This is a genomic window from Vibrio gelatinilyticus, from assembly GCF_022836845.1.
Lineage (GTDB): Bacteria > Pseudomonadota > Gammaproteobacteria > Enterobacterales > Vibrionaceae > Vibrio > Vibrio gelatinilyticus.
In genome coordinates this window covers 288357-329392 of the sequence record NZ_JAJNNZ010000005.1, presented here as the reverse complement: position 1 = coordinate 329392, position 41036 = coordinate 288357, and the positions used below count along the sequence as shown (strand labels likewise).

At 45.6% G+C, this 41036-nt stretch carries 26 protein-coding genes and 1 pseudogene (1 of these 27 only partly in view); 13 read left to right on the top strand and 14 right to left on the bottom strand.

Annotation, left to right across the window (positions count from 1 at the left end; all coding sequences use genetic code 11):
• The coding region (locus LNL84_RS19745; RefSeq protein ID WP_279610984.1) for a calcium-binding protein at positions 1-1390 on the top strand (1390 nt) is incomplete at its 5' end.
• A gap of 276 nt (positions 1391-1666) precedes the next feature.
• A complete protein-coding gene (locus tag LNL84_RS09205) occupies positions 1667-12286 on the top strand; it encodes a VCBS domain-containing protein (RefSeq protein ID WP_244356929.1) in 10620 nt (3539 codons plus the stop codon).
• A gap of 69 nt (positions 12287-12355) precedes the next feature.
• On the opposite strand, the gene sstT is transcribed toward LNL84_RS09205, so the two are convergent.
• The 6 genes from sstT to LNL84_RS09175 form a co-directional block, all read right to left on the bottom strand.
• Positions 12356-13576: a serine/threonine transporter SstT gene (sstT, locus tag LNL84_RS09200; RefSeq protein ID WP_244356928.1), complete on the bottom strand. Its 1221-nt coding sequence runs from the start codon at positions 13574-13576 to the stop codon at positions 12356-12358.
• Between the two features lie 192 nt (positions 13577-13768).
• Entirely contained in the window at positions 13769-14824 is a 1056-nt protein-coding gene (gene rsgA, locus LNL84_RS09195; protein WP_244356927.1) for a ribosome small subunit-dependent GTPase A, read from the bottom strand.
• A gap of 276 nt (positions 14825-15100) precedes the next feature.
• Positions 15101-15559, bottom strand: coding sequence for a copper chaperone PCu(A)C (locus LNL84_RS09190; RefSeq protein ID WP_244356926.1), 459 nt, complete (start codon positions 15557-15559; stop codon positions 15101-15103).
• 33 nt (positions 15560-15592) lie between these two features.
• Entirely contained in the window at positions 15593-16204 is a 612-nt protein-coding gene (locus LNL84_RS09185; RefSeq protein ID WP_244356925.1) for an SCO family protein, read from the bottom strand.
• Positions 16201-16617, bottom strand: coding sequence for a hypothetical protein (locus tag LNL84_RS09180; protein ID WP_244356924.1), 417 nt, complete (start codon positions 16615-16617; stop codon positions 16201-16203). Before LNL84_RS09180 ends, LNL84_RS09185 begins: the two co-directional genes overlap by 4 nt.
• A gap of 207 nt (positions 16618-16824) precedes the next feature.
• Positions 16825-17748: a polyprenyl-phosphate transporter gene (locus tag LNL84_RS09175; RefSeq protein WP_244356923.1), complete on the bottom strand. Its 924-nt coding sequence runs from the start codon at positions 17746-17748 to the stop codon at positions 16825-16827.
• Between the two features lie 244 nt (positions 17749-17992).
• Here LNL84_RS09175 and LNL84_RS09170 point away from each other — a divergent pair, with 244 nt between their 5' ends.
• On the top strand, positions 17993-18649 hold the full coding sequence (locus LNL84_RS09170) for a Qnr family pentapeptide repeat protein (RefSeq protein ID WP_244356922.1): 657 nt from the start codon (positions 17993-17995) through the stop codon (positions 18647-18649).
• Positions 18650-19036: 387 nt separating this feature from the next.
• A complete protein-coding gene (locus LNL84_RS09165) occupies positions 19037-21811 on the top strand; it encodes a glycoside hydrolase family 3 protein (protein ID WP_244356921.1) in 2775 nt (924 codons plus the stop codon).
• Positions 21812-22471: 660 nt separating this feature from the next.
• Here LNL84_RS09165 and cspE read toward each other — a convergent pair.
• The 4 genes from cspE to LNL84_RS09145 form a co-directional block, all read right to left on the bottom strand.
• On the bottom strand, positions 22472-22684 hold the full coding sequence (gene cspE, locus LNL84_RS09160; protein ID WP_244356920.1) for a transcription antiterminator/RNA stability regulator CspE: 213 nt from the start codon (positions 22682-22684) through the stop codon (positions 22472-22474).
• 272 nt (positions 22685-22956) lie between these two features.
• A complete protein-coding gene (locus LNL84_RS09155) occupies positions 22957-24129 on the bottom strand; it encodes a MerR family transcriptional regulator (protein WP_244356919.1) in 1173 nt (390 codons plus the stop codon).
• A 291-nt stretch (positions 24130-24420) separates the two neighbouring features.
• Entirely contained in the window at positions 24421-25143 is a 723-nt protein-coding gene (locus LNL84_RS09150; RefSeq protein WP_244356918.1) for a LytR/AlgR family response regulator transcription factor, read from the bottom strand.
• A gap of 10 nt (positions 25144-25153) precedes the next feature.
• Entirely contained in the window at positions 25154-26242 is a 1089-nt protein-coding gene (locus LNL84_RS09145) for a sensor histidine kinase (RefSeq protein ID WP_244356917.1), read from the bottom strand.
• Positions 26243-26378: 136 nt separating this feature from the next.
• On the opposite strand from LNL84_RS09145, the gene LNL84_RS09140 reads away from it, so the two are divergent.
• The 6 genes from LNL84_RS09140 (at position 26379) to LNL84_RS09115 (ending at position 34959) form a co-directional block, all read left to right on the top strand.
• Positions 26379-27452: an efflux RND transporter periplasmic adaptor subunit gene (locus tag LNL84_RS09140; RefSeq protein ID WP_244356916.1), complete on the top strand. Its 1074-nt coding sequence runs from the start codon at positions 26379-26381 to the stop codon at positions 27450-27452.
• Positions 27452-30532 carry an efflux RND transporter permease subunit gene (locus LNL84_RS09135; RefSeq protein ID WP_244356915.1) on the top strand — a complete coding sequence of 1027 codons (3081 nt, stop codon included), beginning with the start codon at positions 27452-27454 and terminating at the stop codon, positions 30530-30532. The genes LNL84_RS09140 and LNL84_RS09135 overlap by 1 nt, the downstream gene beginning before the upstream one ends.
• Before the next feature lie 87 nt (positions 30533-30619).
• A complete protein-coding gene (locus LNL84_RS09130) occupies positions 30620-30976 on the top strand; it encodes a DUF2147 domain-containing protein (RefSeq protein WP_244356914.1) in 357 nt (118 codons plus the stop codon).
• A 194-nt stretch (positions 30977-31170) separates the two neighbouring features.
• Positions 31171-31848, top strand: coding sequence for a DUF3313 family protein (locus LNL84_RS09125; protein ID WP_244356913.1), 678 nt, complete (start codon positions 31171-31173; stop codon positions 31846-31848).
• Between the two features lie 12 nt (positions 31849-31860).
• On the top strand, positions 31861-32322 hold the full coding sequence (locus LNL84_RS09120) for a hypothetical protein (protein ID WP_244356912.1): 462 nt from the start codon (positions 31861-31863) through the stop codon (positions 32320-32322).
• 126 nt (positions 32323-32448) lie between these two features.
• Complete coding sequence (locus tag LNL84_RS09115) at positions 32449-34959, top strand: BNR-4 repeat-containing protein (RefSeq protein ID WP_244356911.1); 2511 nt, start codon at positions 32449-32451, stop codon at positions 34957-34959.
• Positions 34960-35082: 123 nt separating this feature from the next.
• On the opposite strand, the pseudogene speB reads toward LNL84_RS09115, so the two are convergent.
• The 3 genes and pseudogenes from speB to LNL84_RS09100 form a co-directional block, all read right to left on the bottom strand.
• Positions 35083-35823: pseudogene (speB, locus tag LNL84_RS09110) on the bottom strand (agmatinase); the annotation flags it as partial.
• A 94-nt stretch (positions 35824-35917) separates the two neighbouring features.
• Positions 35918-36151, bottom strand: coding sequence for a CG2 omega domain protein (locus tag LNL84_RS09105; protein WP_244356910.1), 234 nt, complete (start codon positions 36149-36151; stop codon positions 35918-35920).
• A 193-nt stretch (positions 36152-36344) separates the two neighbouring features.
• Entirely contained in the window at positions 36345-37238 is an 894-nt protein-coding gene (locus tag LNL84_RS09100; protein WP_244356909.1) for a LysR family transcriptional regulator, read from the bottom strand.
• 99 nt (positions 37239-37337) lie between these two features.
• Here LNL84_RS09100 and LNL84_RS09095 point away from each other — a divergent pair, with 99 nt between their 5' ends.
• The 3 genes from LNL84_RS09095 (at position 37338) to LNL84_RS09085 (ending at position 39142) form a co-directional block, all read left to right on the top strand.
• Complete coding sequence (locus tag LNL84_RS09095; RefSeq protein ID WP_244356908.1) at positions 37338-37802, top strand: c-type cytochrome; 465 nt, start codon at positions 37338-37340, stop codon at positions 37800-37802.
• A 71-nt stretch (positions 37803-37873) separates the two neighbouring features.
• The gene (locus tag LNL84_RS09090) at positions 37874-38548 is read left to right on the top strand and encodes a cytochrome b/b6 domain-containing protein (protein ID WP_244356907.1); all 675 of its coding nucleotides are present in this window, start codon (positions 37874-37876) and stop codon (positions 38546-38548) included.
• Positions 38549-38590: 42 nt separating this feature from the next.
• The gene (locus LNL84_RS09085; protein WP_244356906.1) at positions 38591-39142 is read left to right on the top strand and encodes a luciferase domain-containing protein; all 552 of its coding nucleotides are present in this window, start codon (positions 38591-38593) and stop codon (positions 39140-39142) included.
• A gap of 289 nt (positions 39143-39431) precedes the next feature.
• Here the strand turns inward: LNL84_RS09085 and malT are convergent, their stop codons facing one another.
• Positions 39432-41036, bottom strand: partial view of an HTH-type transcriptional regulator MalT gene (malT, locus tag LNL84_RS09080; protein WP_244356905.1) — the 3' portion only. Its footprint extends 1104 nt past the window's final position; only the last 1605 of its 2709 coding nucleotides appear in the window; its start codon lies off the right edge, out of view — the gene reads right to left on this strand; the stop codon is at positions 39432-39434.

The following is a 41036-nucleotide window of genomic DNA, read 5'->3' as shown; positions in this document are numbered from 1 at the left end:
AGGTTACATCCTCGATAACGACAACGCTCCGCCAAATGTGGAAGACTTCCTGGTTAGTGATGATGAAAATCAAGTGACTATTGATTTTGGCCCTTACGCCACCGACAGAGAGGACGACGCTTCGACAACGGACGACAAAGAAACCAGCATAATCATTGTCGAAGACGTTACAAATGGGCAGCTCTATTATATCGATAGCGAAACTAACGAACGCGTTGATGTTGAGGTGGGTACCATATTACTCGACTCTGTTCCGCTACAGTATGAGGCTGAAGATATTTATTTCAATGCCACAGATGTTGGGTTTTCTGGTGATCTGTCTGATTTAGAGCAAGGAGGTATTATTCTAAGCGGCGGTACCTATGATGATAACGTTATTGATGAAGATAACCTAACGGGAGAACCCATTGGATTTAATGATACAAATGGTGACAAACGTGGTTTTGGGGTCAATAGTGAGGGTAAAGCTGATGCTAGTAACGCCCATGAAGTTGAGTCAGAAGAGAATGAATACATGTCATTGAAGTTCAGAGAAGGTGTCACCGTTACGCAAACATCGATCTCTTTGGCTAACCTGACGGCCCATTTTAAAGACGGGGGAAATGGAGAATCAGCACAACTCAACTTTTTCTTATTTAAAGATGGGGAGCTAGTCGAAACTATCATGCTGAGTAGCGGTACGGACATTAATATCACTGGTCATGAGTACACGGCAGAATTGGCTTATGAAGGCGGCTTTGATGAAGTGCGTATGACGGTCACATCTTCAGATAATGGAGCCAACTTTGTACTTCAAGGGGTTGAGGTCGATGAGTCATCAATTCAAGACACCCTGGTGTATCAAGCGATCGACTCTGATGGCTTATACAGTGAAGAGACAGCAACAGTCGATATTCTGCTAGACGAAAACCATGATGTCTATATCGCTAATGATAGTGGCGAAACATTACAGGGCACAGATAAGAATTTTGACGTGCTCCGTGGTGGTCTGGGCGATGATACGCTGTATGGCCTTGCAGGCGATGACTATCTTCTTGGTGGAGAGGGAGAAGATGTTCTGTCTGGTGGTGCTGGAAATGACATTTTATCAGGAGGTGACGGCGCAGATACCTTCGAATGGCTGGATGCTGATTTAGATGGTAGCACTGATACCATTAGAGATTTCTCTTTAGAAGAAGGAGATAAGATTGATTTATCTGATATCTTTGATGATGTCGATGGAACAATCGATGAGATTATCTCCGAACACATAACGGTGTCCGATAGCGATGGGGTTACGGAAATTACGCTTACAAAAGGTGATCAGAACGTAATGATTGAAATTGAAGGTTTAGCGGCGGATACGGTCCGCGATAACTTGAATGATCTACTTATCATCAAAGAGACTTAGCCTCTTTTTTGTATCATATTTAAGACAGCTCACTAAAAAAGAGTCTCGCTTATGCGAGACTTTTTTCGTTTTTGAGATTTTTTAAAAAAACAAAGCTTATCTTCTCTTTAACAGTACAAAATTCTGATAGTTAGGCGTATATAAATAGGAGTAAACCAAAATTTCCGTGTTTCTAGGCGCTTGCATTGAACAACTAAGCTGTCTTTCTGACACAGGTAACATCACAAAAATGCGATCTCCATGAAATGTTTGTATTGGAGGTAGAGGGAGTTAACGATGAGTATTTCTTCACTTTTGGGTTTAGCGTCTGTAACTGGGGCAATTGTTCTTGATGCGAATGGTAAGCTAGTTATCTTACCTGAGGGAGTGCAGCCTAGACCTGGTGATGTGGTGATTTCAAACATAGAAAATGTTGATATTGGCGAAGATTTGGATGTTGCAATTGTACAGCCAGATGGAAGTGCTCAAACCGTTGCTATTGATAACGGAACCCAGATAGTTTCCGGATCTGATGTTACCGCTGAAACGGACGCTGCAGATATTATTGCTCAGATCGAGGCTGGACAAGATCCTACCCAGAACGAAGAACAGGCACCAGCTGCAGGTGGCGGACAAAGTTCTAGTCTTATTAACTCAGCTACCCAGGAAAGAACGGGTGCAGAAACCATAGCGCAAACTTTCTATGAAACCGCTGGCCTTCAAAGGCAAGGGCTTACCCAACCTCAAGCCATTTCACTCCTTGATTTAGCATCAAACTCAGCGCCTTCAACATCATTTGTTTCTCGAACCTACGATGAAGAATCACAAGATGGTCTACTCAATCTCTCCTTCCCAACGGATCTCAATGATGATCCGTTGACGGTGACCATCACTTCGTTACCAATACTTGGTACCATCACATTGCAAGATGGTACACCTATTGAAGTCGGCCAGGTATTGAGCAAGGACCAATTTGAAAATTTGCAATACGACGCTCCTCAGGATTATGTGCCAGGCACTGATGCAGGAAACATGACCTACACGGTGGATGATGGCCGAGGCGCTGCAAACTCGGTTCAGATAGGCGGCGTAGAGATCATTCTTAATCCGATAAACGATATTCCAATCACAGACATATCGAGTACATTCTCGGGTGAAGTTGTTGAGCAAGGTAACCTTGATGACGGCTCTGTCGTGCCGGGAACCGCACAAGCGTCCGGAGTTATTATTGTTTCAGATGCTGATAATGATGCTGTTGTGAGCTTTAGTGTTGAAAACGAGTCTAATGACTATGGTGAGCTCACAGTTGATCCTGAGACTGGCCAGTGGAACTTCGTGCTCGACAATGAGTCTCCCCAAACTCAGGCACTAAAAGAGAATCAAAGTGAAGAACTAACCTTTACGGTTAATGTGACTGACGATAAGGGCGCCTTGGTTCAAGAGACTATCACCATAGTGATCTCGGGAACCAATGATTTACCGATGATCAGTGATGCCAGTGACGTGATAGGAACTGTTTTTGAAGCGGGTAATCTTGATGATGGCACCGTGGTAGATGGAACGGTACAAGTTAAAGGGAATATTATCGCCAGCGATGTTGATGCCGACGCGCAACTGACCTATACCGTGGTTGATGACAGTAATTTATATGGCAGTTTTTCGGTTGATAAAGACACCGGTGAATGGATCTACACGTTAGACAATGATTTAACTGAAACGCAGAGCTTAAAAGAAGGTGAGACACGTCAGTTGGAATTCGTCGTATTAGTGACCGATGAATTTGACGCTGTGAATTCTCAGAAAGTAACTATTACCGTCACAGGCACCAATGATCAACCGGTAATTGAAGACACCAGTGATACCACAGGGTCGGTTATTGAAGCGGGTCATGAAGACGACGGCACAGTTGTAACGGGCACGCCGCAGGCGACAGGCAACATCATTGCCACCGATGTCGATGAAACGACAGGTTTAGAGTACGTTGTGACTTCGGGGGATACGGATTACGGCACGTTTTCTATCGATGACGAGACAGGTGAATGGACCTACGATCTTAACAACAACTCAGTAAATACCCAGGCACTTAAAGAAGGTGAGACGAAAGAGCTGTCATTTACTGTCGAGGTGCGTGATGAGTTCGATGCTGTCACGCAACAAAACGTACTCATCACTATAACGGGCACCAACGATCAGCCAGTAATCGAAGAGACCAGTATTACTGCTGGTGAAGTTATTGAAGCCGGAAACTTAGATGATGGCACCGCTGTACCTGGCGAGCCGCAGGCCACGGGCAACATCATCGCTACTGATGTCGATGAAACTGCAGGCCTAGAGTATTTTGTGACTTCGGGTGACAGCGATTACGGTACGTTCTCTATCGATAAAGAGACGGGGGTGTGGACATACGATCTTAACAACAACTCAGCAAGCACCCAGGCGCTTAAAGAAGGCGAGAGCAAAGAACTGTCGTTTACCGTTGAGGTGCGTGATGAGTTTGATGCTGTCGCACAACAAATCGTGCTCATAACCATTACAGGCACCAACGATCAGCCAGTAATCCTAGGCTCCAGCGATACTACGGGTGATGTCATTGAAGCCGGTCATGAAGACGACGGCACCATTGTAACGGGCACGCCGCAGGCAACGGGCAACATCATTGCCACCGACGTCGATGAAACGACAGGTTTAGAGTACGTTGTGACTTCGGGGGATACGGATTACGGCACGTTTTCTATCGATGACGAAACAGGTGAGTGGACTTACGATCTCAACAACGATTCAATCAAAACTCAAGCACTTGAAGAAGGCGAGAGCAAAAAATTGTCGTTTACCGTCGAGGTGCGTGATGAGTTTGATGCTGTGGCACAAGAAACAGTCATCATCACGATCACGGGCACTAACGACAAGCCTATTATTGAAGAAGAAAGCGATATTTCAGGTACAGTGATCGAGTCGGGTCACCTCGATGATGGCACCATTGTCGATGGCGATGCGAAAGCAACCGGCACCATTGTCGCCAGCGATGTAGATAACAATGCAGTACTGAAGTTTTCTGTTGAAGACGACAGCAACGATTACGGCTATTTTAGTATTGATGAAGACAGCGGTGAATGGACGTTTGAGTTAGACAACACGTTACCTGCTACTGAAGCACTAAAAGAAAACCAAACCAAGATCCTCAGTTTCGTCATTGATGTCACCGATGACAATGACGCGGTCACTCAGCAAACCGTGACAATTACGTTAAGCGGCACCAACGATCAGCCAGTAATTAAAGACACCAGCGATACTACGGGTGACGTCATTGAAGCGGGTCATGAAGACGACGGCACCATTGTAACGGGCACGCCGCAGGCAACAGGCAACATCATTGCCACCGATGTCGATGAAACGACAGGTTTAGAGTACGTTGTGACTTCGGGGGATACGGATTACGGTACGTTTTCTATCGATGACGAGACAGGTGAGTGGACTTACGATCTCAACAACGATTCAATCAAAACCCAAGCACTTGAAGAAGGCGAAAGCAAAAAATTGTCGTTTACCATCGAGGTACGTGATGAGTTTGATGCTGTGGCACAAGAAACGGTCATCATCACGATCACGGGCACTAACGACAAGCCTATTATTGAAGAAGAAAGCGATATTTCAGGTACAGTGTTCGAGTCGGGTCACCTCGATGATGGCACCCTTGTCGATGGCGATGCGAAAGCAACCGGTACCATTATCGCGAGCGATGTCGACAACAACGCAGTACTGAAATTTTCTGTTGAAGACGACAGTAACGATTACGGTCATTTTAGTATTGATGAAGACAGCGGTGAATGGACGTTTGAGTTAGACAACACGTTACCTGCTACTGAAGCACTAAAAGAAAACCAAACCAAGATCCTCAGTTTCGTCATTGATGTCACCGATGACAATGACGCGGTCACTCAGCAAACCGTGACAATTACGTTAAGCGGCACCAACGATCAGCCGGTAATTAAAGACACCAGCGATACTACGGGTGATGTCATTGAAGCCGGTCATTTAGATGATGGCACCGTGGTATCAGGAACGCCGCAGGCAACAGGCAACATCATTGCCACCGACGTCGATGAAACGACCGGTCTGGAGTATTTTGTAACCTCTGGTGACAGTGATTACGGTACATTCTCTATCGATAAAGAATCGGGTGAATGGACTTACGTACTTAACAATCAATCTCCGCAGACTCAGGCTCTGTATGAAAATCAAATCAAAGAGCTGAGCTTTACGATCGAGGTCCGCGATGAATTTGACGCAGTCAGCGAAGAGACGGTGACCATTACAATCACAGGCACTAATGATGTTCCTAATATTCAGGCTACAGGTAATAAAACTCTACGAGAAGACGTGAGAGTTGCCAGAGAAGGTCTGCTTAAAGACAGGGACCCAGATGATAACGAGGAACACACTTGGCTCATTACCAGCGACAATAGCGGTACCTATGGTAACTTCTCGATTTTTACCGACTCACAAGGTCGAACCAAATGGCGTTATGAGCTAGAAGGTGATGCGTCTCAAACCCAAGCGGTTCAATCTCTGGAACACGGTCAGGTTGTATTTGAAGAATTCACCGTACAAGTGACCGACAAATATGGGGCTACCGATGAAAAAACCATTCGCTTTAAAGTGGTTGGGACTAATGATGCGCCAGTCATCGAGGGTGAACACTTTGGAGAGGTAACGGAAGACAACTTCCCAGGGGGGGATGATACTCAGACTATTCAAGTCGCTGGCGATCTGAACGTCGTTGATATCGATACTAACGATGAGCATTCATGGTCGATCAACTCGACAAAAGGCTCTTACGGCAGTATTAGCCTCGACGAAACCACCGGTGAGTGGGTGTATACCCTGAATAACGATAACCCTAACGTACAAGCACTGCACCCAGATGACGCCCCACTAACCGAAACCTTTACCGTGACAGTGCGAGACGACTCTGGCGCTGGCAATAACAGCGCGACCCAAGAAATCACCATCAATATTCTTGGAACCAATGATGCGCCAAGCTTGAGCGGTAAAGTGACGGGCAGTGTCATTGAAGCTGTGGAAGGCAAACAGCAAGCCGTTGGGGCCTTGGTTGTTTCTGATGTTGATACGACAGACAGTCATCAGTGGCAGGTTATTGGTGAAGATGCTAACGGCGTGAAAGAGGGCACCTACGGTACTCTTGTGGTCGATGACCACGGCAATTGGACTTATGATCTTGAAAGTGACTGGCCAGCAACACGCTCAATTCCACCGGGTACGACGGAAGTGGATGTCTTCCAAATTGAAGTAATGGATGAACTGGGCGAAACCGACACCATTACCGTGACCATTTCGATTGCGGGTACCAACACCGCCCCTGAAATCGCGGTATCACCTAAGTACGTCGTGGTAGAAGATGGGCCAGTCATTGGTGGCCAGATCATTACAGGCGTGCCGACGCAAGAACAGCTAGATCAGAATGTTATTGGCGGTGGCGATCCTGATATCGGTGATGAGGTTAGCTGGAGTGTTATCACCAACGGCCAATACGGTGATTTCATTATTGATGAAAATACCGGTACATGGCGCTACGAGCTTGATAACAGCAATCCTGTGGTCGATGCACTCGATAAGGACGATATCTTAGTGGGTGGTGATACCGTAACTGTGCGCGTTGTCGACAAGTACGGCATTGAGTCCATCAAAGAGATTTCGATTGAAATTGTCGGTGCTAACGATGCGCCAAATATAAAAGGTGCGACCTCGCGAACCATTAGTGAGGACATACTTGATACCAATAACCTAAGCACCACAGGGCAGCTTCAAGCTGGGGATCCTGATGCGGATGACAGTCACATCTGGAGTATTTCCGACACCAACGCTGGCGAAGGGGTCTACGGTAGCCTTTCACTTGACGAAAGCACGGGGCAATGGACTTACACTCTCGACAAACCTGAAAAATTTGACGAGCTACAAAGCTTAAATCGCGATGAGGTGAGAACAGAAACTTTTGAAGTGACGGTGACAGATTCCCACGGTGAAACGTCAACGAAAAATGTGGTGATTGTTATTGATGGTGAAAACGATTTGCCAACGGTATCAGGTGTAGTGACAGGGACATTCTATGAAGACAACAACACGCCTGATCCAAGTGATGATGCAACAACAATCAGTGGCCAGGCCGTTCTATCTGATATCGACAATAATGACTTTGCTAAATTCGTGATGCCCGAAGGAGAAACCGAGCGTTCTTATACGGGGTTGCGCGGCGATCTTACCATTGATGCCGATGGTCATTGGTTTTTCACCCCTAAAAACGACATCCTGCAGTCTATGGCTGAAGGTGAGCAGCAAGATGAGATCTTTACTGTTATCGCTCAGGATCAATTTGGGGGGACGATCACTCAAGACATTACCATTACCCTGATAGGTACTAATGACGCGCCAATCATATTTGGTGATTCAACCGGTACTGTGGTTGAAGACGGAACGGAAGATGTCTTTGGTGTTGATTTGACCATCGTTGAAGGGCAGCTTTACTCAACAGATATCGACAACAATAGTAGCGTTGATTTTTGGAGTATATCTGGAGCCTCACAAGGCACATACGGCAGCTTGTCGGTGGATCCTGACACGGGTAAGTGGACCTACACTCTTGATAGCACACTCACCGCGACACAAGATTTGGATGCGGGTCAAACCGGTAGCGAAACATTCTATGTCACGATGACAGACAATGACGGCGCGGTTTCAGGTACTCATCAGATTACGATTAACGTGGTTGGGCAAGATGAAACCGTACCCGGTGAGGCTGTCGACCATCAAGGCGGAGGCGGTGCATATGGTCACGATCACCCACATATTCTGGATAGTGAAACTATCGAATTACAAGAAGATACCACGCTAACGAGCAACAGCTTTGCGTTACCAGATGGCTACCTCAATATTGTTGCAGAGTCAGGTGGCATCTACGGCCAGTTGATTGAAGATCCGGACAACCCTGGGCAGTGGAAATATGAATTAGACAATGACTCACCATTGGTGCAAAGCCTTGATGAGGGGCAAGTCGTTACTGAAACCTGGCGTATTGAGGTGCCAAGACAAAATCCAGGTAACGGACAAGCTAATGGCCTACCACAAGGGGTGTACGACTATTACGAAGTTAAGGTCAATATAACCGGCAAGGCCGACAAACCTGAAATTACCTACGAAACTGATACCAACAGCCCTCAAAACGATACCATTTTGCTTGGAGAGGCCCTAGAAGATGTCAGTTCAACCATCACAGGTTATCTGGGTGTTGAAGATATCGATATGGGTGAAGTGTTTGAGTGGAGCGTTGATAACAGCACAGGTACTTACGGAACATTGACGGTTGATCCTGATACTGGAGAGTGGACGTACGTGCTCGATCCTGGGGTTCAGTTACCCGCTGAATCGGAAGTGTTTGATACCTTTAATGTGACGGTAACAGATACCGATCCAGCAGAGGGCCTGGCAACGAAATCAGACACCAGAGAAGTGAAAGTTAAAATTGTCGGCACGGCTGAAAATATCGATAACCCTAATCCTGGCGATCAGCAAATTGTCGTTGAAACCATTAGTACCGTAGAAGACAACAATACGCCGGATAGCGAGCCTGAAAGCATCGTTATATCTTCCACACAACCTCTGACACTGGACTCGAATCTGAGCTTGGGAGATCAGATATCCTGGACGCTGGTGGATGGGGCTGGTACATATGGCTCGATCGTGGTGTTCCAAGATGGCAGCTGGACTTTCACTCTTGATAACGACAGTCAGGCGGTTCAGTCTTTGCAGACGGGTGAAACTCGTGAAGATGTCTTTGAGGTCTTTGCTGTCGACCAATACGGCAAAACCATCGTGGATGATCAAGGACTGCCACAAACACTGCAAATTGTAGTCAAGGTTGATGGCCTTAACGACAAGCCGGAACTCAGTGCAAACGTTTTTCAAGCCATTGAAGCGGATGACTCAGATGAAATGATCTCAGGTACCTTGTCCGTGCAAGATGTCGATACTAACGACTCGCACACCTGGCAGGCACAGGCGACAGACGTCAATCCTGACTATGGCACATTAACGTTAGAGCTTGATGGTTCGTGGAGTTATCAGGCCACGACGACTCACCCTGATATTGTTGCTCTAAATCCCGATCAGTCTATTGCTCAGACCTGGTTAATTACAGTAACAGATGAGCACGGGTTAGAAGCGCAGCAAACGCTGACCATCAACATCAACGGCGCGAATGATCCACTGACCATGCAAACGGATGACGGCAGCGTGACAGAGGGGTTAACGGGTGGAGAATTGGTCTCGGTAACCAAAGCGATCACCCTCGCAGATGACGATGCGGGTGATGAGCTGAATGTCAAAGCCGTTGACCTCAATGGTACCTATGGACGCTTTATCGTTGACCCAGTAACGCAAACATGGACCTACGAATTGGCTAATGACAAGCCTCATGTTCAAGCGCTAGGTGAGGGCGTTTCGTTGACTGAGCAGTTTGTGATTCAAGGTTATGATAAATATGGCGCTGAAGTATCTGAAACTGTAGAAGTGACGGTATTTGGCTCAAACGATTCGCCATCGGTGAGTGGTGATATCGTCGGTAGCGTTTCGGATGTCATTGGCGATAGTGTAGCAGGTCAGCTGGCCGTTTCAGATGTGGATATTGGCGACAATGTTAGCTTTGTGGTGACAGAAGATTCTGATCTAGGTGCTTTTAATATCGACGCAAACGGCAATTGGACGTTCGACATCGATCCCGACAATGCGACCGTGAATGCGTTGGCTAAAGGGCAAACCATGATCACAACGATCACTGTTGTGGCAAGAGATGATTCTGGCACCGCAGCGACCAGTGATTCAGAAGAAACCAAGATCACGATTATGATTGTGGGTTCCAACGATGCTCCGGCTATTATTGATGTTGCAACTCAACAACTGATCGAAAATACGCTCACTGATCTGTCGGGCAACTTTGACAGTGGCGATGTTGATACCGTTAGTGTGGCTGATACTCATCAGTGGCAATTATTGTCGGGGGATGATCGCGGCGAATTGACAATCAACCCAACGACAGGCGCGTGGACTTTCCAACTGACCGGTGATTTTGAGTATTTGCAAGCAGGCGAAACCCTAGCAGCACCATTGCAGTATGAAGTCAGAGTGACAGACGAACATGGTGCAAGTGATACTCAAATTATCGAGTTTCAGGTGACAGGTACCAATGACTCCCCGGCGGTCTTGGTGGGTGAAAGTACGTTACTTAGCACGGTATTCGAAGACCAGGTAGGTGGCAGTGACAGTACAATGGGTATCGTTAAGATCATTGATGTTGATAGCAACGATACGCAGAGCTACAGCCTGGCGAGTGATAGCATTCTTACTGAGTTGGTCGGTAACTACGGCACCTTGAAACTGCTACCGGGTGACAGTGCCGATACGATCAAGTGGGAATACGTTCTAGACCAGAGTAAAGCAGACTCGCTCGGAGAAGAGATTGTTCAAGAGCAGTTTGATTTATATATTGAAAGTATAGTGTCGGGCAGCCCACTGGGTGATGCCATTACCCAGACCATTACCATCAACATAGATGGCAATAACGATGTACCTGAGATAACAGGCTCGTTTAGTGGCGATGTTAAAGAGGGTGCGCAGGACAGTGCTGATGGCGTTATAAATACCAACGATGTGGATGGACCGAGTACGGTCACGCGTGCATTGCAAGGAGGCACTCTGGTCAGTGGTTCGCTATACCGGGCGACGGGTAACTATGGCCAATTGACCTTCGATACCAATACTGGTGTGTGGGCATATGTCCTATTGGCAGGCAGTACAAATGCACTGGCTTCCGGTGAACAGCAACCAGATACATTTTATATCGATGTCAGTGATGGTGATGTGACCATTGCACAGCCAATTACAGTTACCGTCACGGGTAATGAGAGTGTCAAAGGTGAAAGCCTGCAAGCTGATATATTGAGTGCCACTTCGGATGACGAATGGCTGTTTGGGAACGACGTGCCACTTGAAGGTGGAGTGACTTCAGACCAAACACAACAAGATGTGTTCCAATGGGATAATGCCAACCTTGCAGGTCAAGATGTCATTAAAGACTTTGACGTCAAAAATTTTGCCAATTCAAATGATCCCGCGGTAATGCATGATGTGGTTGATTTGCAAAATGTGGTTTTCCAACCTAGCGTTTTGCTGTCGGAGCAATTGACGATTGAAGAGCAAAATGGCGATACCGTAATTCAAGTCCTAGATGGTGGCAGCAGCGTTCAAGCTATTGTGATAGAAGGCGTGACATTAACTCAATTACTTAATGCCACAGAGAGTGACATTGATGGAATGAGCAACGCAGAGTTAATTGTTGCGCTGCATCAGACAGGGCAGCTGGCTTTGCCGGACCAAATCAGAGTTGGTTCAGATTCTGATGAAATCCTAACCGGAACCGCCAGTAGCGATATCATTGTTGGCGGTGGAGGCCATGATATTTTAACCGGCGGTGACGGAGCTGATTTGTTCTTGTTTACCGAAGCGTCGGCTGGCTCTCTTGCATCACCCTCTATGCAGACGGTGACGGATTTCTCTATAGGTGAAGACTTATTGGATATCTCGGACTTGTTGCCAGAACATGATGCATTAAATGATCTGCTGTCGCATATTACGGTAACAGTCAATGATGATGCTAGCGACCCGAACGATATCATCAGTACTGTTATCAGTATTCAAAATGGTGACGAACGCACGGACATAACACTCGAGGGTGTGGGTTGGGATGCGTTGAACATATCGGATTCCAATGTGGTTAATGACCCTGGTTCTCATCAGCTAGATCTCATTAGTGCTTTAGATACCTTGCATATCATCAAAACAGAGATGTAATTCACTGAGCACAAAAAAGGGCGATGATTAAGATTAATCATCGCCCTTTTCCATTTGTTTTGTTAGCGATTAAGCGTTGGCTTTACGCTGCTCTGCTTTACATACAGCCGCGGTAAATACCACATCGGTAGAGCTGTTAAGCGCTGTTTCTGCGGAGTCTTGAATGACACCAATAATGAAACCCACCGCGACAACTTGCATCGCTACATCATTGGAAATACCAAACAATCCACAAGCAAGTGGGATCAGTAACAGCGAACCACCAGCGACACCTGAAGCGCCACAAGCTGATACCGCCGCCACAATGCTAAGAAGCAATGCGGTTAGTAGGTCAATTTCAATGCCCATTGTGTGAACGGCAGCGAGAGTCAGAACCGTGATGGTGATAGCAGCGCCCGCCATATTGATGGTCGCACCAAGTGGGATAGACACAGAGTAAGTGTCTTCATCAAGCTTGAGCTTTTCACACAGTGTCATGTTGACTGGGATGTTAGCGGCACTCGAACGTGTAAAGAAGGCGGTTACGCCACTTTCACGTAGACACTGCAGTACCAGTGGATATGGGTTTTCTTTCGTTTTTACATAAACGATGATTGGATTCACAATCAAAGCAATGATAGCCATGGCGCTGAGCAATACGAAGAGGAGCTGAGCGTATCCTGCGAGTGCGGAAAAACCAGTCGTTGCGAATGTGCTAGCCACCAAACCAAAGATACCAAAAGGAGCTAGGCGGATAATAAAGCGTACAATTTGTGATACGCCATGGCTTAGATCTTCAAAAACCGCTTTTGTTGTGTCAGAAGCATGGTGCAGTGCCAAGCCCAAGCCGATTGCCCAAGCAAGAATACCAATATAATTGGCACTCATTAGAGCGTTGACTGGGTTATCAACCAGCTTGAAGAGCAAGGTATGCAGTACTTCACCAATACCTTGTGGCGGTGTCGCACCTTCAGCACCTGCGACAAGCGTTAATGTCGTTGGAAACATAAAGCTCAAGACAACGGCTGTCAGAGCGGCAGAAAAGGTACCAATCAAATACAGCACGATAATTGGGCGCATGTGAGTGGTTTGATTTTTCTTTTGATTGGCAATCGAAGCTGCAACAAGAATGAATACTAAAATTGGGGCAACAGCTTTTAGAGCGCCAACGAACAGGCTACCCAGCATACCGACACTTTGTGCAGCATGAGGCGAAACGAGGGCCAATATGACACCAAAGCCAATACCAGCGAGGATCTGAAGTACCAGATTTCCATTGGCATAGCGGGCTAATAGGCGAGAGTTTTGCATTTTTATCCCTTTTATATTTTGTAGTGAAATATGTTTGCATGGGACATATTATCTGGGTGAATTTATGTGTCCAGACATAATTCAGTTTTAGATTATAATCGTGGGGGTTGTTGCAATAGGTGGGGTTTTGTGCTGATTTTTGGTTTGGGAAAGGTTAACAACTCTTTTGAAACTGTTAACCTTGAAATAACGTTAGTATCCTTTCTTGCGATGTTTCTTTTCGGCCATGACTGAGCGGCAAAGCTTACCAAACTGTTTGTCTTTACTCCGCTTCTCAGCGAGGCTGGCACTGTTGTGTGCTTGCTCTTTTAGTAACTTGAAATAGTTTTCAAGCCGACGCGCTTCAAGACTGCCGTTCTCTAGGGATTGCCGAATCGCACAACCGGGCTCGTTGGTATGATGACAATTATTGAATCGACATTGCGATGCCAGAGACTCAATATCAGAAAATGTCTCTGCTAATCCGTCTTCACAGTCGGTTAACTGGATTTCGCGCATCCCGGGAGTATCAAGCAGTAATCCGCCCTCAACGACTTTATGAAGCGATCTTGAAGTCGTTGTATGGCGTCCTTTGCTGTCGTCCTCTCTGATGCTGCCAGTCTCTTGAACGCTACTTTGCATCAAGCTATTCACCAGCGTTGACTTGCCGACACCAGATGAACCCAGAAAAGCAACGGTTTGCCCTGTTTTACACCAAGAACTGAGTCCTGTTAAGGTGTCGGGATCAAGTGCATTCACAGTTTCAATAAGCAGAAAATCATCGAGTGACAGTACTTGCTGTCGCTTGTCTTCAACATCATCACAAAGGTCGGCTTTGGTCAGCACGATAACCGCATCGGCGTTAGACTCGTTAACCAGCGCTAAATATCGTTCGATACGACTCAGATTAAAGTCGTCATTCAAAGAACAAACGATAAATACGGTATCGACATTCGCGGCAATATATTGCTCGGCAACCTTGGGTCCAGCAGCCTTACGGCGAAACAGTGATTTTCGGTCAAGTAAACGCAGAAACTCCCGTTCAGGTGATAGCAGCATCCAATCACCCACTGTCATCGAAGGATACTTGGTATGATGCTCTAAATGGAATTCGTCAGTTTCGGTACAAATAGCGTAGCCGCTTCGATGATGAGCAACGATTCGGCCCGGTTGAACGCCTTGATACTCTTCAAGCGTAAGTTGTTGCTGGAAAAAAGTGTTCCAGCCGAGTTCATTTTTTGAAATGGGGTGTTCAAATAAAGGTTTCATTGTATGTCCCTAAGTTTGCATCAAGTGCAAAAATGACAAAGGGTCGGCTTCTTAAGGAAGTAAGAAATGGCGCTATCGCGCGTAGACCCCGGTTAATGATCACCGGGCAAAAAGGAAGGAAAACAAAAAACTTGTTTATTGCTCTGTACAGTTAGATAAAAAGAGCGATTCCATTTGCCGGGTGGTTATTTAATACAATCATGAGATTCCTCCGGTTATGATTAAAAACGCTTAAAGTTTATCACTACGGCGCTAGAAATCTAGCGCCGTAGTTAATTAGTGGTGTGAGTGGTCCATTTTTTTCATGCCAGCCATTACCTTTTTAACGGGAACCGTTAACGCCTGAATCTCGCCATTTGCAAAGGTAAGCTCCACATCAATTTTTGAGCCCTCAAGCATGGGTTCTTTTACGTCGAGCAGCATGATGTGCAAGCTACCAGGTTTAAGTATGGTGCTGCCATTGGCGGGTATCGTGATGCTTTCAACCTGGCGCATTTGCATAATGTCACCATCCATAATGACATCGTGCAACTCGACAACGGCAGAGGCGTCAGAGACGGCTTTGACAATGACTCTGTCTTTGTCACCATCGTTATTAATTGTGGCAAAAACAGCGCTGGTGGTGGCGTTGGGTGGTGTTGCACGCGCATACGCTTCATCGATATCGATCGTGGCATTGGCAAAAGGGGTTGCGGCCAAGGCTACTAAAGTCAGTATAGTGTTACGAAACGTCATAGTGAGTCACTTTTGTTGTTGGTGGTGGATTGATTACTGGTCAATATTGAGGCGCTTTATAGCTTCAATAATTGGCGCTGGATTGAGCGTATGTGGCACTTTTTCAATTAGCTCTCCTTGTGGAGAAATAAAGTAAAAGTAGGAACTATGATCAAGGGTGTAACCCAGTTTAGAATCGGCCAGCTCAGTTTTTCTGAAAATTACACCATATTTGTGCGCAAGGGGTTGAGTGACGTCTAGAGGGGCAGATAATCCCTCGATCATTGGGTGGAAGTACTGAGCATATTCATGGGATGCACTGGCGGCATCGCGCTCTGGATCCAGTGATACAAACATCGGGCGGACCTGCTGCTTGAGTTGGTCATCAATTTGATTGAGGGCGCCAGCCAGCATTGCCAGCGATGTGGGGCAAACATCGGGACAGCGAGTAAAGCCGAAATAGACGATTCTGGTTCTAGGGTCTTCTTCATCAAATATCTGTACTGGCTGGTCACTTTCACCAAATAATACAGCTTGCGACACTTGTTCAAGTAACCGTTCGGCTTTCAGTTCGGCTTTCAGTTCGTTTTGCGAATCAATATAGGATTTAACGCCAAAGCCCATCGCAAAGGCAACAACTAAAACTAATGACCAGTTTCTATTCATTTTTTTGACCTTATTGCAGCAAGAACTGAGAGCTTGCCATCACTTAAACTACCAAGCCACGTCATACTGTCTTCAGTACAAATTGGTAGCGTAATGTCACCCTGATAAGAACCATCCGGTTGTTTATGCAGAATGTGTTTGGTGGTACCCATCGACATTTCCAATCCGTCTAAAGTCAGCAGCAATTGTTGTGGCTCGTCGCTTGACCAGTCAGCGTTGAGCTTGATGGTTTTTAATGGGTGAGCGAAGTCTTCTGACAGTTGCATGACGACATTTTCTTGAATGCAGGGGGTTTGAGAGAGTAGGCAATAATCGTCGATATTGATTTGCTTATCGTTATTGAGCAGATCTGGCAGATAGAAACCTGCGAGTAGAGCGATGGCGACGAAAGATAGTTTTACTAAATTGTTCAATTTGTTAATCGCGTTCAGTCCATGAAAACTTGATATTATCACAGGACGCTATTTGGTGAATGTCTACAGCTTATAAAAAGTAGATTTTCAGCACACTATCCACGCAAATGTATAACGTTGATGTCGCCAATGCGATGCTCATCGCAGCTGAAAAATATGAAAAAAACGGAGCTCATCGGCTCCGTTTTTTATATGTGGTGCAGCGCGTTACTTTTCGCCACGCTCAGCAATTCTTTCGAGTCCCAGAACGAGTGCAATAGCACACAGCATCAGCACGATGGCAATTGCCAGCTGTGCCGGTTGACCTGTTACAGATTCAAAGTTGAGTGGTGATAAATTTTCCTGGATAAGAGGAACTTGCTCACCCTTGGAGTTTGCGCGCCATGAAATGGTCTCTTTCCAAGGCCATAACTTAGGTAGCGTACCGACCATCAGGCCCGTCAAAAAGACCAAAGCAAAGTCGCGATAGCGTTTCAATAACCAGGACAGTAAGTGTGAGAAGGAAAGAAGTCCTATTAAACAGCCCGTTGCGAACAAAGCCATGACATCGAGCTGAAGGCTCTTTACAGCCCCTAACACAGGTGTATACATGCCGATCAGCAATAGAATAAAACTGCCTGAGATACCCGGCAATATCATCGCGCAGATGGCAATAGCACCCGCAATGAAGATGTTGATGCTGGTCGGATCCATTTGCAATGGCTTAAGAACCGTAATGCTGTAGGCAAAGGCAACGCCTAACACCATAAATACCAGGCGAGATAAGGTTCGCTGTTCTACCTGCCTCATCATGTGATACACGGACACCAGAATCAGTCCAAAGAAGAACGACCAAATTGGCACCGGATGGGTTTCTAGCAACCACGAAATGGTTTTCGCCAACGTCAGAATGCTGGTAAGAATGCCACCAAATAAAGCGATCAGGAAGAAGCCATTAATATGCTCGAATGCAGCCTTAAAACCTTCACGTCGCCAAAGTCCAATAATGCTTGGGTTCACTCGGCGAATACTTTCCAATAATGTGTCGTAAATACCGGTAATAAATGCGATGGTACCCCCTGAAACGCCAGGTACTACGTCCGCCGCTCCCATTCCCATGCCTTTCAAGAATGTCGTTAAATAATTCTTCATGTCTTTACATCAGTTACAAAAGATGGAGCAGAGTATATACGAGTTGCAGATAAGGTTAAAAACATATTGTCGCTAAGCTATCTTGATAGCCTAAACCGTTTTCGCTATTCCCGGAGCTAAGAATTGGAAATTAACCGCTGCCTGGTGTTCATCATGAGGTCCAACCAACCTGATGATAGCGAGGATATTTCGTGATTGTATGTCTGACTACTGATAGCCTGTGGGCGAATTTCAGGAGTAGCCAATGAACATGCATAACCAACAATACCAATCACATGACTTTTCAAAGCAAGACTTGTCTCATGCGCGTTTTGTAAACTGCAAATTCATACGATGTAATTTTTCAAACACCAATTTGAGAGAGGCTCAATTTATTGATTGCAGCTTCGTTGAAACGACGGATCTTGAAGGGTGCAGCTTTGAGTATGCAGACTTAAGGGATGCAAGCTTTAAAAACTGCCAGTTGTCTATGTGCCAGTTTGTAGGCGCGAATTGCTTTGGCATAGAACTTCGTGAATGCGACTTGAAAGGTGCCAATTTTTATCGGGCCAGCTTTACCAACCAGGTCAGTCACAGTGTCTATTTCTGCTCAGCCTACATAACGGCCTGTAATTTGTCGTACGCTAATTTTGACAATCAATGCATCGAGAAATGTGATTTGTATGAGAACCGGTGGGTTGGTGCAAATTTGCAAGGTGCTTCCCTCAGAGAGTCCGATCTAAGTCGCGGCGTGTTTTCGCCAGATAGTTGGTCACAATTTAGTTTACAAGGCTGTGATCTCACCCATACCGACTTAGAAGGTTTAGACCCAAGACGTATCGATCTCACAGGCGTTAAAATTTGTGCCTGGCAGCAAGAGCAGCTTTTAGAGCCATTGGGGTTGATAGTGGTGCCTGGCTAGCGGGTTATCCATACGAGTGACAAGAGGATCTCAACCCCAGAAAGCAGCAATAGGGCGATAGTTTACCGAAATACCCATCATTTAGGACTACTGATAAAAAAAACATCACCACGAGAAAGCGCTTTCTTTTTCGAGAGCTAGATCGACTTCTGGCCAATAAAAATAGGAAAAGTGTCAATTTGGAGAGCGGGTAGTGGCAGAATACTGGCAGATATTCGGTGGTCATGATTAATAGCGGTTCACAAACCAGAGACATGATCAATGCACGATTTCATCCTGTAAAGACTCAAAAGAAAGTTCAAATAGCAGTATTTCCTGAACTTGCCATTGCCTCTTTTGAGTGAATGCGACGAACCTAATTACTCTACCGAACGGATTATTACAGAAATGCAAAAAGAAAAAATAATCATCGCCCAGAAAAGGCTTATTCCTGTCAGCCGTCAAGCCGCTTGCGAGGGCATTGTCCTGCTTGAAAATAAGGACGCTGTACTGCCAATTAAAAATGGCGAGATAATCTCATTATTTGGACGTTGTCAGATCGATACCTACCGCAGTGGTACGGGATCTGGGGGCGCAGTGAATGTGCCTTATGCTGTGAATGCACTAGAAGGCTTACGTGCCAATACTTCAGTTAGGCTAAATGAAGAGTTGGTCTCAGTGTATGAAAATTGGTTGGAAGATAACCCGTTTGAAGACGGCGGGGGCGCATGGGCAGCTGAGCCTTGGTTTCAACATGAGATGCCTGTTGATGACCAGCTTGTTCAGCAAGCGGCGCTGAACTCTGACAAAGCCATCGTATTTATTGGTCGTACTGCAGGTGAAGATCAAGACAACGCTGACGCGCCTGGCAGCTATCGGTTGACTGATGTCGAAATGACCATGGTTGAAAAAGTCACCGCTCACTTTGAACGCGTGATCATTGTTTTCAATACCACCAATATTATGGATATGTCCTGGTTGGAGACCACGGCCAACAAACACGCCATCAAAGCGGTTCTCTACAGCTGGGCGGCTGGAATGGAAGGTGGTCATGCGCTCGCTGATATTCTTAGTGGCGATGTTTCACCCAGTGGGCGATTAACTGATACCATCGCCTATCAACTGGCAGACTATCCATCGTCAGCCAACTTTGGTCGTAAGGACTACAATCAATACGCCGAGGATATTTACGTCGGCTATCGTTACTTTGAAACCTTTAAGCCGCAAGCAGTGCAATACGAATTTGGCGCGGGTCTGTCGTATACTGAGTTCCGTCAAGATGTTGAGGGTTTCACCGTTGAAGGTGAGGGGGATGACAGCCAGCTGCACTTTGATGTCACGGTACACAATATTGGTGAAGCATTTGCGAGCAAAGAGGTGGTGCAGGTTTACTGTGAAGCGCCACAAGGAGAGCTTGGCAAGCCGGCAAGAGTTTTGGTTGGGTTTGCAAAAACGCAACTCATTGAGCCTGGAGAAAGTGAGACCATTCGCATTTCTGTGCCCCTAAAATCACTGGCATCTTATGACGATAGTGGTGCGACTGGTCACCGTAATTGTTACCTGCTTGAAGCGGGTTGCTATCAGTTTTACGTGGGCAGCAGTGTGCGCAAAGTCCAGCGTGTTCCATCACAGCTAACTCTGGCTTCATTGCTGGTTATCGAAAAACTCTCTGAAGCGGCGGCACCAATTCAGGCATTTGATCGTTTGATGCCAGGAGAGCGCAATAACGATGGAACCTACCAGGAAACTTATCAGGCGGTGCCACTAAGAAGCATCAACCTAAAAGAGAGAATGGATCAAGATGCACCAACAACCTATGACATCACAGGTGATCAGGGAATAAAACTGATTGATGTGAAGGAAGGGCGCGCATCAATGGGATCGTTTATCGCTCAGCTAAGCGAAGATGATCTGGCAACCATTGTTAGAGGTGAAGGCATGTGCAGCCCCAAAGTCACCCCTGGCACAGCGGCCGCCTTTGGTGGTGTGAGCGACAGTTTATTTAATTTTGGTATTCCGGTGGTAGCCGCAGCCGATGGCCCGTCGGGTATCCGTATGGACAGTGGCCATAAGGCGACACAAGTGCCTATTGGTACTTTGTTAGGGTGTACCTGGAACCAACCCCTTAATGAGGCACTGTTTTTCGCAGTAGGCCAAGAGATGCTGGCCAATCAGATTGATACTCTGCTCGGTCCCGGTATTAACATTCACCGCCACCCCCTCAACGGCCGAAACTTCGAGTATTTCTCTGAAGATCCCTTTATGACGGGATCCATGGGGTCAGCACAAACTCGAGGGTTAAGTCGGGCTGGAGTGTCAGGTACTCTTAAACACTATGCGAGTAACGATCAAGAGACCGCGCGTTCAGAGGCAGACAGTGTGATGTCGGAAAGAGCTCTGCGTGAAGTGCATATTCGAGCCTTTGAAATGGCAGTGAAAGAGGGCAATGCCTCTACCATCATGACGGCTTACAACCCAGTGAATGGTCATTGGACGGCCTCTAACTACGATTTAAATACTACTATTCTGCGTGGAGAGTGGGGTTACACCGGGATTGTTATGACGGACTGGTGGGCGAAGATGAACCACCCAGTTGAAGCTGGCAAAGAAGCGCGAACATTCACTTCTTACATGATTCGCTCGCAGAACGATTTGTATATGGTGGTCGAAAATGACGGTGCCCAGACCAATGCGATGGGTGATGATACGCAAGAAGCACTTAAAAATGGCAGCTTGACTGTGGGTGAGCTGCAGCGCTGTGCAATGAATATTTGTCGTTTCATCATGGCAGCGCCAGTCATGGAACGTCCATTGATAGCCTTTGACCCAGTGAAGTCATTTGCGGCACTAGACGCTTACAGCAACGTTGAGGCACCTTCGCTAGATAATCCATTGCTACTCAACATTACGAGCAATACCACCTTGCACTTTTATGCGCCACAAGATGGAGTCTATCAATGTAGCGCGATTGCGAACTACCATCGCGATGCTTTGTCTCAGTCTTCGTGCAGTTTGAGCTTTAATGGCGACTTTGGAATGTCGTTGCCTGTTAATGGAACAGAAGGTAAATCAGCGACTGTCGAAGGGCTGCAGGTTAAACTTGAGCAAGGTGTTTATCGACTTGATATCGATTTTGTAAAAGCAGGCATGACGCTTGAGCAAGTCATATTTACTAAACAATAACGACTCGTTAATGAATTAGTACAGTAATATCGCTCTTAGGGCACTTTTCCGTTTGGTATTTTCTATTGGGTGGTAATCCGGTAGATATCGAGGGGTAAAGTGCCTTTTTTGTGGTGATTTTTCGGCGTTACATGGTTAACTGTGTTGAATAGAGATCTTTGTTGTTAACTATTTTGAGATGGCTTTAGATAGCTGGTGGTCTGAGCAAGAAGGCGGTTGCTTGCTCGCCAGGGAGTTATCCTTTTGGGTTTATTTTACTAGCGTCAGCGCCACTAGATGATGTTTGTGTTTTGTGAGTATTGTCGCGACATTTTTGAAACCAAAAACGCTGGCGACCAACAGATCTAGACATAGTAAGTCCTCATAGGTATTAAAATTTAATTAGGTAAAAACACACTCAACATCGAAATCAACGAAAAAGACAGACGCTTTATCGCGAACTAAAAATTGAAGTGGTGTTGGGTTAATAGGGGCTATAACGAATATGTAATCAACAGAAATCAAGTGGCAAAACGTGTAGAGATGACGATTTGAATATTGAGGTTGATGAACAGTGTTGGCTTTCTGGAGGTTTATCTAAAAGACGAGAAGGGTACTAGGCTGTGATAAAAGGGGAAAGCAACGCGAACAAGCTAGGCTTGTTCGCGTAACGAAGAACTCTTATAGAGCTACAACGTTTGAAGCTTGAGGGCCTTTTTGACCTTGCTCAACTTCAAAAGAAACTTTTTGGCCTTCAGCTAGAGTTTTGAAACCCTCTGAAGCGATAGCACGGAAGTGTACGAATACGTCAGCGCCGCCGTTGTCTTGAGAAATGAAACCGAAACCTTTCTCTTCGTTAAACCATTTTACGATACCAGTAGTTTTGTTTGACATGTGATGTCCCTTAAAAATTTTAGTTAAATTGAGCGTCGCAGTTTGCGACAGCGTTGTTCGTTTGAGTTATCTAATCGTACGATGAAGCTAAGGGAATTACAGATGTTTACAACAATAACGAAGGAAGTCTGAAGATTTGCTTTTACTTAATGTGTTTTAAATAACTCTGCTTAACAAAGCGAGTGCAATCCTACAGTAGAATCCTAGGTTGTAAAGGTTTATTTTCCCAATTTATTCAAATTTGTTGGTTTTTATGAGTTTAGCTATTGATTTTATTGATAATTTTCAAGAATAAATATGTGATAGCCAAATTCATGGGCAAACCTTGTGCAAATATCTACCTCATTCTTGATGTCTTTCCATGCTGCGCTCGAAGATAGCTCTGTCTCTAGCGTATTCACTCGTTCTGCTAAAGGTACATAATAATTCATCCAAGCCTCCTCACTCATCGCAAAGTGCTCTACAACGCGATATCCCGCTTGTGTGATTTGTTTAATTCTCGTTTCGACCAACTGAATGTCTGGGTATTCTTGTTTCCAGAAATCAATCGACACTTGGCTAGGCAGTGAGGTTCGCCATACCATGTCGCTCAGCATTAAGTGGCCCCGGTGTTTCAAGAGCGCTTTCCATTCAGCCAGTGCTTTTTCTACACCCATAATATAAGCGCTGCCCTCTGCCCAGATGAGATCAAAACTCTCATTCTCAAACGGCAGTTCTGTCATGCTCGCACACACAGTGTTGAGCCGCGAAGAAATGCCTTGCTGATTAAACCGCTCAGATAGGCTGTTAAGGGCAGATTGCTCATTGTCGATAGCGGTGATGCTTGCTTTGCTGTGCTCGGCAAGTACTTGGGTGGAAAGCCCTTTGCCACAGCCAACTTCGAGTATATGGGTGACATCCTTTGGCACTACAGATAAAGCTTTTTGTGTATCGCTCTCACTGCCAGGCCCCCAACGCTCTAAAGGTTCAAAAACTCTCATAAAGTCAGTCATATACAAGTCATGTTCGTTCATGTTTTTTGATAACCATCTTAATCGAATCGCTTCTTTTTCACTAAAGCCTTGCTTCATTAACCAACCCATATGAGCATCTGGAGCCAACTGGTCCAAATCCTGGTGCCATGCTTTGAGGTCGCCCTCGCCCAGCATAGCGGCCAGCAATTTTCTTGACTGCTGCTTTTGCTCAATCTCTTCATCTAGCTTTGAAAGGCGGTTTTGTAGCAGTTGCCTATCCACTTTCGCATCCAAACATGCTTTGCACTCTTTCAGCGTTAAACCGCCAGCCAGTAATTGTTGAATCAAACGAACACGTTGTCTATCGGAATCACGGTATATTCGATAGCCATTGTCAAGCCTTTGACCATATATAAGCCCTTGCTTTTCATAATAAAGTAGAGCTGTTCGGGACAAGCCTACAGCGGCAGCTAGCTCAGATATCTTATACACAATAGTAAGCCCATTATTTGTTGATAGTGCGTTATTATAAACTATAAAGTTGTAGACAGGACAATGGAGCGGTAACTCACGCTGGTGGAGGTTGGATTGGTTTTAGTGGTAGTGCTGAAAAGCACCGTTAGAGCACTTTTGGTTAGGTGCAGCCGTTTTGTTAACTTCCCAGCGACAGCGAGCTGATCACTGGGTTTTCTCGGGCGATGCTGTAAAGGTACGGGGAAAGCGAGTCTCGTCCATCTCTCGCGATTGAAGTTGGGGGATTTGGCCGGTAACTATTCTTGAACGCTATTCTAAATACTCATTGACCAAAGACACCTTAGCCCTCGCTACTGGGATACTTTGACTGACGCCACTCAATGACACGAGCGTATTTCTTGCTTCTCGCTGTATTTGCGTTATCAAACTCACGTTAACAATAAAGCTGCGGTGCACTCTTAAGAAATGCTCCGAGCCTAACTCATTTTCAAAGTTGGTCATGGTCTCTTCTGTGACGATGGTCTGCAGCTGGAATTTTCTTTGCCCCGATGTCGTTAGGTTGACCTGTTGGTAGCGGCCGATACTCTCGATGTGGCTGATATCATTCTGGGTAAGTCGATAGGTCGTTTTGCCATCACTAACTAAAATTTCAGAATCAACTAAAGGGGATGTCAGTGGGGGCAGGGCTTTGATTTTTTCAAGGCAGCGCTCAAGTCTGGTTTGGCGAACGGGTTTTAATAGATAGTCCACGACTTTGGTTTCAAATGCGCTTAGCGCGTGCTCTGAATAGGCGGTCACATACACCAAGTGATAGGGGATATGCTCGGTTGCCTTTGCCACCATAAAGCCATCTAACCCGGGCATTTCAATGTCCATAAACACCACGTCGGGCATCCGTTGGCATATCGCTTCAATGCCTTTTTGTGGATCGTTGTAGCTACCAATAACGTCAATCTCTTCAAACGCTGCAAGGCTGCGTTTTAAAGCTTGAGTCGCTGCGGGCTCATCATCTATTAATAAGACTCGGTACACAGCTTTCTCCTTAAAAATCATGTCGAATGGTGATATTTGCGCAGCTAGTGTCGTCGGCAAAATCCATTGAAAAACTGGCGTGGTCGTATTCTAAATTCAAAGTTTCAATAATATTGTTGTGGCCACTGCCTGCTTCAAATGTTGGCGTTGTCAGTTCTGGCCAACTGTTGCAGACAGTTATGCAAAGCTCACTTTTTGCATAGCGAGTTTTGACATCAAGGTGAATGGGGTTGATGGTCTTACTTATTGCATGCTTAATGACGTTTTCTACCAATGGCATTATCAGCATTGGCGGGATTTGCAGCGCTTGACTCTCCTCACCAATATCGATGGAAAAATGCAATCGCTCGGTAAAGCGTGCTTTTTGGATAGCTAAATAGTGCTCAATCAGCTCGACCTCATCACTGAGTAAAATTCGCTTTTTGTCGGAGATTGCAATGGTGCCTCTAAGTAGGTCACTGAGCTCAAAAATAAGCTCTTGAGCAAGCTCGGGGCGCTCAGGGATCTCGCTGTGCAGCAGGTTTAGCGTGTTAAACAGAAAGTGCGGATTAGTTTGAATACGCAAAAGAGAAATCTCAGACTCTTTTAAGGACATTTCCAGCTCCAACGCTTGTTGTTTTAACTGCCAGCTATGAACCACCATAGTGTAAATGGTCACTTGAAGTAATAGATTCAAATGGGTGAGCAGCTTTAGCCGAACCAGTTGAAACATCGTCATGGTATCAAATGTCTTTGGAGAAGGAAGCCCGCTAGAAACGATGGCAATTGCTAACGAAGCCAGACCTAAATTGATCAGGATTTGATGTGACAATTTATAGCGATAGGCTGTACCAAACTTGATATCAAATAGTCGACGCAGCAACCAAAAGAGTGCACATATAGAGAATATGCCAGTGAGCGCTCTAAAAGCTAAACTCAAAGTAATGGGTTTATCTAGCGCACTCATGATGTAGTAAATTGACGAGTAAAGAATGACAGAGTTGATAATTGGCCATACAACTAGCAACAACAAATCATTTCTAGTCAAGGACAACTTGGTAAACAGTGTTTTCAAAGGCAGTGACCTCGAGAACAGCGTTTTTAATAACTGAGATTTCAAAATATGCTCTCTAACAATAAGGAGTCGATAGTATAAGCGAACCTGTTTCTTGTGTTGACCCACTCATGACCGAAATAGACCCACTCATACATTTTACCATTTTGCGACAAGCCCAGCCCATTACTATGACGCATCAATGTCGCTGCAATGGTTGAATGAAATGAGAGTGCCACACAGTTATAAAAATGGGCTGACTGCCCTGATAGTCGCGCTAAGCCTATTCGGCTGCAAAAAAGATGAAACACCAGAAGTCACTTCTGTGCCAATCAAACCGGTGAAAACCTTGGTTGTAAGTCAGAGACAGCATCAAGTGAGGCACTTTACCGGGATTATCGAGGCAAACAAAACCATCGATATGAACTTTAGAATCCAAGGTGAATTGACAGACCTGCCCATTAAATCGGGGAAAAAAGTCGAAAAGGGACAACTGTTGGCTCAACTGGATAATAGCCAACAACTGATCAATAAAAAGTCTCGCAATGCTACTTTGAAACAAGCAAAAGCAGAATACGAGCGAGCACAGACACTTATCAATAAAAATGCCATTAGCCAGGCGAACTTGGATGCGTTGGAATCCCAATATATTTCAGCGCAAGCCGCTTTTGAGCAAAGTGTAAAAGATGTTGAGTACACTTCGTTGCTTGCTCCTTTCTCAGGTGTGGTGAGTCATCGTTTTATCGATAACTTCTCTAAAGTTACCTCATCGACCAAAATTCTCACGTTGCAAGACGTTGAACAATACAAAATCACTATCACGGTGCCGCAATCACAGTTTGTGCAAATTCAAACCGCCGATGCCGTTAAACTCAGCGCGGAAATTGAAGGCTTTTCACAGCCATTTCCACTAAAAGTCGATGAACTCAGTGTGAGTCAGCAAAGTAGCCAGCAGATCCATGTCACTTTAGTGATGCAGCCTCCATCTCAGCGAAGACTGTTCACAGGGACTTCGGTTAAGGTCAAAGCGGAGGCATTTGGTGTCAGCCATTCGATGCTATTGCCTAGCCATTCTGTGCTCAGTGATGGCAACGGGCATTATGTGTTCGTAGTACATCCCTCAACCCATCTACTCGAGAAGCGAACCGTGCGCGTAGATGGCGTCAGTGAACAAGGCATCAATATTGTCGATGGATTATCGGACGGTGAACGCGTAGTCGTCGCCGGAGTGAGCCAAGTTCATGACGGTCAGCAGGTAAGAGTGGAGACGAAATAATGTCGATGACCGCTTTTTCTTTAAATAACAGTCGCATTACGCTTGTCATTATTGCAGTGCTGACCTTCTTGGGGGTCCAAGCCTATAACACGATCCCAGAAGCGTATGATCCTGGGTTTACGATTCGAAATGCACAGGTCATTACTCATTTTCCCGGTGCTAGCCCAAAACGTGTCGAGGATCTGGTGACGGATCCGCTTGAAAAAGCGGTGCTAGAGCTCGCGGAATTGGACTTCGTTAAGAGCCAATCTAAAAATGGAGTGTCGATACTCACCGTCGCCATCAAAGAGGATTACTCTGACCTTCAGCCAATTTGGGATAAATTGCGTCGTAAGATAGATCGTGCTGCGAGTAAATTACCTGAAGGGGTTGGAGTGCCTGCAGTCAACGATGAATTTGGCGATGTATACGGCATTGTTCTTGCGATTCACGGTGAAGGCTTTTCTTATCGTGAACTAAAACAAACAGCAGAAGATCTTCGTAGTGGACTGTTTTTGCTCGATGATGTGGCTAAGGTTGATTTACATGGTGTGCAGCAAGAGCAAATCAAACTTAAATTCGATGCCAATGCGTTAGCGGCCTATGATTTAACACCCAATCAGCTCGCGGATATTTTGTCGAAACAGAATATTGTCTTGAGTGGCGGCAGTGTTGTTTTTGGTCAGGAGCGCTTACCGATTGAGCCGAGTGGTAACTACAACACGCCGGATGAGATCAAAGGTACCTTGGTGACGCTACCTAGTAGCGGTAAGACAGTGAGGTTGGACAGTCTGGTCACCATCGAATCGGGGTACGAGTTTCCTATCAACAATCCAGTTTACTTTAATGGAAAGCCGTCCGTTAATGTGGCGATTGCTATGGTTGAAACCGGCAATAATGTGCGTTTGGGCGAACAAGTCGACGCTTATGTAGCGCAGTTCACTCGTCAGTTGCCTATTGGCTTGGAGATCAGCAAGGTCAATTTTGCTCCTAAGGAAGTGAAAGACAAGGTTGATCAATTTGTATCAAGCTTAGTGCAGTCGATGACGGTTGTTGGCTTGGTGATGTTTATTTTCCTGGGATGGCGAACCGGATTGATTGTGTCTCTACTGGTGCCTATCAGTATGCTACTGACCATTTTGGTGATGTCTAAAATTGGGGTTGGTCTGGATCAGATCTCCCTTGCCGCGCTCATTATTGCACTCGGTATGTTGGTCGATAATGGCATTGTGATGTCGGAAAATATTCTGGTGCGCATTAATCAAGGGGTGAGCAAAAAGGTCGCAGCCATTGAGAGTGCCAATGAGCTTAAACTGCCTTTGCTAACGTCATCCTTAACCACATCCGCCGCTTTCTTGCCGATCTTTTTAGCAAAGTCGAATATGGGTGAGTATACGGGGGCATTATTTGTGGTCGTGACTATTACACTCTTGGCCTCTTGGCTGTTGAGCCTAGTGATGATCCCACTGCTTTGTGTACTGCTTTTAAAGCCAACCAAACAGGTAAAGGAAGAGTCACCTAGCCAACTCGCGTGGTATGCCAAATTACTGACCAAGCTTATCCGTTTTCGCTGGCTCACTGTGGCGATCATGGTGGTGGCAACGGTATTTGCCTTTCAAGCGATGAAGTGGTTACCGAACATTTTCTTCCCGCCTTCGGAGCGAACTTTCTTCAAAATGGAAGTGACTATGCCGATGGGTACCTCAATAGAGCACAACCAAGTCATGGTTGCTGACATTGAGCAGTTCTTGTTTTCGTTGCAAGCTAAGGAATCTTCAGATGGTAAGTCTAGCGTCAAGGAACTGGATACGGATAATCAAGGCATCAAAAACTGGACGGTGTACGTAGGCTACGGTGGCCCGCGTTATATTTTGCCGCACAGCTCTCGAACGTCGAGCCCGGAATACTCATTCTGGATCATCAACACTCACGACTATCGTGATAATCCAGAACTGATGCAACGTATCGAGTCTTACATCAGCGAGAATCATCCAGATGCCATTGCGACCACAAGGCTTATCGAAAATGGCGCGGCGATTCTGAATCCGGTTGAAATTCGATTAAATGGCTTGGATCAGGATAAGGTCTTTGCGATTACTCAAGAGATCAAGGCGAAATTGACCGGTATAGATGGCCTCAAGGATGTGAGTGACGATTGGGGGCAAAAAACCAAAACCATCCGTATTGTTATAGACCAACAAAAAGCCGCGCTCGCAGGCGTGAATAACCGAGACATCGCACTTAGTTTGCAAACGTCACTGGTTGGCAAAAACTTGAGTGAGTTTCGTGACGGAATTTTGAGTATCCCTATCGTACTTTCTAATGAAGAGCGTGAAGAACTTAATGTTGAGCAAATTTTGGCGTTGCCTATTTATACTCCTGCGGGAAGCGTGACGCTCGCGCACATTGCCGACGTCGATATCGTTTGGCAAAACGCCAAGATATATCGTCGCAATAGTTACAAATCGGTCACCATTGGTGCTCAGTTGGAGCCTGACTATACCGCGAGTGAAGGACTGAATGCGATTTTACCTTGGTTGGAGGCAGAGTCTCAAACTTGGCCAAACAGCATCTTCTATGAAATTGGTGGTGAAGAAGAGAAGTCGAAAAAGTCGACGGGTAGTATCAGTGAAAATCTGCCACTGGCGCTGTTTGTGATTATTGGTTTGCTAGTAGCGCAGTTTAACTCCTTTAGAAAGCCCATCATCATCCTATCAACGATTCCAATCGCGTTTGTTGGGGTAGTAGCAGGTCTGCACATTGGTAATAGCTTCTTTGGTTTCATGACGTTCTTGGGCGTGATATCGCTGGCGGGGATCGTGATTAACAACGCCATCGTTTTACTTGAACAAGTGGATATTGAACTGTTGTCCGGTAAACGCGCTATTGATGCACTGATCGCCGCGGGTAAAAGGCGCATGAAGCCGATTCTCCTTACCACGCTGACCACTGTTCTAGGGATGATTCCGCTACTGATAACAGGGGGAGCAATGTGGCAAACCATGGCTATCGCCATAATTGCCGGGCTTATTTTCTCTACGTTGCTGACGCTGATATTCGTTCCTGTACTGTACAGCATCTTCTATCGAGTAGAGGCTTAACCCAACTTTCAGTGGGTAAAAGGACTAAGGGGAGTGGGTAGTCACTCTCCCTTTTTGAAACGATCTTAAACTAAACAAGGCTTTACAATGAAAATATTAGTCACATTCTTTCTTACCTTATGGTCGATGACGGCGCTTGCCAATTCGGCCTCGATTGAAGGCTTATGGTTGGCAGAAAATAAGTCCACACAAATTGAAATTAGCCAAACTGAATCGGGTCAATGGCAGGGAGTCGTGACAAGCGCTCCGTTAAAGCCGGAGTTGGAAGGTAAGCAATTATTGTCGGCCATAGTAGAGGTACCAGATGGCTATGAAGGCAAAGTGTACGCGATTAGGAAAGCGAAACACTATGATGCGGAGATCAAGCCCGTGGATAACACATTGCAGATAGAGGTCACAGCCGGATTTTTTTCGAAAACCATGATTTGGACACGCATTGAATGAAATTGTTGTCGCGATACGTGTCAACTTGGAGGTTTGTGAGCATGGAAATGGCAAAGGTGCGGTGACACTCAATGACCAGTTCTGAATGGACATTTCACGCCAGATTTATGCCCATTCGTTCTATGAGCGCTTACCCGAAGATGAGGTTAGGTTAGAGTAGCTACTATATTGGACAGCAATCTATAGGAAGAAGGATGCGATCACTCATTTGGATGGGACTTTTAGTAACATTAACCGCGTGCAGCATGGCACCAGAGCGCTCCAAGAGCAATGAATTTGAATATCATGCGACGAATAACCCAGCCTCATGGCGCTATGTATGGATACCGAAAAAATACGTTGATAAAGGGACATTAAAAGACAAATTTTCTACGTACTCTAGTTTTTATGTCGCTCCAACGAGACTGGAAGTTGAGGGTTCTGAGTTTGACGAGGTTCAGCTAAGAGCCTTTGCTGATTACCTTGAATCGGAGGCCAAAGATACTCTAGGTGCCTATAAATCACCCACGTCAGCCCCTGAGTTGAGTAGTCAAAAGAGTGGCTTAACAGTGCAGTTTGCTCTGAGTAATGTATCGACACCAAACTCGATATTGGCGACAACCAGTACGGTATTACCGATCGGGTTAGCGATTTCATATGCGTCTATGCTTACCACTGGGGAGCATACTAACGTTACAACCGCCAGAGTCGAAGTACTGATAAGTGATAGTAAAAGTGGTGAGCCGCTGTTTTCTGCAATTGATATCGTTGCAGGTGATAAAAGTTTTGACAATATCCTCGATCCAGAAGAAGAAATTCGCAAGATACTAAGATTATGGGTCAATAAACTGGAGCAGACGTTACTGAACCAAGATCCTGTTGACACTCAATAAAGGAAGGTTGAAATGAGTTTTGTTTTTAAATCTATTTTCCCTAAAGTCATTGATAACCACTATCAAGGCGCAAAGCTTAGCCAATATTTGTTTTACTTCCTGACGGCTGTCACGTTATGGCGTAGTCAGCATCACTTACTGGCCGCAGATGGTGGCGCGCAAAGTATTGCTACTATCCCACTAAATACGTTTAGCTCTGGGGCGACGTCCACCATTGTTGGGGTCTTTGCATTGTGGGGGTTATCGCAGCTGCTGATTGCGTTTATCTATCTATTAGTGTCTATCCGTTACCGAAGCTTAATTCCGCTGATGTACATCATCATGATTGTCGAGTACGCAGGAAGACTAGCGATTGGCATGTATAAGCCAGTGGTGACCGCGGGGGATGCACCTGGAGCGCTGATTAATTTACCTATGGTGTTGGTGTGTTTTTCTGCGCTGCTGGGCTCGATATCTCGTAGAGTCAGCCAGTAGGGGTTTTAATTATCGACGACCAAGCTAAATCACTGTGACACTTAGTCCAAATTCGTGGAATCCTGGTAGGCGAAACACTGTTCTGTCTCTTAAGATCACAAAAATTTATGATTAAAGGGATGTTAAGTGAAATATCATATAGTGCTATCCACTACACTGCTGACAAGCGCGTTGGCGACGGCAAACCCGGTTGTCGAACAACTTAGCTTGTATGCTGATTCAACCAAGGGACAACCATCATTGGCAGTGAGCGGTAATGATGTATACGTATTGTACACGGACGCTACGACTTATCAGGGGCGCATCACCCACTATAACCTAGTTAGCGGGGAGACTGTGAAGTCAGGTGATCTCTTTGATACTATTGGCTTTGATGACTCTTCACATAACCAGTCTGCGATCGCGGTTGATGGAGATGGTTTCATCCATGTTCTGATTGGCATGCATAATCACAAGTTGAAGTATTATCGTTCAAATTCTCCTGGTGATTATCAAAATTTCACCGACCACTCCACACTCATGCCAGGCTATAACGATCAAGGGATAGAGGAGAAGCGTTACACTTATCCTGCGATGGTCGCAACTGAAAACGGTGATGTGGTCTTTGTAGCCCGAAGAACTGGCTTATTTATGGATGGTGAGCGTCTCAGGGAAAGTCAACAAAACGAGAAACAAGATCTGTACCACTTCGATAATGCGACAGATACTTGGTCAATGATTCAAATTAAAGGTCAAGCTAACAAAAATGCGTACATGAGTAAGTTATTTGCCGATGCAAATAACAACGTCCATATTGCGACGGTTTGGTCGCAGAGACATTCCGGTGATAATACATATCAACGCGGCACCTATGCTCGATATAATGTAGATGGTCGTACCTTGTTCAATGCTTCGGGCAATGAACTCACACCGCCCATTGAAGTGGATTCTCCACAAGCAGATCTGTTCTATCCCGGTGAGATGCCGTGGGATGATTTAACCAATGAATTGCAAACTGCGCATGTTACTCTAAATGGTCTTCAACAACCTATTATCGCCTTTGGTAAGAATATTACGCCAGATTACAGTAAGCTTAGCCCTGAATATCAAGTCAGCTTTAGTTACTGGGATGGCGGCCAATGGCAAATGAGTCATAATCATGGTGAGCTTCGTAACCATGAATATGTGCCTATGAGTTTCACGGCTGGTTTGCTCAACGCTTACTTTAGAGGTTATAGCTCTGCCCAGGTTATTTCATCAGAAGATCAAGGTGTTACTTTCCCTCTCTATCATCAATTTGGTGACAGCGGAGAGCCGTATGAGGTCAGAAAAATTGCGGATAACGTTGATATCTACATCAACTATAAACGCCTGTATAAAGTAACTTATCCAGAAATACAAAATCAGGCACCAGAGGTATCTATTACGAACCCCACAGTTGGTGATGATTTGGTTGTGGGTGACACTGTAGCGATTACCGCTGATGCGACTGATGTCGATGGCTCTGTAGTGCAAGTGAGCTTTTCGATTAATGGTGAGCAGATTGCCTTGGTTGACAGTGCGCCATATAAGGTAGATTGGACTCCATCGGTTGCTGGTAGCTATGAGATCAGTTCAGTGGCGATGGATGACAAAGGAGCAACGAGCACAACGGCTAAGACAGTGACGGTGACGGAACCATCCCAACCGAGTGATTGGACTGTTCTCAGTTTTGAAGATTTTGAGCAAGGGTGGGGCGTCTACCAATCAGGCGGTAATGACGCCTTTTTGTCTTCGAAATCTCAATACGCTAGTTCTGGTATATCTTCGGTAAATATTCAAGATAATTCTGGATTAGCATCCAGTTTTGAGCTGACATCTGCAATTGATGTGGCGACACCGGAGTATGACTTACTCGAAGTATCGTTTCACTACATTACCCATAGTATGGATAACAGCAGCGAAGGCTTTGTGCTTGAGTATTTCGATGGATTAAGTTGGCAGGTTGTTAAGGCTTGGCATTTAGGCGACTTTGACAATCAACAGTCTTATCTAGAAACGGTTCAGCTCAGTAAAGAAGATTTTGCATTTCCGAGCAATATGAAAATTCGATTCCGATGTGATGCGAGTGGAAATAAAGACGATGTATTTATAGATGATGTTCAAATCCGAGCTAAGTCAACTTCCTTAAAAACGGAGCAAACCTCAGTGGTGACCCCTATTGAAGATGCTTTTGTGCGTGATGGTTTATACTCATCTGAGAACTTTAATTCAGCGAAGTTGCAAGTTAAAGGCGATCAGGACCTCGATTGGTCAAGAAAGTCATTATTGAAGTTTGATATTCAATCATTGACCGATACTGCGAGCGAGGTGATTTTGACCCTTAATGTTTTGGCAACCACGGATGTTAATCCAATTGTTATCTATGGTACGAGCGATCACAGTTGGGATGAGAGCGACGTTACTTGGGATACTGCACCGCTCCCAGAAGAAGAAGTGAGCAGGATTTCTATTGTGCAAACGGGAGAACTGACGGTCAACGTTACTGATTTTGTCAACGCTCATATCGGTAGCAAATATGTTGGTTTTATCCTTGAAAACATCGAACAAACGGGTGCGATTTCGGAGCTCAATAGTGAAGAAAGTGCCAACCCTCCTACACTCAGTTTAAAGTGGTGAGTGCTTTAAGAGATACTGAAGGCCTTCGTTGTAATAGGTTTTACGTGCTGTGAGATAATGAAGAGGCGGTACTTTTATCATAGCGACCACTTTGAATTAAGTGGTCGCTGTTAAGCGCGTTTACTATTTCCGGTTTTCGATTGCCCATAGGTAGAGTAGTTCAAGAGCGATGGTAGCGCCCGCTAGGGCTGTTAGTTCGCTATGGTCGTAAGGAGGTGAGACTTCAACGACGTCCATTCCGACCACGTTGATCCCCGCAAGGCCGCGGATGATTTTCAGGGCTTTGTCTGAGTTCAAACCACCACAAACCGGAGTGCCGGTGCCAGGAGCAAACGCTGGATCTAAACAGTCAATATCAAAGGTAATATACACAGGCCTATCGCCAACGATGTTGCGGATCTGAGCCACAATGTCTTCTGTGCTTTGATCGTTCGCTTGCATAGCGTTGATTACGTTAAAACCGTGGTCGTCGTAATTGTACTCAGTACGAATACCAATTTGCACCGAATGCTTGGCAGAAATCAAACCTTCTTTTGGCGCATGGTAGAACATAGTGCCATGGTCGTAGTTACTGCCGTTTGCGTACGTGTCCGTGTGAGCATCGAAGTGAATCAATGCCATCTCGCCATGGTGTTTGGCGTACGCGCGCAAAATCGGTAGAGTGATAAAGTGATCACCACCAAGAGCAAGCATAGTTTTACCGCTTGTTAGAATCTCGCTGGTTGCGGCTTCCAAACGGTAAGTGAAGTCTTCAGCATCTCCGATATCAAATACTAGGTCGCCTGAGTCGATCACTTTGGCCTTGTCGAAAACGTCGAAATCCCATGGGAATTTCTTACCTTCCCAAGCTAGGTTAACCGAAGCGCTGCTGGGTTCTATTTATCGCCGAGTCAACCATTAAGCCAACATTGTCATTGGTTGCGACCACTTCGACGAACAGTGATCGCTATTACAGCCGCTATTTTCTCTTTTCATGTCCCTTACCTGGATTATCTTTTCCGTGAACACTTCGATTACTCTTGCCTTTATGATGTTTGCTATCACATTCTTCCGATTCAATTTTTACACGCTTTGACTCGTAACTGACGCAGTCTTCGCTAAGTTCAAGGTTATCTGTTTTGATAGAGATGTCTGCATAGCTTGCTGATACAGGTAGTAGAAGTGCAGCGAGAATCAGAAGTAGGTTACGCATGGTGTTTGTGCCTCATGGAAAAATTGGATGAGGCGTAGTTTAGATAGTTTGCGAAGAAGAACTTGTCATTTCGCGCCATTAGGTAAAAGAGTTTAGGTCGTTTATTGTGAATAAAGGGTTTTACCCGTGGCGCTAGAATAAGATCAAGGCGAAAGTTTGGATTGTCGATAAGTACTTATGAGTACTGTTTTTACTAACTTAATCCTGCCAAACGAGTTCGTTCTGGCTTTATTGCTTCTTCCATAAAGTCGAAAAAGGCTCTTACTCTGGCAGAGCTTTCTAGGTCACGATGCGCCATCATCCAAAGTTCTGTCCCTTTGTGTTTAACCTCCATATCCACTTTCTGCAAGCGCGCAGAAGAATCTCCGACAAAACACGGCAGATAAGCCAGCCCCATTTCGTGCTCCGCAGCCAAAACAAGAGGCTCAAAGGAATCAGCTTTTAAAACGACTTGTTCATCGGGAATGTTATTTGATATTTGTCGTGATGCACTCCCTTGTATCATTGCTGAGCTGATTCCTAGCCAGTTTGCTGACTCTAATGGATGTTTACCTTGAAGGCTGTTGATATAGGTCGGTGAACCATAAACTCCAAACGTTATGCTGGAGAGTTTGACCCCCATGAGTGACTCTGGTAGTTCTCTGGCGGGGCGAATGGCTACATCTGCATCCAGTTGCGAAAGATCTAGCTGGCGAGAGGTTACATTCAGTTCAATCTGAATTCGTGGATAGAGTTGATGAAATTTAGCCAGATGGTGGAATAAGACTAAGTGCAGTAGTGTGTCGGTTGTTGTTAATCGCAATGTCCCTTCCAATTTCATTTCCTGACCGAAAACCCTACGCTCCAGCGCTTTTACGGTCGACTCAATCGAGAGTGCAGAGTCGAGTAATTGTCGCCCTTCCAGTGTGAGCTTGTATCCAGTCGGTAGCTTATGAAACACACGTAACTTATGACGATGTTCAAATGCGTTTAGTCGGCGTAATACCGTACTGTGATTGACCCCAAGAGACCTTGCGGCCGCAGAGACGGAGCCCTCGTTTGCAACAGTTAAAACATACTGTAAATCATCCCATCGAATGCTGTGCATTTTTGCAAATCCGCTGTGCTTAATTAAGGAATTTACCTACAAATTAGCACGGGTATAGTAAACATAACAACTAGCAAGGACGAATATGGAGTTCATAGTATGAAAAGGATCATTGTTACTGTTTGTTCGGTATTGATGCTGGCTTTTGGTAATAACGCATTGGCAGCAGAGCCGTTTGAAGCGGAAGTAGAAGCGCGTCAGGCATTTATGAAGATGGTGAAATTTAACCTTGGCATTCTTGGTGATATGGCTAAAGGCAACCGCGAATATGATGCAAAGCTGGCCGAAGCGTTAGCTAAAAACATTCATGCTGCTTCCCAAATGGATAATGGTGCGATGTGGCCAATGGGGTCGGACAATTCGAACTCAGCACTTTCAACCAATGCCAAACCTGAAGCTTGGTCTGAGTATCCGGCGGTAGCAGAAAAACATGGAGCTTGGATTGAAGCCTCTGGTGCGCTTGCGTTAAATGCAGGGAACGGATTAAGTGAACTTCGAAAAAACATAGGCGCGGTGGGTAAATCGTGTCAGGGCTGTCACAAGCTCGTCAAAGCAGACGATTAATTCCTGATAGGCTTATGGCCTCCACCAGTCAAACCAATGCCAGTAAATTCTATTATAGAGAGCGAAATAGTATGGAAAACAATCCACACTCACTCACCAAAGTATGGGATGTACCAACCAGAATATTTCACTGGGCACTGGTTTGCTTGTTTCTGTTCCTGATCGTCAGCGGTGAAATTGGTAATGATTGGATGAGGCTGCATATGCTCGCTGGGTATCTGCTGTCAGGGCTTATTCTGTTCCGATTTATTTGGGGTGTTGTGGGCTCTTATCACGCAAGGTTTATCAATTTCGTGCGATCACCAGGTAAAGCCCTGCACTACCTTCAAAAAGTAGTTAAGGGCCAGGAAAACCACTATGCGGGCCATAATCCGGCCGGCGCTATTATGGTTATAGCAATGATAGTTGGTCTAGGCATTCAAGCGCTTACAGGTTTGGTGACAACGGACGACATACTTTGGAATGGGCCTCTATACCACTTGGTGTCTGCTGATCTTAGAGAGTTTGGTGGTACTATCCACCGTTTGCTTGAGTTTGGCCTTAAGATCATTGTTGCACTTCACGTCATCGCCGTCCTGATTCATAAATTTGTGTTGAAGGAACCACTGATCGCTGCAATGGTTCATGGTCGTAAACCGCTTCCACTCATCGAGAAAATTGTAATAGAAGTCCGCATTTCTCTGTTAATTTTCGCAGTTGTGGTATCTGCAGGTTGGGTTACCTGGTTGTGGTCCCTGCCCATATAGACGGTGCGGCAAAATATTTATTACCTGATAGCGGAGCTAAACATGAATATTGTTAATATACTGCGTACATTACCTGTGCTCGCTTTATCTCTCATGACACTGGTTGTCGCAGCATCTGAGACAGAACACCTGCCAGCGAAAGCTACACCGATACCTGCGACGACAGACAGCGTGCCGCATGTACAGTTGGGTGTCGAGCCAGACCCAGTGATTTCAACCGCATTACTGACCCACATCGAGCGAATTCCAGACGTTGAGATCCGTAACACAGTGATTTCATTACCGGGTGCTCTGGGTTTTTGGATAACAGACAATGTTGTACTTGCCAAGCCCTATGCAATCATTGGTGGTCGAGAGTTTGCCCATGTCCATCCTGATGGAAGCCTGCATGCTTCTCTGCCGCCAGCATTAGCGGTTAAAGCAGTTGAGAGCGGCTGGGCGGTTCATCACCCCTGGGCTGATAAAAGAAAGGGTTGGGAGGGATTTGTGATGATCTACACACCCGTTAATGAAGAAGAACTAAAGATTGTTCTTCAACTCATCGTAGCATCCTATAACTATGTTACCGGAAGAAATCTTGAGCTGGATTTGTGAGTACCCACGAATGTTCAGAGGTTGTCGTGTCTCTTTATTTGAGCTAGTGGTGCAGACCCTGTCGTTTTTAAAAAGTGATGTCGTCGGGTTGTACGTGAGTGCAGGGCCGATTAGCTTTGGTTCCAATTATAATAAAAGTGCCTTCAATAAGACAGTTTCATTGGTTATGGGGCAGGCGTATTAATCTGCAGTAAGGAAAATGTTATCCAATGCAGAATTAAAAGTCCCAGTACAATGGTGTTGTACTGGGGCTTTTTGTTAAGCGTTTACGAGTTTAAAGTGAAAGGCTCTAATACCCCATAAGTTGCAACAAGTTCTCGGCGGTACTGATCGCTTCTTTGCGATTGGCGATGTTGAGCTTTTGATACAAGTTACGAATGTGTGTTTTGATTGTCGTACCCGCTACATCCAGTTCCTGTGCAATCTGTTCATTGCTAAAGCCGGAATAAATCAAGCCAAGCACTTGCCATTCTCTTTGAGTTAGAGGGCTAGTACGTACTAACTCCGGAATGTTCGGATGGTTCACAAGTTGCTCGACAAACTCTTCATTAAAGTGCACAGAGCGGCTGCGCTGCGTGGTATTAATGTTCTTCATCAGTAACTGTGCACGATGACGCTCCAAATCACCTAATTCGGATTTGCTCACTAGCTTTTCAAGAAGGTGGCCAATAGTTGCACCATCAATTAAGAAGTTGCCGATCATGCCGGTTTGATTGGTCAATTCAAGTGCTTCTTTAAGCAGTGCTTTGGCAGCGTCTTCTTGCTTAAGCTGCACTTGAAGAACAGCTTCGACAATGAGGTTACGATTTAAGTCAGTCACCAGGTTGTACGCTTTGGCTTCTTTGCTTAAGAAGGCTAATGTTTCGCGCGCATCGTCATAAAGACCAAGGTTTATCTGTGAACGGGCGATATTGCGCCATTGAAGCTGAAGGAAGTGATTGCAGGCGCTCTCAGGACGAGTGGCCGTTTCTAACCACTGTTCAATCGCGGCACTGTCCCCACGTGCTTGCCAGTATAGAATCAAAGACATTGATGCGTTAGCGGTCCAATCTACATGGTATGTAGACTGCTTCAACAAGTGCTGGATCTGTTCAATGTATTTAGTTGCTTTGTCGAGCTCACCACGGCCAACGGCAATACGGGCGATCATTGAATAGCTGTGTAAATGCTTACTTGGTAAGTGATTACCCAGTACGTCGAGCCCCTTGTATGCGCACTCTTCGGCCTCATCAAAACGATTCCAGCACCAAAGTATCTGAGCGCGAGTCCGCAGTAAAAACTCGTGCAGTGGAAGCTGATGCAGCTGCTGCTCTTCAATTAGTTTAAAGGCGTTGTCTTGTAGCTCGTACGCGGCCTGAACATAGCCTTGAGCTATCAGAATTTCACTTTGCTGCAATTGTGCCCAAAGTGCCTGATGATAAACATGGTATTGACGCGCTAACTTTTCGGTTTGTTGCATCATAGGCAGAGCTCGGCTGAGCTGGCCAATAACATGATTGACTTCACCCACCACAGAGGTGGCGACAATACGGCCGCGATAAACCGAATGGTCGAGTTCACTTAACGCGAGTTCGGCAAACTGCAATGCTTGCTCTGGTTCATTCTGGTTAATAGCAACCTGAGCTCGCAATGCATTAAATTCGCCTTCCTCTTTCTTGGAAAGTACGATATTACGAGTGGCCATTTCTTGATCGGCTTTTGCAATCAGTTCTCCAACATCGTTGTAGCGATGCTGGCTTTGTGCAAGCCACGCTTGTATCAGGCACAATTTTGGCTGAGTATAGAGTTGATCTTGAGTGAGCATATTGATTGCAGATTCGAGTGTGGCCAGCTCCCCCTGATTAAACATCTTCCAACCAAAGTCATGCAATATTTTACCAATCAATGTGCCATC

Bases quoted from the DNA above. Each gene is read 5' to 3' on its own strand.
- LNL84_RS09205 (WP_244356929.1), top strand. From the start codon at position 1,667: ATGAGTATTTCTTCACTTTTGGGTTTAGCGTCTGTAACTGGGGCAATT.
- sstT (WP_244356928.1), bottom strand. From the start codon at position 13,576: ATGCAAAACTCTCGCCTATTAGCCCGCTATGCCAATGGAAATCTGGTA.
- rsgA (WP_244356927.1), bottom strand. From the start codon at position 14,824: ATGAAACCTTTATTTGAACACCCCATTTCAAAAAATGAACTCGGCTGG.
- LNL84_RS09190 (WP_244356926.1), bottom strand. From the start codon at position 15,559: ATGACGTTTCGTAACACTATACTGACTTTAGTAGCCTTGGCCGCAACC.
- LNL84_RS09185 (WP_244356925.1), bottom strand. From the start codon at position 16,204: ATGAATAGAAACTGGTCATTAGTTTTAGTTGTTGCCTTTGCGATGGGC.
- LNL84_RS09175 (WP_244356923.1), bottom strand. From the start codon at position 17,748: ATGAAGAATTATTTAACGACATTCTTGAAAGGCATGGGAATGGGAGCG.
- LNL84_RS09170 (WP_244356922.1), top strand. From the start codon at position 17,993: ATGAACATGCATAACCAACAATACCAATCACATGACTTTTCAAAGCAA.
- LNL84_RS09165 (WP_244356921.1), top strand. From the start codon at position 19,037: ATGCAAAAAGAAAAAATAATCATCGCCCAGAAAAGGCTTATTCCTGTC.
- cspE (WP_244356920.1), bottom strand. From the start codon at position 22,684: ATGTCAAACAAAACTACTGGTATCGTAAAATGGTTTAACGAAGAGAAA.
- LNL84_RS09140 (WP_244356916.1), top strand. From the start codon at position 26,379: ATGTCGCTGCAATGGTTGAATGAAATGAGAGTGCCACACAGTTATAAA.
- LNL84_RS09135 (WP_244356915.1), top strand. From the start codon at position 27,452: ATGTCGATGACCGCTTTTTCTTTAAATAACAGTCGCATTACGCTTGTC.
- LNL84_RS09130 (WP_244356914.1), top strand. From the start codon at position 30,620: ATGAAAATATTAGTCACATTCTTTCTTACCTTATGGTCGATGACGGCG.
- LNL84_RS09125 (WP_244356913.1), top strand. From the start codon at position 31,171: ATGCGATCACTCATTTGGATGGGACTTTTAGTAACATTAACCGCGTGC.
- LNL84_RS09120 (WP_244356912.1), top strand. From the start codon at position 31,861: ATGAGTTTTGTTTTTAAATCTATTTTCCCTAAAGTCATTGATAACCAC.
- LNL84_RS09105 (WP_244356910.1), bottom strand. From the start codon at position 36,151: ATGCGTAACCTACTTCTGATTCTCGCTGCACTTCTACTACCTGTATCA.
- LNL84_RS09100 (WP_244356909.1), bottom strand. From the start codon at position 37,238: ATGCACAGCATTCGATGGGATGATTTACAGTATGTTTTAACTGTTGCA.
- LNL84_RS09095 (WP_244356908.1), top strand. From the start codon at position 37,338: ATGAAAAGGATCATTGTTACTGTTTGTTCGGTATTGATGCTGGCTTTT.
- LNL84_RS09090 (WP_244356907.1), top strand. From the start codon at position 37,874: ATGGAAAACAATCCACACTCACTCACCAAAGTATGGGATGTACCAACC.
- LNL84_RS09085 (WP_244356906.1), top strand. From the start codon at position 38,591: ATGAATATTGTTAATATACTGCGTACATTACCTGTGCTCGCTTTATCT.